39 protein-coding genes and 15 pseudogenes (2 of these 54 only partly in view) are annotated in these 57,671 nt (G+C 35.2%); 44 read left to right on the forward strand and 10 right to left on the reverse strand.

What is annotated here, in order from left to right:
• The 24 genes and pseudogenes from OPR44_RS02360 to OPR44_RS02480 form a co-directional block, all read left to right on the forward strand.
• Window positions 1-934, forward strand: a pseudogene (locus OPR44_RS02360) (phage terminase large subunit family protein); it begins 890 nt to the left of the window's first position.
• A 1-nt stretch (window position 935) separates the two neighbouring features.
• Window positions 936-1,160: pseudogene (locus OPR44_RS02365) on the forward strand (hypothetical protein).
• Between the two features lie 26 nt (window positions 1,161-1,186).
• Window positions 1,187-2,217, forward strand: a pseudogene (locus tag OPR44_RS08650) (PDDEXK nuclease domain-containing protein).
• The gene (locus tag OPR44_RS02380) at window positions 2,217-3,644 is read left to right on the forward strand and encodes a phage portal protein (protein ID WP_265015218.1); all 1,428 of its coding nucleotides are present in this window, start codon (window positions 2,217-2,219) and stop codon (window positions 3,642-3,644) included. Before OPR44_RS08650 ends, OPR44_RS02380 begins: the two are co-directional and overlap by 1 nt.
• A pseudogene (locus tag OPR44_RS02385) lies at window positions 3,641-4,713 on the forward strand (S49 family peptidase). Before OPR44_RS02380 ends, OPR44_RS02385 begins: the two are co-directional and overlap by 4 nt.
• Window positions 4,706-5,074, forward strand: a complete 369-nt coding sequence (locus tag OPR44_RS02390; RefSeq protein ID WP_264337591.1) for a head decoration protein — start codon at window positions 4,706-4,708, stop codon at window positions 5,072-5,074. Before OPR44_RS02385 ends, OPR44_RS02390 begins: the two are co-directional and overlap by 8 nt.
• 24 nt (window positions 5,075-5,098) lie before the next feature.
• Window positions 5,099-6,103 carry a major capsid protein gene (locus OPR44_RS02395; protein WP_264704601.1) on the forward strand — a complete coding sequence of 335 codons (1,005 nt, stop codon included), beginning with the start codon at window positions 5,099-5,101 and terminating at the stop codon, window positions 6,101-6,103.
• Window positions 6,104-6,198: 95 nt separating this feature from the next.
• Window positions 6,199-6,504, forward strand: coding sequence for a head-tail joining protein (locus OPR44_RS02400; RefSeq protein WP_262986521.1), 306 nt, complete (start codon window positions 6,199-6,201; stop codon window positions 6,502-6,504).
• Window position 6,505: 1 nt separating this feature from the next.
• Window positions 6,506-6,999: pseudogene (locus OPR44_RS02405) on the forward strand (phage tail protein).
• On the forward strand, window positions 6,996-7,469 hold the full coding sequence (locus OPR44_RS02410; RefSeq protein ID WP_265015219.1) for a hypothetical protein: 474 nt from the start codon (window positions 6,996-6,998) through the stop codon (window positions 7,467-7,469). The pseudogene OPR44_RS02405 and the gene OPR44_RS02410 overlap by 4 nt, the downstream one beginning before the upstream one ends.
• Window positions 7,456-7,920, forward strand: a complete 465-nt coding sequence (locus tag OPR44_RS02415) for a phage baseplate assembly protein V (protein ID WP_264328538.1) — start codon at window positions 7,456-7,458, stop codon at window positions 7,918-7,920. The genes OPR44_RS02410 and OPR44_RS02415 overlap by 14 nt, the downstream gene beginning before the upstream one ends.
• A gap of 5 nt (window positions 7,921-7,925) precedes the next feature.
• Window positions 7,926-8,180 (forward strand): PAAR domain-containing protein, encoded by a 255-nt coding sequence (locus tag OPR44_RS02420; protein ID WP_265015220.1) that lies wholly within the window; start codon window positions 7,926-7,928, stop codon window positions 8,178-8,180.
• 21 nt (window positions 8,181-8,201) lie between these two features.
• Window positions 8,202-8,537: a GPW/gp25 family protein gene (locus OPR44_RS02425; protein ID WP_265015221.1), complete on the forward strand. Its 336-nt coding sequence runs from the start codon at window positions 8,202-8,204 to the stop codon at window positions 8,535-8,537.
• Window positions 8,538-8,539: 2 nt separating this feature from the next.
• The gene (locus tag OPR44_RS02430; RefSeq protein WP_264337595.1) at window positions 8,540-9,340 is read left to right on the forward strand and encodes a baseplate assembly protein; all 801 of its coding nucleotides are present in this window, start codon (window positions 8,540-8,542) and stop codon (window positions 9,338-9,340) included.
• Window positions 9,340-10,173: pseudogene (locus OPR44_RS02435) on the forward strand (phage tail protein); the annotation flags it as partial. The gene OPR44_RS02430 and the pseudogene OPR44_RS02435, both read left to right, overlap by 1 nt.
• 492 nt (window positions 10,174-10,665) lie before the next feature.
• Window positions 10,666-11,427: a reverse transcriptase domain-containing protein gene (locus OPR44_RS02440; RefSeq protein WP_265015222.1), complete on the forward strand. Its 762-nt coding sequence runs from the start codon at window positions 10,666-10,668 to the stop codon at window positions 11,425-11,427.
• Window positions 11,427-12,005 carry a group II intron maturase-specific domain-containing protein gene (locus tag OPR44_RS02445; protein ID WP_265015223.1) on the forward strand — a complete coding sequence of 193 codons (579 nt, stop codon included), beginning with the start codon at window positions 11,427-11,429 and terminating at the stop codon, window positions 12,003-12,005. Before OPR44_RS02440 ends, OPR44_RS02445 begins: the two co-directional genes overlap by 1 nt.
• A gap of 87 nt (window positions 12,006-12,092) precedes the next feature.
• Window positions 12,093-12,479 carry a hypothetical protein gene (locus tag OPR44_RS02450; RefSeq protein WP_320157103.1) on the forward strand — a complete coding sequence of 129 codons (387 nt, stop codon included), beginning with the start codon at window positions 12,093-12,095 and terminating at the stop codon, window positions 12,477-12,479.
• Window positions 12,480-12,646: 167 nt separating this feature from the next.
• On the forward strand, window positions 12,647-13,348 hold the full coding sequence (locus OPR44_RS02455; RefSeq protein WP_265015224.1) for an ankyrin repeat domain-containing protein: 702 nt from the start codon (window positions 12,647-12,649) through the stop codon (window positions 13,346-13,348).
• Window positions 13,349-13,386: 38 nt separating this feature from the next.
• On the forward strand, window positions 13,387-13,839 hold the full coding sequence (locus tag OPR44_RS02460; RefSeq protein ID WP_265015225.1) for an ankyrin repeat domain-containing protein: 453 nt from the start codon (window positions 13,387-13,389) through the stop codon (window positions 13,837-13,839).
• 4 nt (window positions 13,840-13,843) lie between these two features.
• On the forward strand, window positions 13,844-14,275 hold the full coding sequence (locus OPR44_RS02465; RefSeq protein WP_265015226.1) for a DUF2924 domain-containing protein: 432 nt from the start codon (window positions 13,844-13,846) through the stop codon (window positions 14,273-14,275).
• 2 nt (window positions 14,276-14,277) lie between these two features.
• Window positions 14,278-15,771: a recombinase family protein gene (locus OPR44_RS02470; RefSeq protein WP_265015227.1), complete on the forward strand. Its 1,494-nt coding sequence runs from the start codon at window positions 14,278-14,280 to the stop codon at window positions 15,769-15,771.
• 65 nt (window positions 15,772-15,836) lie between these two features.
• Window positions 15,837-15,983, forward strand: coding sequence for a hypothetical protein (locus OPR44_RS02475; protein ID WP_265015228.1), 147 nt, complete (start codon window positions 15,837-15,839; stop codon window positions 15,981-15,983).
• Window positions 15,980-16,180, forward strand: a complete 201-nt coding sequence (locus OPR44_RS02480) for a hypothetical protein (protein WP_265015229.1) — start codon at window positions 15,980-15,982, stop codon at window positions 16,178-16,180. The genes OPR44_RS02475 and OPR44_RS02480 overlap by 4 nt, the downstream gene beginning before the upstream one ends.
• A 142-nt stretch (window positions 16,181-16,322) precedes the next feature.
• Here the strand turns inward: OPR44_RS02480 and OPR44_RS08745 are convergent, their stop codons facing one another.
• The 3 genes from OPR44_RS08745 to OPR44_RS02490 form a co-directional block, all read right to left on the reverse strand.
• Window positions 16,323-16,469: a hypothetical protein gene (locus tag OPR44_RS08745; RefSeq protein ID WP_406829272.1), complete on the reverse strand. Its 147-nt coding sequence runs from the start codon at window positions 16,467-16,469 to the stop codon at window positions 16,323-16,325.
• Window positions 16,427-16,756 (reverse strand): hypothetical protein, encoded by a 330-nt coding sequence (locus tag OPR44_RS02485; RefSeq protein ID WP_265015230.1) that lies wholly within the window; start codon window positions 16,754-16,756, stop codon window positions 16,427-16,429. The genes OPR44_RS08745 and OPR44_RS02485 overlap by 43 nt, the downstream gene beginning before the upstream one ends.
• A gap of 158 nt (window positions 16,757-16,914) precedes the next feature.
• Window positions 16,915-17,997, reverse strand: a complete 1,083-nt coding sequence (locus tag OPR44_RS02490) for a hypothetical protein (RefSeq protein ID WP_265015231.1) — start codon at window positions 17,995-17,997, stop codon at window positions 16,915-16,917.
• Window positions 17,998-18,334: 337 nt separating this feature from the next.
• On the opposite strand from OPR44_RS02490, the pseudogene OPR44_RS02495 reads away from it, so the two are divergent.
• A pseudogene (locus OPR44_RS02495) lies at window positions 18,335-19,565 on the forward strand (IS256-like element ISWpi15 family transposase).
• A 93-nt stretch (window positions 19,566-19,658) separates the two neighbouring features.
• Here the strand turns inward: OPR44_RS02495 and OPR44_RS02500 are convergent.
• Window positions 19,659-22,646 (reverse strand): ankyrin repeat domain-containing protein, encoded by a 2,988-nt coding sequence (locus OPR44_RS02500; protein ID WP_265015232.1) that lies wholly within the window; start codon window positions 22,644-22,646, stop codon window positions 19,659-19,661.
• Window positions 22,647-22,858: 212 nt separating this feature from the next.
• Window positions 22,859-24,175 carry an AAA family ATPase gene (locus tag OPR44_RS02505; RefSeq protein ID WP_265015233.1) on the reverse strand — a complete coding sequence of 439 codons (1,317 nt, stop codon included), beginning with the start codon at window positions 24,173-24,175 and terminating at the stop codon, window positions 22,859-22,861.
• Window positions 24,176-25,273: 1,098 nt separating this feature from the next.
• Between OPR44_RS02505 and OPR44_RS02510 the strand changes: the two genes are divergently transcribed.
• From OPR44_RS02510 to OPR44_RS02545, 8 genes and pseudogenes are all read left to right on the forward strand, one after another.
• The gene (locus tag OPR44_RS02510; protein WP_265015234.1) at window positions 25,274-27,007 is read left to right on the forward strand and encodes a hypothetical protein; all 1,734 of its coding nucleotides are present in this window, start codon (window positions 25,274-25,276) and stop codon (window positions 27,005-27,007) included.
• A complete protein-coding gene (locus OPR44_RS02515; RefSeq protein ID WP_265015235.1) occupies window positions 27,004-27,474 on the forward strand; it encodes a hypothetical protein in 471 nt (156 codons plus the stop codon). The genes OPR44_RS02510 and OPR44_RS02515 overlap by 4 nt, the downstream gene beginning before the upstream one ends.
• Window positions 27,475-28,250: 776 nt before the next feature.
• Window positions 28,251-29,984: a hypothetical protein gene (locus OPR44_RS02520; protein ID WP_265015236.1), complete on the forward strand. Its 1,734-nt coding sequence runs from the start codon at window positions 28,251-28,253 to the stop codon at window positions 29,982-29,984.
• Window positions 29,981-30,412: a hypothetical protein gene (locus OPR44_RS02525; RefSeq protein WP_265015237.1), complete on the forward strand. Its 432-nt coding sequence runs from the start codon at window positions 29,981-29,983 to the stop codon at window positions 30,410-30,412. Before OPR44_RS02520 ends, OPR44_RS02525 begins: the two co-directional genes overlap by 4 nt.
• An 815-nt stretch (window positions 30,413-31,227) precedes the next feature.
• Window positions 31,228-42,999, forward strand: coding sequence for a hypothetical protein (locus tag OPR44_RS02530; RefSeq protein WP_265015238.1), 11,772 nt, complete (start codon window positions 31,228-31,230; stop codon window positions 42,997-42,999).
• Between the two features lie 439 nt (window positions 43,000-43,438).
• Window positions 43,439-43,740, forward strand: a pseudogene (locus tag OPR44_RS02535) (hypothetical protein); the annotation flags it as partial.
• 70 nt (window positions 43,741-43,810) lie between these two features.
• Window positions 43,811-44,925, forward strand: a protein-coding gene (locus OPR44_RS02540; RefSeq protein ID WP_265015239.1) for an IS3 family transposase whose coding sequence is annotated in 2 segments (ribosomal slippage) — window positions 43,811-44,084 and window positions 44,084-44,925 — 1,116 coding nt in all. Because the reading frame shifts where the segments join, the coding sequence is not laid out codon by codon here.
• Window positions 44,926-45,036: 111 nt separating this feature from the next.
• A pseudogene (locus OPR44_RS02545) lies at window positions 45,037-45,276 on the forward strand (IS630-like element ISWpi11 family transposase); the annotation flags it as partial.
• Between the two features lie 130 nt (window positions 45,277-45,406).
• Here the strand turns inward: OPR44_RS02545 and OPR44_RS02550 are convergent.
• The 5 genes and pseudogenes from OPR44_RS02550 to OPR44_RS02570 form a co-directional block, all read right to left on the reverse strand.
• Window positions 45,407-46,636, reverse strand: a pseudogene (locus tag OPR44_RS02550) (IS256 family transposase).
• A gap of 20 nt (window positions 46,637-46,656) precedes the next feature.
• Window positions 46,657-47,667, reverse strand: a complete 1,011-nt coding sequence (locus OPR44_RS02555) for an IS481 family transposase (RefSeq protein WP_265015240.1) — start codon at window positions 47,665-47,667, stop codon at window positions 46,657-46,659.
• Window positions 47,668-47,792: 125 nt separating this feature from the next.
• A pseudogene (locus OPR44_RS02560) lies at window positions 47,793-48,173 on the reverse strand (IS66 family transposase); the annotation flags it as partial.
• A gap of 164 nt (window positions 48,174-48,337) precedes the next feature.
• Window positions 48,338-49,132, reverse strand: coding sequence for an Rpn family recombination-promoting nuclease/putative transposase (locus OPR44_RS02565; RefSeq protein ID WP_265015241.1), 795 nt, complete (start codon window positions 49,130-49,132; stop codon window positions 48,338-48,340).
• Window positions 49,129-49,989: a group II intron maturase-specific domain-containing protein gene (locus OPR44_RS02570; RefSeq protein ID WP_265015242.1), complete on the reverse strand. Its 861-nt coding sequence runs from the start codon at window positions 49,987-49,989 to the stop codon at window positions 49,129-49,131. The genes OPR44_RS02565 and OPR44_RS02570 overlap by 4 nt, the downstream gene beginning before the upstream one ends.
• Between OPR44_RS02570 and OPR44_RS02575 the strand changes: the two genes are divergently transcribed.
• From OPR44_RS02575 to OPR44_RS02625, 11 genes and pseudogenes are all read left to right on the forward strand, one after another.
• The gene (locus OPR44_RS02575) at window positions 49,976-50,173 is read left to right on the forward strand and encodes a reverse transcriptase domain-containing protein (RefSeq protein WP_265015243.1); all 198 of its coding nucleotides are present in this window, start codon (window positions 49,976-49,978) and stop codon (window positions 50,171-50,173) included. The genes OPR44_RS02570 and OPR44_RS02575 overlap by 14 nt on opposite strands.
• Before the next feature lie 179 nt (window positions 50,174-50,352).
• The gene (locus OPR44_RS08655; protein ID WP_320157110.1) at window positions 50,353-50,616 is read left to right on the forward strand and encodes a group II intron maturase-specific domain-containing protein; all 264 of its coding nucleotides are present in this window, start codon (window positions 50,353-50,355) and stop codon (window positions 50,614-50,616) included.
• An 83-nt stretch (window positions 50,617-50,699) separates the two neighbouring features.
• A pseudogene (locus tag OPR44_RS08660) lies at window positions 50,700-50,948 on the forward strand (hypothetical protein); the annotation flags it as partial.
• Between the two features lie 15 nt (window positions 50,949-50,963).
• A pseudogene (locus OPR44_RS02590) lies at window positions 50,964-52,900 on the forward strand (DUF4815 domain-containing protein).
• Window positions 52,872-54,100: pseudogene (locus OPR44_RS02595) on the forward strand (hypothetical protein). The pseudogenes OPR44_RS02590 and OPR44_RS02595 overlap by 29 nt, the downstream one beginning before the upstream one ends.
• Window positions 54,101-54,104: 4 nt before the next feature.
• Window positions 54,105-54,299 carry a hypothetical protein gene (locus tag OPR44_RS02600; protein WP_015589010.1) on the forward strand — a complete coding sequence of 65 codons (195 nt, stop codon included), beginning with the start codon at window positions 54,105-54,107 and terminating at the stop codon, window positions 54,297-54,299.
• Window positions 54,296-55,291 (forward strand): hypothetical protein, encoded by a 996-nt coding sequence (locus OPR44_RS02605; RefSeq protein WP_265015245.1) that lies wholly within the window; start codon window positions 54,296-54,298, stop codon window positions 55,289-55,291. The genes OPR44_RS02600 and OPR44_RS02605 overlap by 4 nt, the downstream gene beginning before the upstream one ends.
• A 98-nt stretch (window positions 55,292-55,389) precedes the next feature.
• Window positions 55,390-55,749: a hypothetical protein gene (locus tag OPR44_RS02610; protein WP_265015246.1), complete on the forward strand. Its 360-nt coding sequence runs from the start codon at window positions 55,390-55,392 to the stop codon at window positions 55,747-55,749.
• A 10-nt stretch (window positions 55,750-55,759) separates the two neighbouring features.
• A complete protein-coding gene (locus OPR44_RS02615) occupies window positions 55,760-56,320 on the forward strand; it encodes a hypothetical protein (protein ID WP_265015247.1) in 561 nt (186 codons plus the stop codon).
• Window positions 56,313-57,499 (forward strand): annotated as a pseudogene (locus tag OPR44_RS02620) (phage tail sheath subtilisin-like domain-containing protein). The gene OPR44_RS02615 and the pseudogene OPR44_RS02620 overlap by 8 nt, the downstream one beginning before the upstream one ends.
• A gap of 11 nt (window positions 57,500-57,510) precedes the next feature.
• On the forward strand, window positions 57,511-57,671 hold the start of the coding sequence (locus OPR44_RS02625) for a phage major tail tube protein (protein ID WP_265015248.1). The gene runs 346 nt beyond the window's last position; only the first 161 of its 507 coding nucleotides appear in the window; it begins with the start codon at window positions 57,511-57,513; its stop codon lies beyond the right edge, outside the window.

Here is a 57,671-nt window from a genome sequence, read left to right on the forward strand (position 1 = left end):
TTATAGTCCAGTAGGCTGGTATAGTTGGCAACAAGCAGTAGAGGACTTTCTCCATGCAAAGGAAAGCGAACAATTACTGAAGGTTTGGATAAATACTACGCTTGGAGAAACCTGGGTAGATAAAGGAGAAGTACCAGATTGGAAGCAATTATTTAACAGGAGAGAATTTTTTCCCGTAGGCACAGTACCAAAAGGTGAAGTGGTTCTCACAGCAGGAGTAGATGTCCAAAAAGATCGGTTAGAAGTAGAAGTTGTAGCATGGGGAAAAAGCCGTGAAAGTTGGTCAATAGACTACCGAGTATTTGAAGGAGATACAGGAGGAGAAGTATGGGGAAAGCTTTCGGAGCTCCTCAATCATCATTTTATTGGTGAAAATGGTCTTGAATATATGATAAGTATGATGGCAGTTGATGCAGGGTATGCAACGCAGGAAGTGTATAATTGGGTAAGGAGTCATCAAGGCTCTGGAAGAGTAATGGCAGTAAAAGGTGTAAATAAAGCACTAGTGCCACTTAGCAGCCCAAGTAGAGTAGATATAACAGTTGGTGGTCAAAAGCTAAAGAGAGGAATAAAGCTATGGCCAGTAGGAGTATCGATATTAAAGTCAGAGCTTTTTTAATTACTTAATGTTTTAAAAGAAGGTGAAGAAGCTCCAGCAGGATATTGTCATTTTCCCGAATATGCACCTGAATATTTTAAGCAGCTAACGGCAGAGCAATTAGTCAGCAAAGTGGTAAAAGGATACACCAAACAAGAGTGGCAAAAGGTAAGAGAAAGAAATGAAGTGCTAGATTGCCGAATTTATGCGAGAGCAGCATCTATTGCGCTTGGAATCGATCGTTGGCCAGAGAGTAAATGGAATAGTTTGAGTGGAAAAATGGAAAGCAAAAAGCCTAAAAAAGTAAGGCAAAGCCAATGGTTGAATGAGAAGTGAAATGTATAACGAAGAATATTTAATTCAAGTCGAAGAAGCGATAAAGAAACTATAAAATGGAGAGAGAGTAGTATCAATTGCATATGGTGACCATATTGTACGGTACGGGGAAGTTCAAATAAAGGATTTATTGGAGCTCAGGCAACGAATAAAAGCGGGGTTAAAAGTTGCGGGCATGAAGCCAAAGAGGAAAATTGTTTTTTCAACGAGTAAGGGGATCATATAATGATGAAAATCGTTGAAAGGAACCGTATGACAAAAATTATAGCAAAAGAATATACAGAATTTTTAGAGCAGCTGAAAGAACAGATTGCTATTAGTCGTTATAAAGCAGCAAGAACAGTAAATAAAGAGCTACTACTACTTTATCATTATATTGGAACACAGATTCTAGAAAAACAAAAGAGCCAAGGTTGGGGATCCAAAGTAATTGAGCAGTTAAGTAGAGACTTAAAGGCTGAGTTTCCAGAAATGAAAGGTTTTAGCACAAGAAATCTAAAATATATGAGGCAGTTTGCAGGGGAATATCAAGATATTGAATTTGTGCAACAACTTGTTGCCCAATTGCCATGGGGACATAATGTATTTCTGATGGACTTAGTTCGGGACAAAGAAGCGGGCTATTCTACATAAAAGAAGCTATAGAACATGGCTGGTCAAGAAACATCATGGTAATGCAGATTGAACTTGGGTTACATAAACGTCAAGGAAAGGCTATCACTAATTTTAAAGAGAAGTTACCTTCACCTCAATCAGATCTAGCGCATTACACGTTAAAAGATCCATATATTTTTGATTTTTTAAGTATAGGAAAGGATGCTCATGAAAGAGAAGTAGAAAAAGGTCTTGTAGGACATATGGAGAAGTTTTTGTTAGAACTTGGTGAAGGCTTTGCATTTGTAGGTAGACAATTTCATTTAGATGTTGGTGATGAAGACTTCTTTGTCGATCTATTATTCTACCATCTAAAATTACGTTGTTTTATAGTAATTGAATTGAAAAATAATAAGTTTAAACCAGAATACGCCGGTAAAATGAATTTCTACCTTTCAGCAGTAGATGACTTGCTAAAACACGAGACAGATCAACCATCTGTAGGGTTGATTTTATGTAAATCTAAAAATGATGTACTAGCAAAATACACTCTAAAAGATATGACAAAACCAATAGGACTAGCAGAATATCGAATAACTGAAAGTCTACCAGAGAATATAAAGACAGCTTTACCAACGATAGAGGAATTAGAAGCTGAGTTATCTAAAGTTTCAGATAAAGAGAAGTAATGCTACTCAAATCATTCAAACAACTATTTAGTAAGCCAAAAATCAAAAGCTCAGCGTGGGATGCAGCAGGATCAGGAAGAAGATTTTTTCACTTTCAACCAGAGTTAGGAAGTATAAACAATTTGCTGTCTCAAAGCCTTGAAACTTTACGTAGTAGATCACGTGATATGGTGAGAAAAAATCCATATGCAGCAAATATTATTGATACAATAGTAAGTAACTCTATTGGAACAGGAATAAAGCCGCAATCAAAAGCAAAGAATGCAGAATTTCGAAAGAAGGTGCAAGAATTATGGCTAAAATGGACAGATGAAGCAGACAGTAACGGAGTAAGTGATTTTTATGGATTACAAGCTCTAGTGTGCAGAAGTATGATAGAGGGAGGAGAATGTTTTGTACGTTTAAGAACGAGAAAGCTGGAAGATAGATTTTCTGTACCATTACAACTACAAGTACTTGAGTCTGAACATTTAGATAATAAAACAAATCAAACTTTAGGAAATGGTAATGTAATAAGAAACGGGATTGAGTTTAACAGGCTTGGGCAAAGAGAAGCATACTACCTATTTAAAGAACACCCTGGTGAAAGTATGTTTGGAGAATCAGTGAGAGTGCCAGCAAATGATGTTTTACATATTTATAGACCATTAAGACCTGGGCAAATCAGAGGGGAGCCTTGGCTTTCTAATATACTGCTGAAGCTTTATGAGCTTGATCAATATGATGATGCAGAGCTGGTGAGAAAGAAAACTGCAGCAATGTTTGCTGGATTTATTACGAGACTCGATCCAGAAGCAAATATCATGGGAGAAAGTGAAAGTAATGAGCAAGGAGTGGCACTATCAGGTTTAGAGCCAGGAACAATGCAGCTTTTAGACCCAGGAGAAGACATAAAATTTTCAGAACCGTCAGATGTTGGAGGAAGTTATGAAGCGTTTATAAGACAGCAACTCAGGGCAATAGCGATTGGTACAGGGATAACATATGAGCAACTAACAGGAGATTTAACCGGTGTTAATTATTCATCAATTAGAGCAGGATTAATAGAGTTTCGTAGGAGATGTACAATGTTACAGCATAACATAATGGTATTTCAGTTTTGCCGTCCTGTATGGGATAGGTGGTTAGAGTTAGCACTACTTTCTGGAGAGCTAGACATAGGTGAAGAATGGACAAAGGGAAAAGAAGGAGCAAAAAAAGAAGTAAAATGGATACCACAGGGATTTGATTGGGTCGATCCGCTAAAAGATCAGCAAGCACAGCAAATGGCAGTAAGAAATGGATTCAAGAGTCGAGCGGAAGTAGTATCAGAAATGGGTTATGATGTAGAAGAAATTGACCAAGAAATAGCAGAAGATCAAAGACGTGCAAGTGAACTGGGCTTAAGTTTTGATTCTGACGTTACGGCCAATCAAGAGGTGATATGAAACAACAATGGCTAAACAGATGTGTAATGGTAGAACCAAGGAGTTTTGAGTTACTGTCACTACAAACAGGAAAGCAGCCTATCTTTAAAAATATAAAACATGCAGTAAGAAATAGTGAAAGAGGAATAATACCGATACATGGCATTTTAACTAAAAAACCTGGTGCATTTGATGAAATGCTCGGAATGACATCATATGAGCAAATAGAAGAACAAATTACACAAGCATTAGCAGATAGTAGCATAGAGACAATTATACTGGAAATAGATAGCCCCGGAGGAGAGGTAAACGGTATATTTGACCTAGCTGACTTTATTTATGAATCAAGAGGAAAAAAGAGGATAATAGCGATAGCAAATGATGATGCATATTCTGCTGCGTACGCTATAGCTTCTAGCGCTGAAAAGGTATTTGTGAGTAGAACTTCAGGAGTAGGAAGCATAGGAGTAATAGCAAGTCATATAGATCAAAGTGGGTTTGATGAAAAACAGGGAATAAAATATACGACAGTATTTGCAGGAAGTAGAAAAAATGATTTAAATCCACATGAGCCAATAACTTCTGAGAGTTTAGAAAACCTAAAAAGCGAAGTGAATCGTTTATATGGAATGCTGTTGAGCTAATAGCACGCAATAGAAACCTTTCTGTAGAAGCAATCAAATCAACAGAAGCAGGGCTATATTTTGGCGAGAAAGCAGTAGAGATAGGTCTTGCAGATGGAATTACAATTCTTTCATCTATTAATCAAAACAGGAGTATTATTATGAATGAACAAACTACAAATGACCTAAAAACTAATAATTTAACTAAGTATCGTACTGAAGTTGTTGAATTAATACGTTTGTGTAACTTATCACGAATGCCAGAGAAAATAGGAGAATTTATTGAGCAGGGTGTAAGTGTTGAGCAAGCAAGGGAGGTTTTAATGGAATTACTTGCAGAAAGAACAAAGAAGACAGAGATAATAAGTACAATACCACAGAATTCAGGAGAAGAGTTGATGATGCAGGTAGCGAAAAGTCGTAGGCATTTAAAATATATAACAAAAGGAGAAAAGCAAAATGAGTAGTATAACAGAACAAAATAATCTAGGTGACTTATTAAAGTATGAGGCATCAAGTCTATATTCAAGAGACCAAATAACGGTAGCAAAGGGTCAAAATCTGAAGCTAGGGACAGTTGTTGGTCGTGATAAAGACAACATGATTAGGATAATAAATCCAACTGCCACAGATGGCACACAAACAGCAATAGGTGCAATAGTAAGTGATGTAAATGCGACAGAAAATGCCAAAGCAGTAATTATTACTCGTAGTGCAATGCTAGCTGATTATGCAGTTGTATGGCCAGCAAATATCACTGAAGAGCAGAAAACTGCAGCAATAAAGCAACTTGAAGGACGAGGGATCATTATCCGCAAGGGAGTTTAACTAAAATTAATAAGGAGAAAAAGAATGCAAAATCCATTTACAAATACAGCATTTAGCATGACGGCACTAACAAATGCGATGAATATATTGCCGATAAATTATGGACGTGTTGGAAATTTAAATTTATTTCCAAGTAGATCAGTAAGATTTAGACATATTACGATAGAAGAACACAACGGAGTGTTAAGTTTACTACCAACGCAGTTACCCGGAGCACCAGCAACAGTAGGAAAAAGAGGAAAAAGAAAAGTAAGAACATTTACGATTCCACATATTCCTCATGATGATGTAGTGTTACCAGAAGAAGTACAGGGAATAAGAGCATTTGGATCAGAGAGTGAACTGAAAGCGCTGGCAGACGTAGTAACTGACCATTTACAGCTAATGAGAAACAAACACGCAATAACATTAGAGCATTTACGAATGGGAGCGCTGAAAGGAATAATTTTAGATGCTGACGGGTCAGAATTATTAAATCTGTACAACGAATTTGAAATCACGCCAAAAGTAGTAAATTTTGCACTAGGAACAGCAACAACAGATGTAAAGCGTAAGTGTATGGAAGTACTCCGGCATATAGAAGATAATCTAAGTGGTGAATATATGACAGGAGTACATGCTTTGGTAAGCCCTGAATTTTTTGATGCATTAACTTCGCATAGTAAAGTAAAAGAAGCATATGAAAGATGGCAAGAAGGAGCAGCGCTTCGGAATGATATGAGATCAGGATTTACGTTTTGTGGAATAACATTTGAGGAATACAGAGGACAAGCAACTGATCCTGAAGGAACCGTGAGAAGATTTATTGAGAAAGATACAGGTCACTGTTTTCCACTAGGAACAGCAAGCACATTTACAACATATTTTGCACCAGCAGATTTTAATGAGACGGTAAACACACTAGGACAGCCACTATATGCAAAGCAAGAACCAAGAAGATTTGATAGAGGAACAGATTTACATACGCAGTCAAATCCATTGCCAATGTGCCATAGACCTGGCGTATTAGTAAAAGTCGCTATAGCATAACATACTGGTAGAGTAACTACAAGGTGGTGAGGCACAGAACGACTCTACCGATATGGCTTTCTTAGCATGTAAAGGTTAGTATATCAAAAAGAAATATGCAAGAGAATATTAAGCGATTATTAGAAGATTGTTTTGCCCATTTAGGAGAAGTGGCTTTGTATAAATCAAAGGATAAGTCATACATGGTACAAGTATTAAAGCAACAGCCAGATAAATTATACGAGATTGGTGAAGGACAATTTGTGGAAGAAACTTTAGCGTTAGAAGTAAGTGCGTTTGATGTGTTAAAGCCAATAGTGGGAGATGTTTTTGTTATAGGTGATCGAAGATATAAAGTACACTCACCGCCACTTAGAGACAAGTCTGGAATAACGTGGAAAATAAAAGCGTCTGGGGTGTAAAATGTCTGTTCATATAGAAGTTGAGGTAATAGAAAGTGTAAATGCTAAAAGAAGAAAAGTAGAATTAGCAACGGTAAAGGCATTAAACAAAACGGCACTATGGTTAAAAGCGCAAGCAGCTAAGGAAATCAGTGAGGAAAAGAAGATAAAATTAAGTTTGATAAGAAAGAGATTAAGAATTTTTAAGGCGAAAACTAGCAGATTAGACGTGTTAATTAGAGCAAATCTCTATGACATTAGAGCATCGACAATTGGTAAAATACAAAAAACAAGAAGGGGATCGAAAGTAGGAAAGCATGAGTTTATAGGAGGATTTGCAGCAGTTATGCAAAAAGGAAATAGCGGTATTTTTAAACGTGAAGGAAGAGCAGCATTGCCAATAAAGGAAGTTAAATTGTCACTGAAACCAGAGGCTTCAAGGATAATATTGTTAATTATGAGGTTGAGAAAGTCTTTACAAAATTTTTTGAACGTCAATTGAGCTATAAAGGATGAATTTGAAAGATTTACATGATAAAATTTGTACCACGCTGAAGAAAGAAATTTCTGCGATACAAACATGCGAAGTATATCCAGTAATAAGGAAAGAATTAGTAGCACCGGCAGTATTTGTGGAACTTAGTGGCTTTGAAAAAGGACATGATCCAGGAACAGAAGAATTAGCGCTGAAAGCAAGATTTGAGGCACGAATTGTGATTGATAGCACAATAGAAAATGCAGCTATTATTGTCAGATCTTTAGCTAGCGAAGTTGCAAAAGTAGTAAATAAAAATACTTGGAATGTGGAAAATGTTTCGCTAGGAGAATTTATATCAGGAGGAGGAGATGATTTTAGGCCAGAGCTTGATGCATATTTAGTGTGGTTAGTAGAGTGGACTCATGAAGTGCATACGGGTAAATCAGTATGGTCAACTGGCATAATGCCACATGTTATTGATATAGGTGAAGTGCATGTTAGACCATAGTTTTGCAATTTCAGAGTTAAATAGAAAAGTAGCGAATATCATTCGTATAGGAGTTGTAAAAGAAATAGATTATGAAAAAGCAAAAGTAAGAGTAAAAATAGGTGAACTTTTAACAGATTTTCTTCCATGGATAACTTCTAGAGCAGGAGAGGAAAGAAGCTGGCTACCACCAAGCATAAATGAACAGGTAGTAATATTGTCACCATTGGGAGAGTTATCATTAGGAGTAGTACTAGCTGGAATATATCAACAGAAGTATGCTGCACCAGAGAATAAAAAGGAAATAAATAGTGTAAAATTTCAGGATGGGACAAAGTTTACATATGATAAAGGGAAGCATCATTTAGAGATTGAAGTAGTGGACAAAATAACACTGAAGGCTGGGGAATCGAGTATAGAAATGACAAAAGATAGTATTAAATTAAAAGCAAGAAGAGTAGATTTAAATTGATATATATGAGTAAAGCAGTTGTTTGCATAGGAGATCATTGTACAGGTATGCCGATTCATGTCTGTGTGAGCGGGAGTGAAGATGTATTTGTTAATGGTAGACCTGCTTGTAGTAAGGGTGATATCTTGAGTATTGGGGAAATACTAACGCAAGGATCAAACAACGTATTTGTAAATGGTATTGGTGTAGCGAGAACAGGTGATGTGGCATCCTGTAGTTTTCAAATAGTAAGTAAAAATCAAAGTGTGTTTTCAAAATAAAAAAATTAAAATAGTCGAAAAATGAAAGGAATGGACGCTAAAACAGGTAAAGAATTAGAGGGAATAGAACATCTGAAACAATCGATAATTGATATATTGACCACTCCTATTAACAGTAGAATAATGAGAAGAGATTATGGCTCAAGACTATTTGAATTAGTAGATAAGCCAATAAATAGGGATTTAACTTTGGAAATTTACGCATCAACTGCAGAAGCACTGGGGAAATTTGAGAAGAGATTTAAGTTAGAAAAAGTAAAAGTTGAAGGAGTAAAAGAAGGAAAAGTGACGTTTGATCTAGAAGGATTGTATCTGCCAATGGGAAGAAAGATTCGCTTCGATGGGGTTGTAGTATAAAGATGCAGCAGCCAAATATTATTGAATCACTGAGCTTTGAGGAAATCTTTTCGAGAATGAAGGAAGAGTTAGTAAAGCGAGATGCAAGTTTTACAGGATTGGTGGAAAGTGATCCAGCAATGAAGGTATTAGAAGTAGCAGCATGGCGAGAACTTTTGCTTAGAGAAAGAATAAATGAAGCAGTAAAGAGTAACTTACTTAAATTTGCGACAGGAGAAGATCTTGATAATTTGGCTGAGTTTTATGGAGTAGAGAGAGAAAAAGAAGAAGAGGATGAAAGATTTAGAAAGAGGGTAAAAGCAAAAATAGCAGGTTGGTTAACAGGAGGAAGTAAGGAATATTATAAATATCATGCACTGTCAGCAGATAGTAGAGTAAAAGATGCACTAGTGGAATCAACTATACCAGGGAAAGTACAAATCTCAATCTTATCAACACAATTATCCATAACTGGCATAGCGTTAGAAGAGCTACTAGAAATTGTAAAAAAGCAGGTTACTAGAGATGATATAAGGGTTTTAACCGATACAGTAACAGTAATTGGCTGCAATATTATGGAAATAGATATCCACAGTAGAATGAGCATAAGTCCTTTAATATCAGAGGAAGAAATCAAGAAGCAGTTTATTAAGAAGTTTGAATTAGCAAAAAGATTAGGGTGGAGTGTAACAAGATCATGGATAATAGCGAATCTATTTGTAGATGGTGTAGAAAATGTGGAATTAATCGAGCCAAGAGAGGATGTTGTGGTTCTGGGAAATGAATCTGCAAATTTGAAAAATTTAAAGATTGAGTTGAATTAATGTTATTACCCCCAAACGCAACAAAGCAAGAGCAAGCACTGGTTGATGCAACAGATTATAAGGTTGATCCGAGCTGTATCAGAGGATTTAAGTTTAGTCTTAAAGATGAAATACTGCCGTGGATAATAGAAGAATATGGTTTAGAAGAAATACTGCGCTGGGTAAAAGATAGAAGAAAAGCCGTAATAGAAGGAGTAAAATTTCAAAGACTGAGAGGAACTCCAGCATCACTAAAAGTAGCACTAAAATGGGCAAATATAGAAGATATTACAATCATCGAAGAACCACCTGGTAAACACTTCTTTGAATTACAAATAGGAATAAAAGATGTTCCAAATGACTTTTTTGTAGATGCAGTAGTAGAACTTGCAAAACTATCGTTACCAGCAAGATCGCGGCTAATGAGGATTTTCAATGATCACTATAACGTTGATAGGTTTATTTTAGATGAAAGTTTATTTGGAAGTTTGTTATCAGACTACTCTGGTATAAAAGTTGAAAAAAATGGGCCAGTGTTATCGTTTGGAAGAATAAATTTTTTCAGTTCTAGAGGTCCGTTAGTAGAGATTGTAGACAACTATTTAAGAGAGCATTATGAACAAACATTTAGTAATGACATATATCGATTAGATGTAGCAGTACTTGGAGAAACAGAGCCTCACACAAAGGATTACAAAGGCATTTATGAAAGAAGTCATCAGTGGTATAACGTAAAAGCACTATATCCATTACCACAAAGTTTATTACCAGAAATTAAGTTTGCGAAAGCACAGATTGTACTGTCAGATAGCTGGAAATTAGGAGAAATAAATAGCTGTTTTCGTGCGTCCAGCAAAGGCTGGTATGTTCAGTAGGAGATAGACCTACCGGGATAAAAGTCGGAGTCCCGTAGCTTGGGTAGCAACATGTAGGGAAACCAAAGTGTTGAAGCCTACCGACAACGTTATCGTAGGATAATGGCGAATTACCAGGCCGTAGCGAAAGCGAACACATAGGTGGCCTCGAAGCTAAATACTGAAGGCTGAGCCCACGGAAACAGGGTGAAGGCAAAATAGATAGCTGAAATCCGAATGATACAGCATATCTACTTCAGCGGGGTGGTAGTGGCAGCATGGTAATGAGGACATACCAAGCAACTGGAGAAACCCTCCTCATCCCAAGGAGAAATACCTTGGAGCGGTAGGTTCTATAACTGGAAAACAGGAAATGAACTGAAGATGAAAGGGTGGCGGATGGGTGTGTAGTAGTGAAGAAATGAGGTAACGCTCATGGAGCAAAGGCACCCTACTAGTAGGAATCTTTAACAAAAGGGAGGTAAAGGTAAAATGATAAAAATGCCAATAAAACTACAAGACCTGAGAAGAAAGATATATACCAAAGCGAAAGCAGAACCGGAATGGCGATTCTGGGGAATCTATGTTCACGTCTGCAAGATGGAGACACTAGAAGAAGCATATAAGCTAACAAAGAAGAGTAATGGGGCACCAGGAATAGACGGGGTGACATTTGAATCGATAGAGGCAGAAGGCTTAGAAAAGTATCTTCAACAAATAAGACACGAACTAATAACCAAGACCTATAGCCAAAATAGGAACCGGAGGAAGGAAATACCAAAAGCTGGGGGAAAACACAGAGCATTGAACATACCCTGCATCCGGGACAGAATAGTGCAAACAGCACTAAAGCTAATAATTGAACCAATATTTGAATCTGACTTTCAGGACGGATCATATGGATATAGACCTAAGAGAAAGGCGCATGAAGCAATAAACAGGGTAGCGAAAGCAGCAATCAAAGGCAATACAAAAGTTATTGATGTAGATCTGAAATCCTACTTTGACAATGTGCGACATCACATTCTTATGGAAAAGATTTCTAAAAGAGTAAATGATAAAGAAATCATGCACCTGATCAAGCTAGTACTCAAAGTAGGAGGGAAACGAGGAATAGCGCAAGGATCAACACTTTCACCACTATTAAGCAATATATACCTCAATGAGGTAGATAAAATGCTAGAGAAGGCAAAAGAGGTGAATAAAGAAGGAAAATATCGACATATAGAATACGAAGATGGGCAGATGATCTAGTGATACTGATAGATGGACACCAGAAATGGGAATGGCTCGAGAAATCAGTATACAAAAGGTTACAAGAAGAATTAGCAAATCTAAAAGTAGAAGTAAATAAAGAAAAGACAAAAGTAATCAACCTAAAAGAAGGAGAGACTTTCAGCTTTCTAGGATTTGATTTTCGAGAGAAGATCACAAAACAAAGAAAGTGGAGGGTGCAAACAACACCGCAGATGAAAACACGAACAAACCTACTTCAGAAGTTGAAGGAAGTATTTCGGTGTTACAAATCGCAACCAATATGGAAAGTGATTCAAATCATCAATCCAATATTGAGAGGGTGGACAAACTACTTTAGGATAGGAAACTCAAGTCGAAGCTTCAACTACGTAAAACAATGGGTAGAGAAGAAAGTAAGACGCAACTTAATGAAAGCCAGAAAAGCAAAGGGATTTGGCTGGGAGAGGTGGAGTAGCGAATGGATATACGAAACACTAGGTCTATATAAAGACTATAGATTAAGATATTATGTTCCGAAAGCAGCCCCAGTACAATATGTTATAAACTTTGGTAAAGAATCTACTAGGAAAGCGTAGTGCGGGAAAACTGCATGCTGCGTTTGACGAGGCGGGAGCTGGAAACGTAAATATGGGAATTTTGGATTGAGGCCCAACATGAAAATAATGGATCAGCCACCAAACCCTAAAGAGGCGCGCCAGTTCTCGACCCTACCTCTTTGTTATCAAGAAGAGATAGGAGGCATACTTTTCCTTGGTAATGATAAACTTTCTGATCAGCTATGGAACTTGGAATACACACCAATTTTGGAAAGATTTAATATCAGCTATGAATATGAAGCAAAGAATCTTACTGATCAAAAGGTTGCGAAAGCTAATTTAACGGAATATCACGTTAGTTGCAAAAATGATAGAAGTTCAGGAAAAGAAGATTCAATACACGAATTAGAAAATTACATTTTAGTGTTTTACCCAGGAGTACTGAAGTGGCATGAACATCGACATTTGCACAGAAGTTGGAAAAATAGTCAAGTAATATCTCTGATAAGTTAAGTACTTATATTTAGATCCTCATATATTATATTAATAATAGGTTAAAATGTATGAAATAAAAAGAAAAGGACTTGCTTTCTCATGCCAAAAAGGACATGACTTGAATAGCGGCAGGTAAATATAAGAAATTTGTCTGGCGCTAGAAAAGCTAATTTTGTGAGGTAAGTATGAAGTTTAGCAAGAGTAAGTTTTTTAAAGAAGTATCAAGTAAAAACATTAATAAAAGAAATGAAGAAGGAGAGACGATCTTGCATCAAGCAGTAGAAATCTCTGATTACAAAACAGTGAGATTATTAATAAAAAAAGGATCAGAGGTAAATGCAAGAGATAAAAAGGGTTATACACCACTACACTGTGCAGTATTTGCGAAAAGCTTAGAAAATGTAAAAGTGCTGCTAAGAGAAGGAGCGGAAGTAAATGCCACTCAATATGTCACTGGATGTACGCCACTACACTCTGCGTGCAAAATAGGAGGAGCAGGAGTTGAAATAATAAAAGAGCTAGTAAAAGCAGGAGCTGAGGTTAATCAACTGAATAAATATGGTGCAACACCAATGTATTACATTTGGGAAAGTGAAAAGTATTCTCTGTGTGATAGTAAAGAAAGTGAAAAGGCGAGCAAATTTCTGAGAGAAAAAGGTGGAATAACAAAAAGCAGAGAACTGACGTGCTATGGAATAGAGAGGCTAGTGGGAGAAATAGCAGACATGTTGAATGGGAGCTATATGCCGGAGCTAAAAATAATAGAGATAGGAGAAATAAGGAAGAAAGATAAATCACTAATAAAGGAAGAATGTAAAAATTTAGCAAGCAAAATAATGAGCCAAGTAAGTGAAATGATAGATGAGGTGGTGAAAAGGAGGGCTTAAAGAAGGGGTTTAAATTCAGAGAAAAGGTGAGGTAGGTCATGAGTAAAAAAGGAAAAGAGGAGTCACTATTAGAGAACTCATTTAAAAATATTTATGCAAGAGACAGAATAGCTCTGCATTACGCGGTAGACGCAAAAACAGTGAAGTTATTAGTTGAAAAAGGAGCGAATGTGAATGTAGCAGATGCGGAAGGATATACAGCACTGCATCTAGCGGTAACCGAGAAACGCCTAGAAATCGTGAGGGAATTGATAAAATCAGGAGCAGACGTAAATGCTGAGGAATATGGAAATAAATGCATACCTCTACACCTTGCGTGCATGGTAGGTGAAAAAGAAATAGTGGAGGAGCTAGTGAAAGCTGGAGGAGAAATAGAGCAAGCGGATAAATTTGGAATGACAGCGATGGATTATGCAAAAAATAGCAAAAAGATAACCGAGGTATTAAAGAAAGAAACAGACAGAATTGAAAAGTTATTTATGAAAGGCTAAAAATATGGAGGAAGAAATAGAAAAGAAAGTAATGAATTTAGAGAAAAAACCTTTGGGTGAACTGAGAAAAATATGGAAGAAGGTATATGGGGAAGAGGCGCCTAGATACTCAAAGAAATATCTGATACCGAGATTAGCTTATAGAATGCAGGAAAAAGCATATGGAGAAATGTCAAGAAAAGGAGCAAAAAGACTAGAGTATCTGGCAGATCGCCTAGAGAAGGGAAAAAGAATAAGTAGTGACAAACTTCCAGTAGCAGGAACAGAGCTAATATTAGAGAGAGGAGAAGAGATGCATGCAGTAATGGTAACAGATAAGGGTTTAATCTACAGAGAAGAATTTTTTACGTCATTGCCAGCAGTAGCCGGAAAAATAATGGGAATGAGTTACAACGGCCCTTTATTATTTGGAATGCGTAAAAAAAATGGAAGTTGAAAATGCTAAAAGAAGTAAGATGTGCAATATATACGAGAAAGTCAAATGAGGATGGACTAGAACAAAAGTTTAACAGTCTTGATGCGCAACGAGTAGCATGTGAAAAGTATATAAAGAGCAAAGAAGGCTGGGTAGCATTGGCAAAAAAGTACGATGATGGAGGATATTCAGGAAAAAATTTAGAAAGACCAGCGATAAAGGAATTATTTGAAGATGTCAGAGGAGGAGAGATAGACTGTGTAGTAGTATATACACTAGATAGATTATCAAGAGAAACAAAAGACAGCATAGAAGTAACGTCATTTTTTAGAAGGCACCGAGTAAATTTTGTAGCAGTAACACAGATATTTGACAATAATACGCCAATGGGAAAATTCGTACAGACAGTATTATCAGGAGCAGCACAACTAGAAAGAGAGATGATAGTAGAGAGAGTAAAAAATAAAATAGCAACATCAAAAGAACAAGGTTTATGGATGGGAGGAACTTTACCGCTTGGGTATGATGTAAAAGATAAGGAATTAATAATAAATGAAAAAGAAGCAAAAACAGTGCAGCATATATTTGAAAGATATTTGGAGCTGAAGTCAATGGCAGAGTTGGCAAGAGAGTTAAACAGGGAAGGATACCGAACAAAAGCAAAAACGGATATCTTTAAAAAAGCAACGGTGAGAAGAATAATAACAAATCCAATATATGTGGGAAAGATAAGACATTATGACAAACAGTATGAGGGAAAGCATGAAGCAATAATAGAAGAGGAAAAGTGGAAAAAAGCACAAGAATTGATAAGTAATCAACCGTATCGAGGAGTAAAATATGAGGAAGCGCTACTAAAGGGAATAATTAAATGTAAGAGCTGTGATGTAAATATGACGCTGACATACTCAAAAAAAGAGAATAAGAGATATCGATATTACGTATGCAACAATCATTTAAGGGGAAAGGGTTGTGAATCAGGAAGCCGAAATGTAATAGCAGGAGAAGTAGAAAAAGAAGTAATGAAGAAAGCAGAGCAGCTATATGAAAATGGGAAAGAAAAGACCGAAGAAAAATGGAAAAATCTAAGTTTTGGAAAACAGAAAGAAGTAGTGAAAAGGTTAATAAAAACAGTATTAGTGAAAGAAGATGGAATAGAGGTGTGTTCAGACGATAAGGTGGAATTTATACCAATAAAAAAGAAAGGAAACAAATGTACAGTAGTAGAGCCAGAAGCAAAAACAAACAATGCGCTACTGAAAGCAGTGGTAAGAGCCCATTCCTGGAAACGTCAACTGGAGGCAGGAAAATATGGAAGTGTGAAAGAGCTGAGTGCCAAAATTAATATAGGTACAAGACGTATACAGCAAATTTTGAGGCTGAATTATTTAGCACCAAAGATTAAAGAAGACATAGTAAATGGGAGGCAGCCAAGGAGTTTGAAGTTAGCTGACTTGAGGGAAATACCGATGCTGTGGAGTGAGCAAAGGGAGAAATTTTATGGATTAGCGGCGTAATTATACCATTTATAAAAACAACAAAAGGAGAGAAACTATGAAAACACCAAAACTATTGAAAGGTATTGCTGAGAAATAAGAAAGGTAGCCAAATTGCTGCTACTGCAGTTGATATAGAGGAATCAAAGAACAAACTAATACTGAAAAAGTTACAGAAATCGACACTCAGTTGTGTAAAAATATCAACAAAAATAATGACGATCTTAATATGATTCAATCTACATGTGAAACGAGCAAAAAAAGCCCAGAACTTCTCAATAGAAACGCAAATGACAGCACCTCTTTAGCTGTATGTTTTGATAGCGATGCAACAGACAAAAAAACAATCCATAAAAGACAAGCAATCTTAGCTGGTTTTGTTGGTACAGCGTTATTAGTGAGTAGTGTTGCGTTGTATAGCTCTTTTTAAAAATAACCCGAACAGATCATAATACTCTATTGGCCTATATATAGACATAAACACATATCTTATCTCATTCGGAGTATTACAAGAAAGGGTATACTGCAAAGTTAAAAAGAATAAGAAAAATTTGATAGAAGTAGCATCTAGACTATATATCACAATCAGGATATTGTGGAGGAGCTTCTCCTTGCTTTTTAGTGATTTTTGGATATCTTTTTCCAATTTCCGCTTCAATGACACCACAACATTCTACTAAGAACTCCCAATTATCACCATAATCAAAAAGAAATAGCATTTTTTTGTTAAGTTGAAAATTTTATATATGTAAGATTTTTTTACACTTTTTTCATTATCATTAACTGGATCACCAAAATCATAAAATAACGTATACGCCTCTGAGCTTTCGTGAATATCTTTTATGTTATCATAAAAACCAAACGCATGATCAAACTCAAAGTCAAAAGCATCAACAATCTCTTTTGCAAAAGTATAGAGACTAGTTCTACCTTTCAATGCCATTTCACGATAGATTTTTTTATTTAGGGAGAGCTTAAATAGGTATACTTTTTCTTTATTATCCACCTAATTTACCTTTGACTTACATTAAATTAACCAATACCAAAAAATAATGCAAGTCAAATATAACCTTGCTCACATATCTTACCCTGTTCGGATTATTACAAGAAATGTATGCTTTAGAAAAAAGCTTAACTGAACTCTCTTACAGCACATACTTACTTTTAATGACCAATAATATGGTTGGTGCTAGAAATAGGCGTTCTTAGGCCTTCAAGATAACTGTTTACTTTCAGCGAGTCATCCAAATCATGCTCTATTTTTTGTGTTTTTATCTCGAATTTAAATCCTAATTTTTCGCAGAATTTTTGAAAATATTCTTTAATAACATCAAACAAGTTTCTACCTTCCTCTTTATAATTTTTTAGTTCATTAGGAATAGTAAGTAATAATTTGCCATCTTTATAGGTTACACCATCTTTACCATCTTGAGACTCAAGTACAAATTCAAGTGAAGTCGATAGATCGCATATTTTTTCTCCTGGATTATCAAATTTGGCTACAGGTATTTCCATATCAGACTTTACTCTTATATTATTATGGCCAGTGTAATCAATATTTATTACTTTATCAGGGTCTCGAAGTGTTAATTGATAATTACTCAGTGCAGAGTGATACTCAACAAATATACCTGCTAAGTATCCTGCTTGATTACAATTAGTAACTAGTTCTTCTAAGATAAGGTCAGTTGGAACTTCTGCTTCAGCATATTTAAACATTTCCTTAAAAACTTCTTTTACAAATGGGCGGTAGTTCTTATTGTCATCTCCTACTTTTAGTAATAAATCCATGTGCTCTCTTCCAGCATTGTAAAATCTCTCGAAATCTTTCCTATATGAGTTGGTTTTCTGATAATCAGGAATTTTAAGATTTTTACAATGACTTTCCCATAATTCACTTAACGCATTATATGCAAGCTCTTTTTCAAGATCTTTTAGAACTGAATTAACAAAATCCCTACCATGATCTGTGTCTATTTCTCTTTGTTTTTTTCTTGCGGTTTCAGTACTATATATATCACCACTGTTAAAAAGATTGCTTTTGCGACATTTAGCTCCTTCCATTAATGCAGAGGTTAAAACTGTATCTATAATTTTTCCATTAATAACAAAATTCATTCTTGAAACATCCAAATACATTGTTTCACCAGAGTTTGCTGATTTATTGCTCTTACCAGCCTTTAATTTACTAAAACCAAATTCTTTAATTTTAGCCTTTAATGTAACTATTGGATTTGCTTTTGTCATACTCCCCCTTTACTAAAGCCTTCAAAATTGATTGTACCATAGGAATTGTTAATAGATTATTGAAGATATATGAGTCTAACAATGGCTTTGTACTACCTGTATAATAAATACGCTAAGGCTAAAATTTAGCTGTAGAAGTAATAATGCAACTTTATCGCATTTCATTTTACTATAACTTGACTATAGAAAAAATCTTATTTTGATTACTACGAGTAGTTCTATAAACCAAATTAATTGTAAAAAAGAGCGAGTGATTTGTGTAGAGGGGAGTGTTAAATAAACTGTGTCAAACCGAAAAAAAAGTAATAAGTTGATATAAAAAAATGGAGGTTTGACAATGAGTCAGAAAGTAGTAAACAGAACTACCGGTTTGGTAGATTATAAAGAATTAGAAACAAATATCCTGTCGTCTATACGAGAAGGAAGACCGTTGACAGGAAGAGATGGAGCATTAACACCGTTTATAAAAAAGTTGCTGGAGGTAAGCCTGGAAGGTGAAATATAAAACCACTTATCGGCTGAAAGCGAAGAGAATAATCGAAGAAATGGGAGGAATGCAAAGACTTTACGTACAAGCGCAGGGTCATTTGAGCTTTTGACGCCAAGAGATAGGGAAGGAAGTTTCGAACCACAAATAGTCAAAAAAAGGCAAACAAACTTACATCCAGAGCTTGAAACGAAGATTTTGAGCACATTTGCCAGTGGTATGGGCTATAGAGATATAGTGTCACATGTTGAGGAAATTTATGATCACAAAATATCGGCGGCAGAGATATCAAGTATTACTGACAAATTGCTACCAGTAATCAACGAATGGCGTAGTCGCCCGCTGCAGTCTGTATATCCGATAGTTTTCATGGATGGCATGTTTTTTAAAGTCAAAGAGGACGGGCATTGCGTAAGTAAATGCATGTATAACATATTAGGCATAGATCAAAATGGCAAAAAAGAAGTATTAGGTTTTTATTTGGCTGAAAGTGAAGGAGCTAACTTCTGGTTGGGAGTGCTAAATGACCTCAAAGAAAGAGGAGTAGAAGATATCCTTATTGCCTGCGTTGATGGGCTAAAAAGCTTTTCTGCAGCTATAAACAGTGTCTTTCCTAATGCGGAAGTGCAGATGTGTATAGTGCATCAGATACGCAACTCACTGAAGTATGTGGCCGGTAAAGATGCGAAGAGTTTTTTGAGCGATTTAAAGAAGGTATATCAAGCTTCAAGCAAGGAAATTGCCGAGAATTATCTGTTAGAATTGGATGAAAAATGGGGCACAAAGTACCCTATGGTTATAAAATCTTGGCAGAATAATTGGGAAAACTTGTCTGGTTATTTTAAGTATTCTGGTCCAGTTAGGAGGATAATCTACACCACCAATCCCATAGAGGGGCTACATAGGCAAATTAGGAAATTCACTAAGACCAAAGGCTCATTTACCAGCATAAATGCCTTGTATAAGCAGGTATATTGTGCTATAAAGAAGGCAGAGGAAAAGTGCTGTACATGATTGGGCATTAACTATCTCTCAACTTGATGTTTTCTTTCCTGGCAGATTGAAAATTGAGTTGAACTAAAAATGCGGTTTGACACAGTTTATTTAACACTCCCTACAATTTCCTTAATCTATAAATTATAGTAGTTTGTATTTAAATAATAATCTTCAACTTTTATGGCAAACTAGCAATTTTCCCCCTAGAATTAGAAGCCCTTCTTAGCTCTTCACGTCCTACCCATGAATCTTTGTTCTTGTTAGACTCGCTTATTACTTCAGGACGCATTAATCCACCAGATCTAGCAAAAACACCTCGATCTATAGCTTCAATAACCGGTAAACCTCCCAATAAGCAATTTTGCCCTATTTCTTCATGACTTGCTATTTCTTCAAATAGATCTTCATCGCTCACTTCTACTCTTATCAACTTTTTATTGTTCTCATCAGGATATAATCTAACTTCTAATTCTCCTAAACTAGTATAAAAAGTTAATGCTATACTGCTACCTTCTGTAAGATCTGTGTAATTCCTTATGCCTTTTTGCGTTATAATCTCTACCTCGCTTTTACCGATCTTTATTATATCTCTTCCGTATTCTATTTCTCCTTGAGTTAGTCCTAAATCCCTTGCCCCATCTGTAATCTTCGCAACATCTATTTTGCTGTTCTCAGAATATTCTAAGTAAAAAGTAGAGTTATCTATTTTTGCATTTTTTACTTTACCATTAGTTGCACTTTTAACAATTTCCATAAACTCTAAAGTATTATTGACATATTCTTCATGAGCTTTTTTTATATTAGTTTTGTGATCTTTAAATTCTGATTCCAGTGTATCGATTACATCTATACTACTTAAGTTATGCAACATCGCTCCTTTTGATACCAATTTACATACTATACCACTAGCAACTTCTATATCATTTTCAACTTTAGAACTCTTTTTTAATGCACTAATTTTTTTCATTACACAATCTGTAAAATTATATGTATCTTGGTACATCATTTTACCTGGATGAATAAGAAAATTAAATCTTACTCCAGACTCTATAGCTTTGTTTACAACTTGTCCTAGTTTCTTCATATCTTGAGCTGCACCTACTTCACCTAAAAACATTTTCAACTTCTGCTGCTGGTTTAATATTAAATTATCCCATAAAGTTCCAGATTCAGGCGAATGTTCTTTTCTATCTAATCTTTCATAGTCAATCGCTTCCGCTTCTAACAGCAGTCTTTTTGCTTCTTCATAAGGAGCTTCACAATCACGAAAATGTCTTGAATAAAAAACGATTCTGAGATTTAGAAGAATTTCTGATTTTCCTTGATAATCACGAAGGTTCAAAATCCTTTTAAGATCTTGAGTACTCTTGTATTTACTCAAAAACCTTTTTAGTTCAGTAAAGTCTGTGAAAAAGTCTTCTGCATCAACAATACGACCAAGCTCTGTGCACAATCTTTTTTGATTGTCAGTTAAAAAGTGCATTTCAACATGGTAGTTATGATTATCAGTTGCAACTTGTAGCGGAGTTTTTTCCTGTTTATCCTTTTTACTCGAGTCAGCTCCATGCTCTAGGAAAATATTTACACTTTTCTCATCACCAATACCAGCAGCACAATGCAAAGGCGTTCTCTTCTCACTATCCTGCACATTAGGATCAGCCCCTGCTTTTATGAGAGACCCTATATTATTACACGAAGCATAATGTAATGGTGTTTTTCCTCTATCGTCCTTTTTATTAGGGTCAGCTCCAGCCTCTAAGAGTAAATTCACATATTTTTCTGCTAACTTACCATCCATACTTGATATTACATGCAATATTGTTAACCCAGATTCTCCTCTTGGAAGATTAAGGATGTATTCTAGATCGTCATCATCTTTATTCTCTCGTAAAAAATTACGTAAAATATTTTCATCACGATCACTCAAATATGAAAGATCTTTAAGAATACTTAACAATTTTTTATTCAACTCCTTTTGCTCTTGTGTTAAACCAGATACGTCAGCAAACCACGTACATAATAAATTATCAAATGTATCTCTTCTAACATTATCAATTAATGGACAACCATTACGAAACAGCAATGAATATTTAAGCAATTCATATTCATCATCCACTTGCTCCCCTGTTGTTGTTTTCTCTGCTTTTTTCGGAAGATGATTATTTTTGATTAATTCAGTTAAACGCTTGAGAGTTCTATAACTTTTATTTTCCAATAAAGGATTTGCCCCTTTTTTCATTAAAGCCTTAACTGTTTCTGCATGACCATTTTGAACAGCAAGGTATAATGGAGTCACCTTATCAGATTCACTCAACACGTTAACATTTGCCACGTTTTCTATGAGTACATTTACTATCTCTGTATGACCCATTTGAGCAGCAAAGTGTAATGGAGTATATCTATGTCCATTTATATCCACTACTTCAACAATTGCCCCTTTTTCTATGAGGGCCTTTACTACCTCTGTGTGGCCATTTTTAGCAGCAAAATGTAATGAAGTATATCCCATAATGTCCACTGCATTAACATTTACCCCTTTTTCTATGAGAGCCTTTACCATCTCTGTACGACCTATTTTAGCAGCAAAGCGTAACAGAGCACACTTATCAACTGCATTAACATCTGCCCCTTTTTCTATAAGGGCCTTTATTACTTCTGTGTGGCCATTTTTAACTGCAAGGTATAATGGAGTATAGTTATCTTCTCCCACTGTATTAACATCTGCCCCTTTTTCTATGAGGGTCTTTACTATCTCTGTATGGCCTTCTACAGCAGCGTGATGTAATGGAGTCCACTTATCTTCTCCTGCTGCATTAACAATTGCCCCTTTTTCTATGAGAGCTTTTACTATTTCTGTACGGCCATCTGCAGCAGCACAATGTAATGGAGCCCATCCGTATTGATTTGCTTTATTAACGTCAGCCTCTTTTTTTATTAGAAGCTCTGTTACCTTTGCAAGGCCATTTGCGGCAGCTATATGCAACAACGTAAGTTGACTATCTGATAATGTATAATTTACGCCACATTGATTATCCTGCCACTCTTGATATGTGTCTGGATTTTCTTTTTCTAACTTCTCTCCTATTTTTTTTATTATATTGCTCTCATTTAAATCATTGTCAGCATTTATTGAAGTTAATATGCCTAACCACTGCTCATATTCCATAATCCATACCTAAAATTATTTATTTTATAACTAGAAAAACGGTCAATCCATAATGAAATGACTAAAGACATTATGTATAACACATAAAAAACTAATGCAAGCATAATTTTTCTAACTTTATTATTTTTTACTACCATAAACTTCACTGACATTGATGTGCACACCTCTGAGCCTACTATGCTTCTGTTTGTTAATTAGTTATGCTTGCTAGATTAACGACATTGCGATTTACTAATTACTTCAATATCATTATCATCAGAATGCAAAGAGTTCAGTGACTGGCTACGCGATATTGGCGGTACTTTACTTAAATTGCTACTTGGACATGGCTGATCATTATTGCTACCGCCAGGACTTGACAGACTTGACGACCTACTACGGGATACACTTGAGTCATTGGTAACTTGAGCAGGTGAATTACAACGACTACCATAACCCTCATCTAAGTGTAATAAAGGATTAGTTGGCACTTGATTATTGCTTTGCATGTTATTATACTGCTTACTCGACATACTTTTACGAGACTTCGCGAAATTTCTACATTCAGTTATAAACTTAGTCAGTAAAAGTTCTTTACTTTCAATTGCAAGTTGTATCAAACCATTCATATCTGCTATTGACAAACCTACAAAATTACGACATTCGTTCTTAGGTGATCTAAGATGTGCGGGTTTTAATGTACCATTCAGACCCTGTATCAGTTTTCTACATGTGCTTTCTTCTTCTAGTGTAGGAAAATTAATGCATGACAAACGACCGTGCCTAGTAGGCGCAGAATCTAAAACACCTGGACGATTAGTTGCACCAAGCACTGTCATACCTTCCATAGTGTTAAGTCCATCTAATTTCTCTAATAAATAATTTAAAGATCTTGAATATTTTTCATCATCAAAATCATTAGGGCGCTTTGCGCCAATACTGTCAATTTCATCTATAAAAACTATACAAGGAGCGTTCTTCTCTGCTTTCTCAAAAACCTGAAGCATATTTGATGTATTAGTCAAATTAGAGGCAGAAACGCTTATAAATACAGATGTAAATCTAGTTTCATATGCAATCACCTTAGCAGCCGTCGTCTTACCAGTTCCTGGTTGACCGCACAAGATGTATCCTTGTCTTTTTTTTAGAGCATTTGGTTCACAAATCCTTCTCAACTTTTGTTTTATATCGTTTGAAAGTATAACATCATCAAGTGTTATTATCTCTTCTCTTTCCTGACCTTTTTCATAGAAGCCCATCTGCAGCTCTTCTTCACATTTTATTGCAACACCATCGAGCTCTTTCCTTAGCTCTTTATCAAATGTTGTTTTGAAACTACTAAGTTCATTCCTTAGCTCTTCCATTTTATCACATTGAATACTAAGCTTCTTATCTAGCTCTTCCATGTTTAGCCCTTTGATTTGATGCGTATTTGTAGCTAATTTAATTTTTTCATTAAATTCTGCTTCTTTGACATCTAATTTTTTATTCTGACTGATTATTTTGTATGAAAGTGCAATTACTGCTGTAGAAAGCGCAAATAAAATCAAAATAACGGAAGGGATATACCTATGGCTGCAATTGAAGATAAGAATGCAACATAGAGAGCTATAGCAAAAACCCCAGACGTAAGTAACGTAAGAGTAGTAAGGGTACCAGCTATAAAAGAAGGTGTATTAGTTCTATTAAACACACTTTTTATTGTACCACCTCACAAACCAAACAAAAAAGTACTATATAATTTCCTGAATCAGATAAGCCTGATGATGGATTTATGTATAAAATCCTTTTAGCTTATCTTGAGCTTGTAAACATATGAAACGATACCTAATGCAATGTTTTGAAGTTTATATAGTAAAGTTAGGCATTTGTATACTACCTCCTAATATAACAAAAACCCAATTTTAATTGGAATGTGGGGTTTTCATAAGTTAACCACTTTTTAAAAAAAATATTTTCAATAAAAATGTAAGCCAATTAGCACCACAAAAAATCTAATTATTGACTTTTTCCGAAAAGCACAAAAAAGTACCTACCTTTGCGAGAATAATTTAAATAAAAGCGGCGTTGTAAAAATAAAAGCATGAAATTGTTACAACAAAGTTGGGCAAAACAGTTCGTATGTAAATGTAGTGAAAATAGGCTAATATAGCTAGTTTTGTGGTATAGTAAAATTATTATAAATAAAAATTCGTATGTATCACATGGTAGACCAACCCATCCCAAGAAAAACACTTCTCACCACCCTGAGTTTTAAGCGCTGGAAATGGTTGTGTTGTCTAGGTTTTTAATAAGATATATTACTAAATTAATATTGATTTACTTGCAGAAGAATTAAGGTAAGCTTGTGACAAAAATAGAATTTAAAAGAAAATAAAAGTCCATGTATTGAGCCTGTTATAAAAAATTATTCCAAATCTCTAAAAAATTTCCAGAGTGATAGTTGACAGTTTTTAAAAATGAAATACTATCGAATAGAATTATTAATTTCTATTACGTGAGAGGAGTTAAATTTGGGTTAGAAGAAAATTTGTCTAATAGGCCTTCATTTAGATGTGACTATAAGTGTTTAGTTAATAATGAGTGCATCAAGGGTTTATATAGTTGTTTTATTATATCAAAAATAGTAAGAGGTGTTATTAAGAGTTATGTTTAGTATTTTAAGAGAAGATGTCAATTCAAGTAAAAGAGTTAAATTTGCGGAAACCATTAGTACAAAATGCAATAGACATCTTTTCTTAGAATTCTTCGATACAGAAAAAGGAAAAGCTATCTTTAATTCCTTTGTTAAGAATAACTGTACAAGTAGTATGTCTTGTATTCTTAATCCATTGAGAGGTAATGCTGTGAAAGTGCTTGAGGAGTTCCATGATAGGTTGTTTAATCTTCAGGGAGAACCAACACCAGAACTATGGAATATATTAAATCTGGGGATCACTCTAGCTAATCTAGCTCACATTCTGAGTCAAGCAGGAGCAAGCGCTCCAAGAGCATTCGAGGAACTTTACAACACTTTATTTGATAATCAAGGAAGAAATACACCAAAGCTAGAGCTCATGTTACATGCTGGGATAACTTCCAATAATATAAAAGATATTCTTGCTCAGACAAAAATGCGTGCTGCAGAAGTATTCAACGCATTTTATGATGTTTTATTTGATGCTGAAGGAAACCCAACACCAGAGCTACAGCATATATTGGATAGCAGGATAAATTTATCTTCTCTGTCTGGTATTATTAATGGGTCAAAAGTAAACGCCCCAAAAGTATTCAAGGCATTTCATGATGTTTTGTTTGATGTTGAAGGAAACCCAACACCAGAGCTACAGCATATGTTAGGTAACAAGGTAAATTTTTCTACAGTATTCAGTATGATACCTGCTCGAACAGGAGAAGAAGCCCCAAAAGTATTCAAGGCATTGCATGATGTTTTGTTTGATGTTGAAGGAAACCCAACACCAGAGCTGCAGCATATATTAAACAGCGGAATTTCTCTGGCTAGTCTGTCTTCCATAATAAGAAAATCAGGAACAAAGGTTCCAGAGACATTCAAGGCATTTCATGATGTTTTATTTGATGCTGAAGGAAACCCAACACCAGAGCTACAGCATATATTGAATAGCAAGATAAGTTCTAGCGCACTGTTAAATGTTTTAGCCAAGGCGGGAGCAAATGCTCCAAAGGTATTTAAGAAATTGCATGATGTTTTATTTAATGCTGAAGGCATATCAACACCAGAGCTACAGCATATACTAGATAGTGAGCTAACTCTGGATAATTTTTTTAGTATTTTAGCTGATGCAGGAAAAAAAGCTGTTGGTTTATTGTATGATGAAGCAGAAGATTTATTCAATATATCTAGAAAGAAGATCAGATGTAATCAGGCTGTGGAGGAATCCTTAGAACAACAATATACTTTTCTAGTTCTAAATAAAGACTATAAAGAAAAATTTAAGGGTATTTGCAATGAATATAGAAACCTCAAAGAAGAGTTAAAGAGTAAACAGCTTAGACTTGATGATGAACAAGAAAAATATGTATTCGATAAGGAAGAAAAAAAGCATGTTATGGGTAAGTTGGCAAAATTAAATGATGAAATTGATAGATTAAGCAAAAACTTTGTTCAGCGTGAGCATAAAGAGAATGAACCTGCAAGAAAATTCGATGATGAGGCTATTAATGAATTAAGATTCCATGTAATTGCAGAAACAAAGCAAGCAAGAAAAGCTACAGAGCAAGAAAGAAAAGCATTGATAGAGGAAAAAAATGCAGTTGAAGAAATAGTGATGCAATTACAAATGTCAGATTCAGTGCAAACACCAAGCTCTGCATTCAGTAGTGTAAGTCATGAATCAGTTGCAGGGCCTTCTTGGCGAATATGAGAACAAAGAAGTTTATAAAATTCTTGGAGCGCGAAAGATTAAAAAGCGTTCTGTATGAAAGATTAAAATGTCAAGAGCCAGAAAGCCATGGGGAAATAAATCAGTTATTTGATGAGTTTGGCAAGCTAAAGATAGTGTGTTGGATGCCATCGGTGGCTGAAAGTGCAAGAGGCAAAAAGTTCTCTCATGGGCAAGTGGTTGCAGTGCTGCTTTTAACAGGAGTAGTTGCTTGTTCTTTGTATGAGAGATATAGAGTATTAGGATTGCTTAGCCTATCCTTTCTCTCAGGATATGTTTTGCATTCATTTTTGCACTTTGCAAGACGTATTGATCGTTATACTGAAATTTATCATGAGGTTAAAGTTATGCTTTCACAAACATCAGCAAGTAATTATCAAAATGGATACATGCAATCAATTAACAGCGTAACTAATGAACAAGTTGCAGGACCTTCTTGGCAGATATAAGGGTTTCGAAGTTTTTATAATGGAAGATTTGAAAGTGGATAGCTTTTATATAGTTTTTTTATCGTAGAAGATACCAAAGAATTATTTTTATAAAAACACAAGTTCATTAGCACTACAAAAGTTTTAATTATTTACTTTTCCCAAAACCGCAAAAAAGTACCTACCTTTGTGAGAACAATTAAAACAAAAGCGGCGTTGTAAAAATAAAAGCATGAAATTGTTACAACAAAGTTGGGCAAAACAGTTCGTACGTAGATTTAGTAAAAGTGAGCCAATATAGCTGATTTTAGCGTATAATAAAATCACCATATAAAAAAGTTCGTATGGATTACGTGGTAGACCAACCCATCCCAGAAAAACACTTCTCACCACCCTGAGTTTTAAGCGCTGGAAATGGTTGTGTTGTCTAGGTTTTTAATAAGATATATTACTAAATTAATATTGATTTACTTGCAGAAGAATTAAGGTAAGCTTGTGACAAAAATAGAATTTAAAAGAAAATAAAAGTCCATGTATTGAGCCTGTTATAAAAAATTATTCCAAATCTCTAAAAAATTTCCAGAGTGATAGTTGACAGTTTTTAAAAATGAAATACTATCGAATAGAATTATTAATTTCTATTACGTGAGAGGAGTTAAATTTGGGTTAGAAGAAAATTTGTCTAATAGGCCTTCCATTTAGATGTGACTATAAGTGTTTAGTTAATAATGAGTGCATCAAGGGTTTATATAGTTGTTTTATTATATCAAAAATAGTAAGAGGTGTTATTAAGAGTTATGTTTAGTATTTCAAGAGAAGATGTCAATTCAAGTAAAAGAGTTAAATTTGCGGAAACCATTAGTACAAAATGCAATAGACATCTTTTCTTAGAATTCTTCGATACAGAAAAAGGAAAAGCTATCTTTAATTCCTTTGTTAAGAATAACTGTACAAGTAGTATGTCTTGTATTCTTAATCCATTGAGAGGTAATGCTGTGAAAGTGCTTGAGGAGTTCCATGATAGGTTGTTTAATCTTCAGGGAGAACCAACACCAGAACTATGGAATATATTAAATCTGGGGATCACTCTAGCTAATCTAGCTCACATTCTGAGTCAAGCAGGAGCAAGCGCTCCAAGAGCATTCGAGGAACTTTACAACACTTTATTTGATAATCAAGGAAGAAATACACCAAAGCTAGAGCTCATGTTACATGCTGGGATAACTTCCAATAATATAAAAGATATTCTTGCTCAGACAAAAATGCGTGCTGCAGAAGTATTCAACGCATTTTATGATGTTTTATTTGATGCTGAAGGAAACCCAACACCAGAGCTACAGCATATATTCGATAGCAGGATAAATTTATCTTCTCTGTCTGGTATTATTAATGGGTCAAAAGTAAACGCCCCAAAAGTATTCAAGGCATTTCATGATGTTTTGTTTGATGTTGAAGGAAACCCAACACCAGAGCTACAGCATATGTTAGGTAACAAGGTAAATTTTTCTACAGTATTCAGTATGATACCTGCTCGAACAGGAGAAGAAGCCCCAAAAGTATTCAAGGCATTGCATGATGTTTTGTTTGATGTTGAAGGAAACCCAACACCAGAGCTGCAGCATATATTAAACAGCGGAATTTCTCTGGCTAGTCTGTCTTCCATAATAAGAAAATCAGGAACAAAGGTTCCAGAGACATTCAAGGCATTTCATGATGTTTTATTTGATGCTGAAGGAAACCCAACACCAGAGCTACAGCATATATTGAATAGCAAGATAAGTTCTAGCGCACTGTTAAATGTTTTAGCCAAGGCGGGAGCAAATGCTCCAAAGGTATTTAAGAAATTGCATGATGTTTTATTTAATGCTGAAGGCATATCAACACCAGAGCTACAGCATATACTAGATAGTGAGCTAACTCTGGATAATTTTTTCAGTATTTTAGCTGATGCAGGAAAAAAAGCTGTTGGTTTATTGTATGATGAAGCAGAAGATTTATTCAATATATCTAGAAAGAAGATCAGATGTAATCAGGCTGTGGAGGAATCCTTAGAACAACAATATACTTTTCTAGTTCTAAATAAAGACTATAAAGAAAAATTTAAGGGTATTTGCAATGAATATAGAAACCTCAAAGAAGAGTTAAAGAGTAAACAGCTTAGACTTGATGATGAACAAGAAAAATATGTATTCGATAAGGAAAAAAAAAAGCATGTTATGGGTAAGTTGGCAAAATTAAATGATGAAATTGATAGATTAAGCAAAAACTTTGTTCAGCGTGAGCATAAAGAGAATGAACCTGCAAGAAAATTCGATGATGAGGCTATTAATGAATTAAGATTCCATGTAATTGCAGAAACAAAGCAAGCAAGAAAAGCTACAGAGCAAGAAAGAAAAGCATTGATAGAGGAAAAAAATGCAGTTGAAGAAATAGTGATGCAATTACAAATGTCAGATTCAGTGCAAACACCAAGCTCTGCATTCAGTAGTGTAAGTCATGAATCAGTTGCAGGGCCTTCTTGGCGAATATGAGAACAAAGAAGTTTATAAAATTCTTGGAGCGCGAAAGATTAAAAAGCGTTCTGTATGAAAGATTAAAATGTCAAGAGCCAGAAAGCCATGGGGAAATAAATCAGTTATTTGATGAGTTTGGCAAGCTAAAGATAGTGTGTTGGATGCCATCGGTGGCTGAAAGTGCAAGAGGCAAAAAGTTCTCTCATGGGCAAGTGGTTGCAGTGCTGCTTTTAACAGGAGCAGTTGCTTGTTCTTTGTATGAGAGATATAGAGTATTAGGATTGCTTAGCCTATCCTTTCTCTCAGGATATGTTTTGCATTCATTTTTGCACTTTGCAAGACGTATTGATCGTTATACTGAAATTTATCATGAGGTTAAAGTTATGCTTTCACAAACATCAGCAAGTAATTATAAAATGGATACATGCAATCAATTAACAGCGTAACTAATGAACAAGTTGCAGGACCTTCTTGGCAGATATAAGGGTTTCGAAGTTTTTATAATGGAAGATTTGAAAGTGGATAGCTTTTATATAGTTTTTTTATCGTAGAAGATACCAAAGAATTATTTTTATAAAAACACAAGTTCATTAGCACTACAAAAGTTTTAATTATTTACTTTTCCCAAAACCGCAAAAAAGTACCTACCTTTGTGAGAACAATTAAAACAAAAGCGGCGTTGTAAAAATAAAAGCATGAAATTGTTACAACAAAGTTGGACAAAACAGTTCGTACGTAGATTTAGTAAAAGTGAGCCAATATAGCTGATTTCAGCGTATAATAAAATCACCATATAAAAAAGTTCGTATGGATTACGTGGTAGACCAACCCATCTCAAGAAAAACACTTCTCACCACCCTGAGTTTTAAGCGCTGGAAATGGTTGTGTTGTCTAGGTTTTTAATAAGATATATTACTAAATTAATATTGATTTACTTGCAGAAGAATTAAGGTAAGCTTGTGACAAAAATAGAATTTAAAAGAAAATAAAAGTCCATGTATTGAGCCTGTTATAAAAAATTATTCCAAATCTCTAAAAAATTTCCAGAGTGATAGTTGACAGTTTTTAAAAATGAAATACTATCGAATAGAATTATTAATTTCTATTACGTGAGAGGAGTTAAATTTGGGTTAGAAGAAAATTTGTCTAATAGGCCTTCCATTTAGATGTGACTATAAGTGTTTAGTTAATAATGAGTGCATCAAGGGTTTATATAGTTGTTTTATTATATCAAAAATAGTAAGAGGTGTTATTAAGAGTTATGTTTAGTATTTCAAGAGAAGATGTCAATTCAAGTAAAAGAGTTAAATTTGCGGAAACCATTAGTACAAAATGCAATACACATCTTTTCTTAGAATTCTTCGATACAGAAAAAGGAAAAGCTATCTTTAATTCCTTTGTTAAGAATAACTGTACAAGTAGTATGTCTTGTATTCTTAAGCCATTGAGAGGTAATGCTGTGAAAGTGCTTGAGGAGTTCCATGATAGGTTGTTTAATCTTCAGGGAGAACCAACACCAGAACTATGGAATATATTAAATCTGGGGATCACTCTAGCTAATCTAGCTCACATTCTGAGTCAAGCAGGAGCAAGCGCTCCAAGAGCATTCGAGGAACTTTACAACACTTTATTTGATAATCAAGGAAGAAAGACACCAAAGCTAGAGCTCATGTTACATGCTGGGATAACTTCCAATGATATAAAAAATATTCTTGCTCAGACAAAAATGCGTGCTGCAGAAGTATTCAACGCATTTTATGATGTTTTGTTTTATGATAACGGAGATTACACACCATTGCTAAAAAATATACTAAATGGCAATATAAATGTAGGGAATATTGCCCATATTGTGTATAAAAAAGGGCCGTTGGCTGTGCAATCACTTCAAGGATTTATTGGTGTCCTATATGATGCTGAAGGAAATCCAACACCAAAGCTGCAGCACATGTTAAATAGCGGGTTAAATATCAATAATATAACTAAGGTGATGGGTGGAACAGGAGTAGAGGCTGTACGGACATTCCATAAATTTCATGATGTTTTGTTTGATACTGAAGGAAATCCAACACCAAAACTGCAGCATATGTTAGATGGCGAATTAAATGTCTCTAATGTAGCTCGAATACTAAATAAAGCAGGAACAAATATTGTAAGGCTATTTGATAGATTACATGATATGTTGTTTGATGCTGAAGGAAATCCAAAACCAAAGCTGCAGCATTTTATAGATAGAGGGCTAACTATAAGTAATGTATTAACTATTATAAATGGATCAGTATTAAGAATTGAAGAAATATTCGATAATGTCCATAATGTTTTGTTTACTGCAGAAGGAAGTGAAACAGCAGAGCTAGATCATTTTTTAAAATCAGGTTTCAATCTAGTTAGTTTATTCAATATTCTTAAAGCATCAAGAAAAAATTTTTTATTGACATTTAGAGAATTTCATGATGCTTTATTTTATGCTGAAGGAAATCCAAAACCAGAGCTGCAGCATTTTATAGATGAAGGGTTAGCTATTTCCTTTGTGTGCTCTATGATTGGAGTAGCAGAAAGTAAGCCTGTAGACGCATTCAAGAAATTGCATGATGTTTTGTTTTATGCTGAAGGAAATCTAAAACCAGAGCTGCAGCATTTTATAGATCATGGTTTAACTTTAAGTAATATTTCCAGCATGCTAGGTGGAGCAAGGGATATTGCACGCCCATTCAAGGAATTGCATGATACTTTCTTTGATGCCGAAGGAAATCCAAAACCAGAGCTGCGGCACATGTTAGATAACGGGTTAAATATGTCTGGTGTATCCAGCATTATATCTGGGTCAAAAGGAAAGAGTGCATTGGTATTCAAGAAATTGCATGATGCTTTGTTTGATGCTGAAGGAAACCCAACACCAGAGCTACAGCATTTTATAGATCAAGGTATAGGTTTTAATTGCTTGTCTGGCATGCTAACTGGAGCGGGAGTAAACGCTGCAGAAGCATTTAGGAATTTGCATAGTGTTTTGTTTAATGATAAGGGAGAAGAGTCACTAGAGCTACAGCATTTTATAGATAGCGGGATAACTTTTTCCAATGTGTCCTCCGTGATTGGGGGAGTGGGAGTAAAGGTTAAAGAAGTATTCAAGAAGTTTCATGATGCTTTATTTGATAATAGAGGTAAACCAAAGCCAGAGCTACAGCACATATTAGATCACAAGTTAAGGCTACCTAGCATATTTAGTATACTTTCCCAATCAAGAGCAAATGCTCCAGAAGCATTTAAGAAACTGCATGATGTTTTATTTGATGCTGAAGGAAATCCAACACCAGAGCTACAGCATTTTATAGATCAAGGTTTAACTATAAGTAATATTTCCGGCATGCTAAATTCATCAGGAAAAAAAGCTGCAGAAGTATTCAAGAGATTTCATGATGTTTTATTTGATGCTGAAGGAAAACCAACACCAGAGCTACAGCATATATTAGATAGCAGGATAAATTTATCTTCTGTGTCTTCTATTATTGGTAAAGCAGAAGGAAAGGCTCCAGAAGTATTCAAGAAGTTTCATGATGTTTTGTTTGATGCTGAAGGAAAACCAACACCAGAGCTGCAGCATATATTAGATAGCGGGATAAGTTTATCTTCTGTGTCTTCTATTATTAGTAAAACAGGAGGAAAGGCTCCAGAAGTATTCAAGAAGTTTCATGATGTTTTGTTTGATGCTGAAGGAAAACCAACACCAGAGCTGCAGCATATACTGAAGCAAAACTTGAGTATGAGTAGTATATCCGTAGTGTTAAAGGGATCAGGAGTACATGGTCCAGAAAGGTTCAAGAAATTTCATGATGTTTTATTTGATGCTGAAGGAAACCCAACACCAGAGCTACAGCATATATTAGATAATGAGATGGATTTTTCCTCTTTCTGCAGTGGAATATCTGAGGCAAGGACTCCAGAAGCATTTAAGGCATTTCATGATGTTTTATTTGATGCTGAAGGAAACCCAACACCAGAGCTACAGCGTATATTAGATAGCGGAATAAGTTTATCTTCTCTGTCTGGTATTATTAATGGGTCGGGAATAAGGGCTCCAGAAGCATTCAAGAAATTTCATGATGTTTTGTTTGATGATCAAGGAAAGCGAACACCAGAGCTACAGAATATACTAAGTAGCAAGTTGATTATTAGTAATCTCCTCAGCATATTAGCTGGATCGGGAATAAGGGCTCCAGAAGTATTCAAGAAGTTTCATGATATTTTGTTTGATGCTGAAGGAAACCCAACACCAAAGCTACTTAGTGTATTATCTGGTAAGGTGAGTTTCTCCTACATATCCAGTGCGCTATCTCACTCAGGAGCGGATGCTGTGAAGAAATTTAATAAATTTTATAATGCTTTGTTTGATATTAGAGGAAACCCAACACCAGAGCTACAGCATATGTTAGATTACAAAATAGATTTATCTTCTATATCCAACATCACAAATGGATCGAAAGAAAGGTCTTCAGAGATATTCAAGGCATTTCATGATGTTTTATTTGATGCTGAAGGAAACCCAACACCAGAGCTACAGCATATATTAAATAGTAAGATGAATTTTGGCAACATATCCTGCGTTCTTGCTCAGACGGGAGGAAAGGCTCCAGAAGTATTCAAGGCATTTCATGATGTTTTATTTGATGCTGAAGGAAACCCAACACCAGAGCTACAGCATATATTGGATAGCAGGATAAATTTATCTTCTCTGTCTGGTATTATTAATGGGTCAAAAGAAAACGCCCCAAAAGTATTCAAGGCATTTCATGATGTTTTGTTTGATGTTGAAGGAAACCCAACACCAGAGCTACAGCATATGTTAGGTGACAAGGTAAATTTTTCTACAGTATTCAGTATGATACCTGCTCGAACAGGAGAAGAAGCCCCAAAAGTATTCAAGGCATTGCATGATGTTTTGTTTGATGTTGAAGGAAACCCAACACCAGAGCTGCAGCATATATTAAATAGCGGAATTTCTCTGGCTAGTCTGTCTTCCATAATAAGAAAATCAGGAACAAAGGTTCCAGAGACATTCAAGGCATTTCATGATGTTTTATTTGATGCTGAAGGAAACCCAACACCAGAGCTGCAGCATATTTTTGATACGAAGATAACTTTTTCCTTCCTATCCGCCGTATTAATCTCTTCGGGAACAAGGGTTGTAGAGACATTTAAGGCATTTCATGATGTTTTATTTGATGCTGAAGGAAACCCAACACCAGAACTACAGCATATATTAGGTAGCAGGATAAATTTATCTTCTCTGTCTGCTATTATTGGTAAAGCAGGAACAAAGGCTCCAGAGGCATTTAAGAAATTGCATGATGTTTTATTTGATGCTGAAGGAAACCCAACACCAGAACTACAGCATATATTTGATAGCGGGATAAGAATGACCAGCATACTCTGTGTTCTAAATCAATCAGGAATAAATTATGCAAGAGCATTCAAGAAATTTCATGATGTTTTATTTGATGCTGAAGGAAACCCAACACCAGAGCTACAGCATATATTAAATAGTAAGATAGATTTTAGCAGCATATCCAGAGTGCTATCGGGGTCAGGAGTAAGGATTGCAGAAACATTCAAGGCATTTCATGATGTTTTATTTGATGCTGAAGGAAACCCAACACCAGAGCTACAGCATATATTGAATAGCAAGATAAGTTCTAGCGCACTGTTAAATGTTTTAGCCAAGGCGGGAGCAAATGCTCCAAAGGTATTTAAGCAATTGCATGATGTTTTATTTAATGCTGAAGGCATATCAACACCAGAGCTACAGCATATACTAGATAGTGAGCTAACTCTGGATAATTTTTTCAGTATTTTAGCTGATTCAGGAACAAATGCCGCAGAGGAGTTTAAGGGATTGCATGATGATTTCTTTGATTGTTATGGTGAACTAACAACACATTTGCAACATATGTTAATTCAGCAAATGGATCCAGATAATATATCTGCTGTCTTACATGGAGTGGGATCCGATGTTAAAAAATGTCTTCAGGCCTTACATGACACTTTGTTTGATAGTTCGGGGGGTCCGTCACTCAGTCTGCAGGCTATGTTGAATAATGAAATAACTATAAATGATATATCAGATATACTAAGCGGAGAAGGAGAACGGGTTCCAGAAGTATTTAAGGAGCTTGATAATATTTTACTTGATGCTGGAGGAAACCCAACACCAGAGCTACAGCATATATTAAATAGTAAGATAGATTTTAGCAGCATATCCAGAGCGCTATCGGGGTCAGGAGTAAGGATTGGAGAAGCATTCAAGAAATTTCATGATGTTTTATTTGATGCTGAAGGAAACCCAACACCAGAGCTACAGCATATATTAAATAGTAAGATAGATTTTAGCAGCATATCCAGAGCGCTATCGGGGTCAGGAGTAAGGATTGGAGAAGCATTCAAGAAATTTCATGATGTTTTGTTCGATAATAGAGGTAAACCAAAGCCAGAGCTACAGCATATATTAGATAAAAAAATAAGTTGTGCTGAAGTGTGCAGTGTTTTATCTAAAACGGGAGTGGAAGCTGCAGAATGTTTTAAGGAATTATGTGGTTTTTGGTTTAGTCCTCAGGGAGAAAAAGTGAGCGATGATTATATAGCTTCTATCTTTAATCTTGAGATGATGGGAAACAATTCATTATTTAATTTTGGTAAAAATATTGCTTACATCTATAAAGTCTTATCAAGATGGCCGGTAGAGGTATTAAACAGTAGAAATGTCCAATACCTTGCTGGTAAGCTTATAGAAAATGGAAAAAAATTCTCCAAGGATTTTGAGTTTCGGGAGATTGTTTCTATCCTTAGCGGGCTAATAAGGTTATGTAAAATTAACCAGGAATTAGCTACTTCTTCTCATGTCACTTTTCATGCTAATGTTTACAGGATTTTTGTTTCTGATCTTCTAGATCAGGCTATTAAACTCGCTCCTGAAGAACATAATATAGAGCATATTATAAATATGACCTATATATTGTCTGCATTAGTTAATAACAATTTAGTAACAATAAAAAGTCAGCTATCTATATTAATTGATTCTTTAGTTGGATGCCTTAGTAATTGTGAGTTAGATAATATTTACTCTGATAAAAATTGGTTGCACATTTCCTCTATTGTAACTTGTTTGGATATACTTGTCAATCTTGTTGATCGAGAAAAAGAAACTTTTGTTGATAAGAGATTTACTAACAATATAGTAAACTTACTTTCTAATATTGATAGTCTTCAAAGCAATATTTCTGATTCTAGTAAGATATTGTTGGTATTAAGTAGAATATCAAGATCGACGAGAGAGAAAGTAGAAATAAATTTCTTAGTAAGGGCTATTGGTAAGGTACTAGATAAGCTGCAGTATATTCATCAATGTTCAGATCAGGATTTAGCATTAGAAATATACTCTAACATTGGTCAGTTATCAGATCGATTAAAGAATTTATTACATTCAAACTGGTTCTTAGACCATCTTTTGAGTAACATACCCTTAAGTAAAAAAGAGAAATTCTTAAAAAGTATAGGAAAAGATGGTCCTGTGGAAGTCTCGAAAGGCCATCATCTAATCACCGATAATATACTTATTGATGAAGATCGATCAGAGAAATATACTTTAACGCAATTTAAGGAAAAACTTAAGAAAGAAGGAAAAGTCAAGTACGAGGAGGGTATAGAGAATTATGTTCGGTATGATCACGGTGCGCTTGACTTCGATTATGAATTTAATATAGAGAAAAATCATTCTAAGATTATGATTGCAAAAATTGCCTACTTAGTAGAAAGAACGGTTTACGGGGTATTTTTAGCAACTAATGAAAGTATAGCACCTAAAACTTTCCTAGGGACCTACGTAGGAACAGGGATGGAAGATGACAAGGAAATGAACCAGCATGTTCTGGAGCGCGATTCAACAGTATCAATTGTTTCAGAAAAAGGACGTAACTGGGCAAGTTACATGAATCTTGTATCAATAGGCAACTCCAATGTTAGTTGTATTTCAAAGAGGATAGCTAGGCATGCCCATCTTACCTTGAGTACAAATAGAGAAATTTTGCCTGGTCATCAACTGCTTTGTGATCATGTGCAAGATTTTTCTTTTAAATTAGGTTACACTCCCATTTATCCGCATTATACAGATAATCACGAGTCACCTGCGCAACGTTATAATAGAGAAAAAGATTTTTATTATGGTTGTGTTATTGATCTTGACAAGGAGATTACTAGAGATTTAGGATATCATGGTTCAAAGCATTTTGTGGTAACTAAATTATTTAAACAAATATATGATAAACATAATTTTCAACAAGAATATGCGTCAGGCAGTACAGTACTATCGTTAGAAGGATTATATGTTCCAATCTATGCAGTAACTTTCAGGGATAAGAAATGGTGCTTTGATAGATATGATAGGCAACAACAGATAACTTCCTTAATGTTCTCATGTTATTTAGGGCAGGAAGATACCATAAAACTGTTATTAGAAAAAAAAGATGATGTTACCCGTCAGTCATTGCATACTGGGAATAATGCATTGTTTTTTACAGTTTTAAGTAATAAAACTAATTCAGGAACAAAAAAAAGAATCCTTAGCCTCCTGATTAATCATCTGGAAAGAGCAGAGCAAGTAAATGGCAATAAGAAGAAGGTCATATCTTTCAGATCTAGAGTACTGTGTACTACTAACTCTTCTGGTTATAATCTATTTGATTACCTTATTAATAGAGGTGAGTATTCATTATATCAAGAATTGTATCGAAAACTCAATCCCGAATATCAGAGAAAAGTTGCAAGGAAGTTTATGATTGATAGAGGAGTATTCAGTATGGTATTGACCTTAGGTGAAGAGGAATATATTAAAATAATAAACCTATTGCTGAAGAATATTTCCATAAAATTTATAAAAGAACATTTTGAGAGTTTTGAAAGAAAAGAAATTAATTATAAGAAAGTACTTGAAAGGTTGTTAGTTAATAACAGAGATGAAAAATTGAACAACTTGAGAAAGCTTACAAATCTTAACAAATATATAAAGAAGAATATTGAGATATTATTAGGACAAGGATATCAAGGAATACTATCTTATCCAAGCTCAGAAGAGCAGGATATAAGAACGGATCCAGAAGATACACCTCCAGAAGATACACCTCCAGAAGATACACCTCAAGAAGATACACCTCAAGAAAGGCAGGATATAAGACTGGATACAGAACATATTTTAGAAGGGCAAGTTGTAGATCTACTAAAGAATATGGAGAAAGTCCAGGATGAAGCTATTAAGTACTGGAAAGATAAAAAAGGTCAAAGAGAGTCTCAAGTTATTGCTTATCTAAGAACAGCCCAGTTAAGTGAGATAAGTTTAAGCTATACGTTAAAAAAAAGTTCTTATCATAGAATAAATCTGCTAAACAAACAAATAGTATTACAGATTCTTTTATGGTCTGTATTGAAAAATAAGGATACGAGTGAATTGCAGGAAGTGTTGTCTCAAGCCTCAGGATTAGGTTTGGATCAAGTAATCCTTTCTAGTTTTGAGTGCTATTCGATTCGGTTGGCTATCGATTATGCTGATCATGAGGCCATAAGTTTGATATTAGATAAAGTGGATAGCCCTTCTCGTCGACAGATGATGGAAAGTGGTATCTTATACTCCTTAGTTTTAGATGAGAGTAGTAATAATTTTGCCACTCTAGACTTTCTACTAGAGAAAGCAAATAACTACTACCGAGATGATCAACATTTTCTGATTCAAGCTATTAAAGCTACTATTTACTCGCATGAGAAACCTTACGAAGGAAGAAGATGGAATGGCAGATCGGCTTTTAATTTTTTAATTGAAAAGACCACTAGTGATTTGAGGAAAGTTATATTTCAATCTATCCCTGATTCTTATCAAAGCGTTTTACAATGCCTATATAATCCGAATATAAGACCGGGTCCAGAACATACTCCAGAAGAGCTGAATATAAGACCGGGTCCAGAACATACTCCAGAAGAGCTGAATATAAGACCGGGTCCAGAACATACTCCAGAAGAGCTGAATATAAGACCGGGTCCAGAACATACTCCAGAAGAGCTGAATATAAGACCGGGTCCAGAACATACTCCAGAAGATACACCTCCAGAAGATACACCTCAAGAAAGGCAGGATATAAGACTGGATACAGAACATATTTTAGAAGGGCAAGTTGTAGATCTACTAAAGAATATGGAGAAAGTCCAGGATGAAGCTATTAAGTACTGGAAAGATAAAAAAGGTCAAAAAGAGTCTAAAGTTATTACTTATCTAAGAACAACCCAGTTAAGTGAGATAAGTTTAAGCTATACGTTTAAAAAAAGTTCTTATCATAGAATAAATCTGCTAAACAAACAAATAGTATTACAGATTCTTTTATGGTCTGTATTGAAAAATAAGGATACGAGTGAATTGCAGGAAGTGTTGTCTCAAGCCTCAGGATTAGGTTTGGATCAAGTAATCCTTTCTAGTTTTGAGTGCTATTCGATTCGGTTGGCTATCGATTATGCTGATCATGAGGCCATAAGTTTGATATTAGATAAAGTGGATAGCCCTTCTCGTCGACAGATGATGGAAAGTGGTATCTTATACTCCTTAGTTTTAGATGAGAGTAGTAATAATTTTGCCACTCTAGACTTTCTACTAGAGAAAGCAAATAACTACTACCGAGATGATCAACATTTTCTGATTCAAGCTATTAAAGCTACTATTTACTCGCATGAGAAACCTTACGAAGGAAGAAGATGGAATGGCAGATCGGCTTTTAATTTTTTAATTGAAAAGACCACTAGTGATTTGAGGAAAGTTATATTTCAATCTATCCCTGATTCTTATCAAAGCGTTTTACAATGCCTATATAATCCGAATATAAGACCGGGTCCAGAACATACTCCAGAAGAGCTGAATATAAGACCGGGTCCAGAACATACTCCAGAAGATACACCTCCAGAAGATACACCTCAAGAAGATACACCTCAAGAAAGGCAGGATATAAGACTGGATACAGAACATATTTTAGAAGGGCAAGTTGTAGATCTACTAAAGAATATGGAGAAAGTCCAGGATGAAGCTATTAAGTACTGGAAAGATAAAAAAGGTCAAAGAGAGTCTCAAGTTATTGCTTATCTAAGAACAGCCCGGTTAAGTGAGATAAGTTTAAGCTATACGTTAAAAAAAAGTTCTTATCATAGAATAAATCTGCTAAACAAACAAATAGTATTACAGATTCTTTTATGGTCTGTATTGAAAAATAAGGATACGAGTGAATTGCAGGAAGTGTTGTCTCAAGCCTCAGGATTAGGTTTGGATCAAGTAATCCTTTCTAGTTTTGAGTGCTATTCGATTCGGTTGGCTATCGATTATGCTGATCATGAGGCCATAAGTTTGATATTAGATAAAGTGGATAGCCCTTCTCGTCGACAGATGATGGAAAGTGGTATCTTATACTCCTTAGTTTTAGATGAGAGTAGTAATAATTTTGCCACTCTAGACTTTCTACTAGAGAAAGCAAATAACTACTACCGAGATGATCAACATTTTCTGATTCAAGCTATTAAAGCTACTATTTACTCGCATGAGAAACCTTACGAAGGAAGAAGATGGAATGGCAGATCGGCTTTTAATTTTTTAATTGAAAAGACCACTAGTGATTTGAGGAAAGTTATATTTCAATCTATCCCTGATTCTTATCAAAGCGTTTTACAATGCCTATATAATCCGAATATAAGACCGGGTCCAGAACATACTCCAGAAGAGCTGAATATAAGACCGGGTCCAGAACATACTCCAGAAGAGCTGAATATAAGACCGGGTCCAGAACATACTCCAGAAGAGCTGAATATAAGACCGGGTCCAGAACATACTCCAGAAGAGCTGAATATAAGACCGGGTCCAGAACATACTCCAGAAGATACACCTCCAGAAGATACACCTCAAGAAAGGCAGGATATAAGACTGGATACAGAACATATTTTAGAAGGGCAAGTTGTAGATCTACTAAAGAATATGGAGAAAGTCCAGGATGAAGCTATTAAGTACTGGAAAGATAAAAAAGGTCAAAAAGAGTCTAAAGTTATTACTTATCTAAGAACAACCCAGTTAAGTGAGATAAGTTTAAGCTATACGTTAAAAAAAAGTTCTTATCATAGAATAAATCTGCTAAACAAACAAATAGTATTACAGATTCTTTTATGGTCTGTATTGAAAAATAAGGATACGAGTGAATTGCAGGAAGTGTTGTCTCAAGCCTCAGGATTAGGTTTGGATCAAGTAATCCTTTCTAGTTTTGAGTGCTATTCGATTCGGTTGGCTATCGATTATGCTGATCATGAGGCCATAAGTTTGATATTAGATAAAGTGGATAGCCCTTCTCGTCGACAGATGATGGAAAGTGGTATCTTATACTCCTTAGTTTTAGATGAGAGTAGTAATAATTTTGCTACTCTAGACTTTCTACTAGAGAAAGCAAATAACTACTACCGAGATGATCAACATTTTCTGATTCAAGCTATTAAAGCTACTATTTACTCGCATGAGAAACCTTACGAAGGAAGAAGATGGAATGGCAGATCGGCTTTTAATTTTTTAATTGAAAAGACCACTAGTGATTTGAGGAAAGTTATATTTCAATCTATCCCTGATTCTTATCAAAGCGTTTTACAATGCCTATATAATCCGAATATAAGACCGGGTCCAGAACATACTCCAGAAGAGCTGAATATAAGACCGGGTCCAGAACATACTCCAGAAGAGCTGAATATAAGACCGGGTCCAGAACATACTCCAGAAGAGCTGAATATAAGACCGGGTCCAGAACATACTCCAGAAGAGCAGGATGTAGATAGAGGATTACTGGCTAAACATTTTCCTGATGAACAAAAAGATGAACAAAATTTAAAAAAGTTATTACATGTAATGAGACCTTCTGATCCATCAAGCCTTTTACATCAGCCATTAGCTCAGAGGAGAAGAGGAAGAGAGAGTAATATTTTGGAAAGGTGATTTTTATGAACTGCTAAACCTCTAAATAAGTTTTAAGAGGTACCAACTTTGTTCACTTTTTTATACGTTATTTCTCAATGCTTAACTGTTTTTAATCCACAAGTCAAGTTATACCTGCTTAGCAGAGTGGTAAAACAGGTAGACAAGATAAACTAAAAATAATCATAGGATAACCGTTAGGTAAGTAATCACAGTTGTGGGTAATCCTCCATGTAATAAAACTTAGAACCTGTTCATAATCTTTTCAGAAGCAAAGAAGCGAAAGCTAGAACGACCATTTATCGTCTAACGTTGAGTTTTTGTTCACAATTTTCTATAGCCTTCTACATTTTTCTAACCAAGCAAAAGATCTTCTAGTACCAGTTATAAATTAGCATAGCCCTTCTAATTAATAATAGAAACATGATAAACAGGGATTTAGGGTAACGAGAAGATAAAAGTGTCAGCAGCACACAGCTATGACTTAAGGAAAAAAGCCATTCAAGCGTTGAGTGAAGGAGAGAGTAAAACAGCAGTAGCAAAAAGGTTCAAAATTGGTAGAGTATAGCCCTTTTTACAATAGTCCGAACAGACTATAATACGCTACTGGTCTGTATTTGGAGTATTATAAGAAGGGCTATAACATTGTACAAATGGGAGAAAAGGAGGAAAGAAACAGGAGATTTTCAATCGAAGAAATTGGAGAATAGGTGCTATAATCATAAAATTCACGACCGGGATGCGTTTGCAGAATTTGTGAAAAATATAATGCACCCATAAACTAGACCAAAAAAAATGGTTGATCCGAGTAGGAAGGTAAAGGGGTAAAAGTATGGCAACAAAAAAATATGAACCAGAGTTAAAAGCAAAGATAGCTTTGGAAGCAATAAAAAATCAAAAAAGCACAGCTGAGATATGTAGTGAATATAAAATACCATCAACAAATCTATATGATTGGCGTGATAGAGTATTGGCAAGGTTAAAAGACCTATTTGTTGAAGAAAGTGAAAGTGCGAGAAAACAAAGAATCTTAGCGCAAGAAATAGAAAGTTTACATAAAGTAATAGGAGAATTGACAGTGGAAAATAGCTATTTGAAAAAAAAATTACTGAAATAAGCAAAAAAGATAGAGTGAGGTTTATAGAAAAAGATTCTGATCTGTCAATTAGGAAACAGGCTGATTTATTGGGGATTTGCAGATCCAGCCTATATTATAGGCCTATAATTAATAACGAAAGTGAAGTAGCAAATTTGATTCAAGAAGTATATTTGGCTTCTGATTGCCGTTATGGATATCGTAAAATTACTGCTGAAATCATAGCGAGTGGAGTAGTAGTCAATCACAAAAAAATCTTAAGAATTATGAAAAAAATGAAGATTAGTGGGCTGTATTGTAGAAAAAGATGTAATACAAGTATTAAAGAAAAAAAGCATAAAATATATCCTTATTTACTCAAAGATTTGATTATTTGTAGAATTAATCAGGTATGGGCTACTGATATAACATATATTATGGTAAAAGGTAAGTTTATCTATTTTGTGGCAATAATGGACTTGTATAGTCGCTATATTATTGCTCATTCATTATCACCATATCTCGATGCTGGATTTTGCCTTTATACTCTCAAAGAATCTCTAAAACAAGGTAAACCTGAGATTTTTAATAGTGATCAGGGGGTGCAGTTTACTAGCTACAACTTTATTATGGAATTAGAGCGTGCTAATATTAAAATCAGTATGGACCATAAAGGACGTTGCTTCGACAATATATTTGTTGGGCGGTTATGGAGAACTTTAAAGCAAGAAGCTATATATTATTATAGACCAAATAGTATCAGAGATTTAAATCTTATAATAAATGATTTTGTTGCTTGGTATAACTATAGAAGGCGACATCAGACTCTACATTATAAAGTTCCTGCTGATCTTTATTATCATAAACAGTAAATGAATATATTGATAAATACTTTAAATTTGTGTCGACGTATTTATCAATATATTCATTTTAAAAATCGGATCACTTTAAAAAAATGGTCTAGACAAATGGGTGCATTATAAAAGTACGGTGGTAAAACACAATCAGAGGTAGCCAAATTCTGGGGCAATATAAGTCGTCAAACGATTCATAGAGCTCTGAAAAATTGGATTGACACGCAAAAAAAGAAGACTTATGGATACGAAAAAAGGAGCGAAGAAAAACGAGCTGAATTTTTGAAAATTATATCGGCAGAATCTCCTAAAGATCTGTTATATATTGATGAATCTGGTATAGACAAAATAGAGAACTATTCGTACGGATTAAAAGTGTGTGATTCATAGAGGTTATTGCAACTAATTTGTCAGATCAAGTCTGAACTTGAAATACTTGTTAAGAGGTTTTGTATTTTTGAAGTGGGGGATGTTCAAAAAAGTGTGTCAAACCGAATTTTTAATTCAACTCAATCTTTAACCTACTAGGGAAAAAAATATCGAGTTGAGATATAGATAATGCCCAATCATGTACAGGCATCGTCCATTTCTCCTCCACCTTTCTCATAGCACAATATACCAGCTTGTACAAGGCATTTATGCTGCTGAATGCGCCTTTGGTCTTGGTAAATTTCCTAATTTGCCTGTGTAGCCCCTCGATGGGATTAGTGGTATAAATTAGCCTTCTAACAGGACCTGAATACTTGAAGTAACCAGATAAACTTTCCCAATTGTTCTGCCAAGATTTCACAACTAATGGATACTTTTCGCCCCATTTTTCCTCCAGCTCAAGCAAATAATTTTCTGCAATTTCTTTACTTGTAGCGCGGTATATTTTTTCAAATCATTCATGAAAACTTTTACATCTTTGCTTGATACGTATTTCAGAGAGTTCCGTATTTGATGCACTACACATAGCTGTACTTCCACATTAGGAAATACGCTATTTATAGCTGCAGGAAAGCTTTTTAGGCCATCGACACAAGCTATCAAAATGTCTTCTATTCCTCTCTCTTTCAAGTCATTTAATACGCCTAACCAGAAGCTAGCTCCCTCGCTTTCTGCTAAGTAAAAACCCAGTACTTCTTTTCTGCCATTTTGGTCTATTCCTAATATGTTATACATGCACTTACTTACACAGCGACCGTCTTTTTTGACCTTAAAAAACCATAAATACTATTGGATACACTGATTGCAGTGGACGGCTACGTCATTCATTGATTATAGGTAGTAATTTATCTGTAATTCCAGATATCTCTGCTGCAGATATTTTATGGTCATAAATTTCTTCCACATATGATGCTATATCTCTGTATCCCACACCACTTGCAAACATGTTCAAGACCTTTGTTTCAAGTTCTGGATGTAGGCTTGTTTGCCTTTTTTTCACTATCTGTGGTTCAAAACTTCCCTCTCTGTCTCTTGGTGTCAATAGTTCAAATGAACCTGCACTTGTTTTCAAAGTTTTTCCATTCCTTCCGTTTCTACGATTGTTTTCTTCGCTTTCAGTAGATAAATGATGTTCTATTTCACCCTCCAAGCTTGCTTCAAGTAGCCTTTTTACAAATGGCGTTAATGCACCATCTTTTCCCATTAATGGTCTACCTTCTCGTATAGATGACAAGATATTTGTTTCTAATTCTTTATAATCTACCAAACCAGTAGTTCTATCTGCTATTCTTTGACTCATGTCAAACCTCCATTTTTATCTCAATTATATTTTACTTCTCGGTTTGACACACTTTTTTGAACATCCCCTTGAAGTGACTTTAACTCTTGGTCATGTTTGTAATTTTGCATGACAAACGTTTCTTTTGATGAAATATAATTTTTTTGTATTTCACTTAGACAAGGAATTGTTTTTTCCAGTTCTTTATATTTTTCCCAAGGAGTCTTTCCCTGAAGAGAGCTATGAGGACGTTGTTTATTATAATATTCTTCCCAATCCCTAAGCTTGACTTGCAGTTCATGATCCTTAATGTTAACGCTACTATAAAATTCATCTAAATCTGTACGCTGCGCTCTTTCTACTTTACCATTTAAATGTGGTGAAAACGGCTTGATTGGACGGAATTTTATTTTCCATTCTTTTAGACACTCTTGCACTTCGTAAGCAAAAAATTCTTGTCCTCTATCGGTTTGAATCCTTTGACAATGAAATGGAGCCCTTTCCCTTAATTGTTTTAAGAAATCCAGAGTATTTTTTGAAGTACGCCTTGAGTATAATGCGATAACTTTATAACACGTACAATCATCTATAGCAGTATATTGATAAAGCCCCGAGGATATTTTGCAAACATCCATTTGTACACGCTCCCCTGGCACTTTGCAGTTATAACGCTTAATCTGCTTGCGATAGTGGCGTTTAATACGTAAAAGACTTACATCGTGTTTCTTCAAAACTTTGTGTATAGTAGCCAATGCAAAAGAGATATCATGTAAACGCTTCAATTCAGCTTGAATACGTCTTGCTCCTAATTTTTTAGCTTTTCTCAGATGAAGAATGAGCTGCTCATTTGACTCGTTGATTTTTTGTAAGGGTAAAGTTTTAGGCCTGCTACTAAGGTTTGACAATCCCTGTGCACCTAGCTTTTCATAACGTTTGTACCATTTTCGTAAGGTAAAGCGTGAAATGTTATATTGTTGACACACTTTGCCTGCATGACCTAATTTTTTGTATAATTCTATCCAATTCAAACGCAACTTAACTTTGGTATCCATTTACTGATTGCCTCTTGTTGATGAATTTATTCATATTATTGTAATAAGGTATTTAAACTATCACAAGTCAAAGTTTTTATTTTATCTTACATTTTTGCTGTAATAACCTCTATGAATCACACAACATGCTCCAGTTGATATTTTACTACATAAGGCTTGATTTCCGGAAGATCAGCTTTTAGTGAATGTACGGTTTCTTGTATATTGCGATCTCCCCTCCGCATTCGCAAGTAGATGACAACTTTACTTTTATCACCTCATCTGCATTCATTTTGGCACGAAAACTTCCTTTATGACCAACCTGACCACCGACGTTTCTGTCGCTCTTTGGCTTGTCCTTTTTTATTTTGTACAACTCTCTAGAGCTCGGTAGAGATGAATTTTTCGAGTTTACTTTCCTTTAATTCAGAGTTCTTTATCTTTAAAGCCTTTAAATTTTCATTCTCTCTTTCCAGCCTTTCTATTTTTTGCTCTAAATTCTTGCAAAGTTCTAAAAGGTTTACCACAGTACCTCATTTTGCTCTATGGTTATCTTTTTAGATTACCTTATCTACCTTATTCTGCCACTCTCCTGAGAGGATATTTTAAACAGTTTATTAGACTCTTAATTAGGGGGTATATCTAGCTTAGAAAAGATTTTCATAAATGTTGAAGTGAATAAGTAGGGATATTATGTTTTTTTCTTAAGTTGCAAAATTTCAGAATGAGAGAGACCAGTAATTTGAGCTATAACATCTATAGAGACACCAGCCTTGAGTGAGTTTTTTGCGACTTCAATTTCCCTTTCTTTTCTGCCTTTTTCATGACCGATTAGGATGCCTTCTAGTCTACCTTCTAGTCTACCTTCATGTTTAGCATCATCGAGTTTTTGAGCAAGGACAGCCTGTTCATCACGAATACGTTTTATTTCCTGTTCATAAGCAATAAATTCTTTTTCTGACCAGTTGAACCTATTTAGCTCTTCATATGCTCTTTTAATTATTAGATCACTTCCTATTATTCTCTCTAGCTCTTCTTCACTAGTTTTATCTGCATATCTAAAGAAGTGGATCCATTTCTCAACAATACTTGAAAGCTGATCTTCTTTGGTTTTTGGAAATTTAGGCAACTCAATAAATATAAAGTAAAAATCTTTTAAATCATGTTCATTAGTATTTTCATCACGAATAGTGTGCTTTGATTTGTACTCAGACTTATCAGGAAACAGTATACAATCTGCTATAGCAATAAAGATAATTTCCTTAAGGTCATGGTATTGATCACTCTTACTAGCTTGTCTTGAGTAAGTCTTAGCAGCATAGTATTGTGCACGTTTTTCAAAGCCCTTAGTTTTAGCGACCTGGTCAGGTAAGGAAGCAGTATTACTACTACCCCCTCCCTTAGAAACGCAGCATGCAGGTTTCCCCACACTACGCTTGAGCCCCTTATCTAAGTTCTTCTTTTCTAGAACCGGCTTGTCCTTCATGATTCCTCAGGAAACATCATTCTTAATGGTGACACCAACAGTAGAGAACCTTCTCTTGAGAAAGAGCTTGCTAACATTCTTGTTCGTTTCACTCTCTCATCAAAATACTTTTTCCATTTTAAGTCAAGGGGATTTGCATCCGCTCTGATTTTAACATGTCGTCTGATAGGTATATCAATCAGCTTAAGCAGTCTTAAATACCGTATCTCTTTTGGTTTGTTCTTGCATAGGGGTGCAGCAAAGACCCATTGTCGTTGACCCATTACTTTGAAGTAACGATTCTTTATCCAACGTAATCCTTTACGAGGATGTCTTTTCTTTGCCCATTTCCATAAACTATGCCAAATTTCATTGTCGATCTTTCTAAACGCTTTTTTAGCACACACATGGTGATAGTAATTTCCCCATCCTCTCAGTAGAGAGTTGAGTGACTTAATTACTATAGCCTGAGTGTTCGCTATATTTGCTTTTATCAATGTACGTGCTTTATTAAGAAGTCTTTTAATACTTTCTTTCGAAGGTTTAATAATTAACTTCTTATTATATCTACGTACATTACAACCAAGAAAGTCAAACCCTGTTGTGATAGATGTAATCTTTGTCTTCTCTTCTGACAGAATTAAACCTCGCTCATGAAGAAAAGATGATACTAAAGGCTTAACTTCCTTTTCCAGTACTTCATGTGTGAAACCTGAAATAATAAAGTCGTCTGCGTACCTGATTACATTCACTCCACTTCTGATTTTTCCTCTTCTTTTGCTACCTAATTTACCAAAGCGACTTTCTAATAACTGTTCAAGACCATCTAAGGTAAAGTTAGCTAGTATTGGAGAAATAAGCCCGATGATCTCAAACATATTTATGCATCATGTATTTGATGAATGGATGAGAGAGAAGTACCCGACAATACCATTTGAGAGGTATGTAGATGATGCGATAGTACACTGTAAAACTCTCAGGCAGGCAGAATTTATGAAAGTAATGATCGAAGAAAGATTGGCTGAGTTTAAACTGAGGTTGCATTCTAAAAGACACAGGTAGTATATTGTAAGAATAGCAACAGTAAGAATGCATTTCCTAAACAAAGTTTTGATTTTCTAGGGTACACTTTTAGACCTAGAGAAGCAAAGAGTAAAATAGGGAAATATTTCGTTGGATTTCTACCTGCGATTAGCAATGAGGCCAAGAAAAAGATCACTCAAACCATAAGGTCGTGGAAAATACACCAATTTACAGGAAAAAAGTTAGAGAAAATATCAAAGGAAGTAAATCCAATAGTCAGAGGCTGGTGTCAGTATTATGGCAGGTTTTACCAAACGGAGATGTATAAACTGCTTAATAATGTAGAGAGGCACCTAGAAAAGTGGGTAAAAAGGAAATATCAGATTGGAAAAAGACTAGCGAGGGAACTTCTAGGAAAAATGAGAAAAGAAAATCCGAATACTTTCTACCACTGGAGTCTAGTATGGGAATCAAAGGACTGAATAATGGGAGCTGTGTGAATCGAGAGGTTCATGCACAGTTCTGTGAGGGGCTGGTGGGAAGTTCCACCGGTCTACTTGTCCCCTCAAATGTACCAACTAATAATCTCTATCTCAAATTTACTTTCGATTTCACAAACGCAGCAAATCAAGTTATACGGGAATTAGGGGTTATGGTTGGTACTAAAGTAAAAGAAGAATTACCTATAGGACAGAGATATTTTGAACCACAAGATATAGAAGACCCAGGGATCTTATTAGTTTTAGAGCATACAGTACCGCTCATTAGGACTTCAGCAACCCGGGAAACTTTTTCGTTTGTAGTGACATTTTAGAAAAAGAGAAAAAAGATGACCTTAAATAGCTATTATAACCGCTTTAATCCTGACAAAGAATACGAAAAAAGCTTGTTTCTTGCAGGAAGAGGTCTACAGTCTGCAGAATTAAACGAGACTCAGGAGTATGCTCTCTCTAAGCTTAAAGGCATAGGCGATGCAATATTTCGTGATGGCGATGTTATAACAGGAAGCAATTGTATTATAGATGGGGAAACTGGTAAAGTTACACTTGAGTCAGGAAAAATCTATCTTCGTGGAGCAGTTAGAAAAGTAGAAGCAAAAGAGTTTGTTATTCCACTGAGTACCACAGTGCGTATCGGTGTTTATTATCTAGAATCTACGATTACAGAACTTGAGGACGAAAATCTTCGTGATCCTGCTGTTGGTACACGTAATTATCAAGAAGTAGGAGCTGCAAGACTTAAAGTTTCCACCATTTGGGGTTATCAAGCAGAAGGTGTTTCTTCCACTTTTTCTGTAAATGGCGAATTTTATCCAATTTATAACATTGAAAATGGAGTATTGATAGAACATTCACCGCCACCACAAGCAAATATAGTAACTACTGCTCTTGCTCGTTATGACAAAGAAGCCAATGGTTCCTACGTCGTAAATGGTCTTGAAGTAATGTTCCTGCAAAAGGAAGAGGGAGAAGGAGGAAAAAAAATATTTGTGATTAATGAGGGCAAAGCTCATGTTGATGGCTATGAGATTGAACTTCCTCACAGTATTCGTGTTTCTTTTGATGAAGATCCGGATATAAAATCAGTTGAATCAGAACCACATACTTTTCAGCCAAATAGCCAAAGAGTAATGGAACTTAAAGTTAATGATTTTCCAATAAGTGAAATTAAAAAAGTAGATATAACCGTTCAAAAAACCATTACCATTACTCATGGTTCATATTAGGAGCTGTTGATCCAATACTTGACTCTGCAGTACTTGAGATTATTCAAGTTAAACAAGGCAATGTTATTTATGAAAATAGTATAGATTACAAATTAAACGCAGGAAATGTTGATTGGTCATTACCAGGTAAAGAACCAGCTCCTGGAAGTAGTTATCAAATAACTTACCGCTGTCGTACTCATGTAAGTCCTGAAGATATAAGTGAACAGGGATGCAAAGTAAAAGGAGCAGTTGATAACAGCTTGGTTTTGATTGATTACACCTGGAAAATGCCCCGCTATGATTTAATTACTATCGATAGCAAAGGGGTGGTAAGAAGAATAAAAGGAATTTCCCACTCTTGGAGACCATCGATGCCTAAAGCACCTAGCGGACAACTTTTGCTCTGCTACATTCATCAGACATGGAAAAACGGAGAAAAAGAAGGGGTAAAAATAGTGAATAATGCTATTCATGCTGTACCGATGAATGAGCTTGAAGCAATGAAAAAAGGAATAAATGATCTTTATGCGCTGGTTGCACAGGAACGTTTACGCAGTGATGCAAATTCAAGAGAACCTACAACGAAAAAAGGAGTATTTGTTGATTCGTTTTTTGATGATGATATGCGTGATCAAGGAATTTCGCAGTCTGCAGCAATAGTAAACAAAGAATTAATTTTACCTATAGATGTGGAAATTATTGATGTTGAAAGAGGTAAAGAACCTTATCTTTTACCTTATAAACTTGAACCGGTACTGGAGCAGCTTTTACAGACTAAAGGAGAAAAGATCAATCCATATCAAGCTTTTGATCCAGTTCCGGCACAAATTACTCTAAATAAAAACATTGACCACTGGACAGAGGTTACCACGAATTGGAAAAGTCCAGTAACCAGAGTATTTAATGTTAAAGAAACAACAGAGCTGCTGTCAAGTACCTCATACGAAACTGAATTTATGAGAGAAGCAGTACAGAATTTTGAAATTGAAGGTTTTGAGCCAGATGAAAAGCTTAAGGAAATAAAATTTGATGGCATTTCTATTATACCTATGGCATAGAGAAAAAAAAAAAGTGGAAAAAAGAGCTAACAACCAGGGAAAATTAAAGGGAAAGGTGAAAGTACCAGTAAACATTCCAGCAGGTACTAAATTAGTACAGTTTTATGGGGATAAAGGAAGCTATGGAGAGGCAACTTATACTGGTAAAAAAACTATTACTATAGAAGAAAGAAGAAGAGTGATCGCAGCAAGAAGAGTTGATCCTTTAGCGCAAACATTTACTTTAAATGAAAGTAGGCACATAGGAGGCGTGGAACTATGGTTTGTAAATAAAGGCAAAAAACGTGTTGTTGTGCAGATTAGAGAAACAGCAGTGGGAATGCCCTCGCAGACCGTCATTGCTGAAAGTTATATTGAGCCAAGAGATATAAAGGTGGATGGCACAGCAACACGTATTACTTGGTCACCAGTGTTTTGCCATGCAGGAGAGGAGTATGCAATAGTTTTACTTACCGATGATTCAGAGACAACAGTCAAAATAGCAGAACTTGGCAAATATGATGCAGTAAATAGCCGTTGGGTAACGAGTCAGCCATATCAAGTAGGAGTATTACTCTCATCTAGCAACGCAAGTACTTGGACTCCACATCAGAACTTAGATTTAACGCTTCGGCTTTTGGCTGCAAAATTTAGCGAAGTTTCTCACATTATTGATCTTGGCAAGGTTACTGCAAATAACGTATCAGATTTAATTGTTTTGACGAACGTCGAAAAAGTAGCATTTGATACCAATGTAGAATTTATTTTAACAGATGAAGAAGGAAAAGAAAATTTTTTGTCTGATAATTTGCCGCTCGCACTGCGTGAAAGAATAAATGGGGAATTAACGGTAAAAGCAAGCCTAAAAGGAGGGCGAGAAAAAAGTCCAGTTCTTTATCCTGGGTTACAGTTAGTTCTGGGTAATCTTTCAGAGTTCGAGATTATGTTACAAGAAGCATTACAGCAGGAGCTAACACTAAGATTACCATAACATATGATGCGCTGATACCTGGCACTGCAGATGTTAAAGCATATGTACAAAAAAACGTGGATTGGCAATTAGTAAATTTAACATCAGGAAAACCAATTGGAGAAAATTTGGTAGAGAGAACTCATGTGCTATCAAATTTTAATGGTAATGATACAAGGATAAAATTGGTTTTAAGTGGAACGGTTGTCTATCGTCCAAAAGTCAAAAATCTACGAATCATTATCACTTAGCAGAATGTCAGATGATAAAACAAGTAGAGGATACTCTTTGCCTCATCCAGAAAACATTGCTGTGCAAGATGTTGTTCGTATCCGTACCACAATTAAGAAAATAGATGAAGATATTACCGAAAGAGAAGATGAGCATAATCAACTTAAGAGTAATTTTGAGCGGTTTAATTTTGAGACTTTTTTAAATTTTTGGAAATGAAAGAAGCAATATACCAAAGGATAAAGGATTTAGCAGCAAACAGCACACCTGATCAACTGGCATATCTTGCAAAATCGCTGGAATTGATAGCAGATAAAAAAGCTATTGCTGACATTGTGCAGATGACTGAGGTAAAAGAGATAATTGATGCACTACAAAAGAGGCTTAAGGATTTAGCAGCAAACAGTACACCAGATCAATTAGCATATCTTGCTAAAGCATTGGAATCAATAGTCGACAAAAGTGCAGTTTCTGAAATTGTACAGATGACTGATGGTAAGCTAAAAGAACTTCTTGATAGTGCAAAAAAACACTTAAGTGACATAAACAGCAACAAAACAAACTCAATATCGTCCATAACTGCAGTAAAAACAGAGTCTGTTAATGAAATCAACAAGCTTAGGGATAATTCCTTAAACACTTTAAAAGCATCATCAGATTCGCATATATCACTACTTGATACGAGAAAGAATGCCAATATTGCAGCAATAAATAGCATTAGTAACAGTCATAAAGATGGTCTTAAAGGTTTAGTGAATAACTTCCGTACTGTTAATGATGTGCCAAGTGGCTCATCAATTATTAGGGAAATAGAAACTCGAATTGAAAACATCCTGAATGAGGTAAAAACTCGGGATGAACAGTTAAAAGTGTCTCTTATAAATGAAATAAGAAAGCGCAACATGGTTGAACCAGGGTCATTACCTTTCTTATTTGGTGTACTTGGCAGAAAAAATAATTATTTTGGCCACGGAACTTTTACGACAGAGCTTGGAAAGTGGAGTAGTGATATAACAAAAACTGACTATATGTTACAACTACTAGCAGGTAGCCATACGTACAATACAGATTACGTTAGTTTTTATCGGCCAAGACAACTAAGTTTTATAGAGGGAAGTAAAGGAACATTTATTTACGGAGAGTTATGCACAAAAAGTTTTTGGGTAGTTATGATGAGATATACTATTACCCATATGCTGCACTTGGAGTAGTATTTGTAAAAAATACAACCAATGTGAACATAAATAAGACAATGGAATTTGTTGGATAATCTTATTCTAGCACGGAGTATGGGGGAGCAGGATTATTTGTGGGAACTCCTGATAACACTAATTCTAATAAATCAAGTATTTTAAAAATAGTATGGAAAAATGTTTACCAATACACGAGTTCTGATAGCAAGTTAGCCGGATCTGGTAATGTGGAGATTCCAGCAGGAAAAACAGTTGCAATATTACTTTACACATCATCTTATCTGTATTCCAGAACACAAGTTAGTCAAGGTATGCTTGCATCAAATTATGTACACAACTATGGTCAATTTATTCAGTGGGGGATTTATAACATACGTAGCAATTTTCTCACCACAGGGCTTGAGGTAGATGTGGAAAGGACGCTCAGGGGTTGGCAATGTCCAGGGTTAGAACGAACTGATCAAATATGGCAATGAGGAGGAATTTGTGACTATTTATATACGTTTTGAAAACCACAAGCAGATTGAAACAACAACACTTGAAAACAAGCCAACTGGAAATGATTGGTATGAAGCACCAAAGAATTTTGACTGGCAAAAAAGTTATTGTTTAACGGAAGGAGAGAAAATTGTTGAAAGGAATAAGGAAGATATTGAGCTGGAGTTATTGGAAAATGCGAAACTTTCTGCACTTGATAGTGTGCGTTTTTATTTTAATAACTATACTAACGAATACGCTGGAAATTCTCACCAAAAAGCTAAATCGTATCAAATACAAGAAAAAGCCGCAAAAAGCATTCTAGCAGCACCAGAGTCTATAAGTAAAAAGGATACAGAAATTATAGAACCATTAGCAAAAGTCCGTGGTATTACAGTTATTGAAATGGCAAGAATAATTGAGGAAAAAGTGAAAAAAGCAGTAAAAGCAATAATTAAATGTGAAGAGTTGGAAGACATTACCAAGAAGAAAATTGCAGAAGCCAAAAGTAAAAATGAGCTACAGACTTTGCTAGATGATTTTAGGAAAAAAATACAAAGAAATGGCTGAAGAATTTTTACATGGCGTAAATGTTATTGAGGTAACCTCAGGAGCAAAGACAGTACGTACAGCTAAATCATCAGTGATAGGTGTAATTGGTACTGCACCTGAAGCAGATGAGCAAAAATTTCCGCTAAATAAACCAGTGTTAGTTGCAGGAAGCTTAAAGGAAGCAGCAAAGCTTGGAAGGAGTGGAACTCTTTTCTCAGCAGTAAACGGAATATTTTCCCAAATTGGTGCAACAGTAGTAGTTATTAGAGTTGAAGAAAGTGAAAACATCAATCCAAAATTAAAAGAAGAAGAAACGCTGAAGAATATAATTGGCGGTATTGATAAAGAGACTGGAAAGTATCAAGGGATAGAGGCATTTCTCAGCAGTGAAAGTATAGTTCATGTTGCTCCAAGAATATTAATTGCACCTCAGTTTACTCATCAGTTACCTGAAATAGATGGAGTAAATCCAGTAGTGAGTGCTTTAATTTCCATAGCAGAAAAATTAAGAGCAATTATTGTTGCAGATGGACCAAATACTAATGATGAAGAAGCAATAAAGTGGAGAAAAAGTGTAGGCAGCTCAAGAGTTTACGTGGTTGACCCATGGATTAAGTTATTTATTGAAGGAAAAGAAGAAATCTTGCCATCGAGTCCATTTGTAGCTGGTTTAATAGCTAAGATAGACAGCGAGCAAGGCTTCTGGCACTCACCTTCAAATAAAGAAATAAACGGTATTGTTGGAACAAGCAGGCCTATTGATTTTACGCTCGGTAATACAAATTGTAGAGCAAACCACTTGAATGAAAATGAAGTAACAACGATAATTCATAAAAATGGCTATAGGCTTTGGGGAAATAGAACATGTTCAAATGACTCAAAATGGGCTTTTTTATCAGTGAGAAGAACTGCGGATTTAATTAACGATAGTTTACTTAGGGCTCATTTATGGCAGTTGATCGCAATATCACTAAAACTTATATAGATGATGTGATTGAGGGGGTGAATTCCTATCTGGCAAGTTTAAAAGCACAAGGGGCGATTATTAGCGGAAAATGTTACGCAACTCCAGAGCTCAATACACCAACAAATATTGCAAGCGGGAAAGTATATTTTGATTTCGAATTTACACCACCATATCCGGCTGAGCAAATAATATTCAGGTCTCATCTTGTAAATAATAGTGTAATAAGTTAGGAGAAAGTAAAGTGTTACCGAAAATACTGAGAAATTTTAACGTATTTGTTGATGGTCGTGGTTATGCAGGGAAAATTGATGAAATAACCTTGCCGAAGCTTACCATAAAAACTGAAGAATACAGAGCTGGTGGTATGGATATTCCAATAAATATCGATATGGGTATGGAAAA

Origin of the sequence: Wolbachia endosymbiont (group B) of Camptogramma bilineatum (genome assembly GCF_947251825.1) — a bacterium.
Lineage (GTDB): Bacteria > Pseudomonadota > Alphaproteobacteria > Rickettsiales > Anaplasmataceae > Wolbachia.

Bases quoted from the DNA above. Each gene is read 5' to 3' on its own strand.
- OPR44_RS02380 (WP_265015218.1), top strand. From the start codon at position 2,217: ATGCTACTCAAATCATTCAAACAACTATTTAGTAAGCCAAAAATCAAA.
- OPR44_RS02515 (WP_265015235.1), top strand. From the start codon at position 27,004: ATGAGAACAAAGAAGTTTATAAAATTCTTGGAGCGCGAAAGATTAAAA.
- OPR44_RS02450 (WP_320157103.1), top strand. From the start codon at position 12,093: ATGGATCAGCCACCAAACCCTAAAGAGGCGCGCCAGTTCTCGACCCTA.
- OPR44_RS02460 (WP_265015225.1), top strand. From the start codon at position 13,387: ATGAGTAAAAAAGGAAAAGAGGAGTCACTATTAGAGAACTCATTTAAA.
- OPR44_RS02565 (WP_265015241.1), bottom strand. From the start codon at position 49,132: ATGAAGGACAAGCCGGTTCTAGAAAAGAAGAACTTAGATAAGGGGCTC.
- OPR44_RS02390 (WP_264337591.1), top strand. From the start codon at position 4,706: ATGAGTAGTATAACAGAACAAAATAATCTAGGTGACTTATTAAAGTAT.
- OPR44_RS02455 (WP_265015224.1), top strand. From the start codon at position 12,647: ATGAAGTTTAGCAAGAGTAAGTTTTTTAAAGAAGTATCAAGTAAAAAC.
- OPR44_RS02525 (WP_265015237.1), top strand. From the start codon at position 29,981: ATGAGAACAAAGAAGTTTATAAAATTCTTGGAGCGCGAAAGATTAAAA.
- OPR44_RS02480 (WP_265015229.1), top strand. From the start codon at position 15,980: ATGATTCAATCTACATGTGAAACGAGCAAAAAAAGCCCAGAACTTCTC.
- OPR44_RS02575 (WP_265015243.1), top strand. From the start codon at position 49,976: ATGATCTCAAACATATTTATGCATCATGTATTTGATGAATGGATGAGA.
- OPR44_RS02420 (WP_265015220.1), top strand. From the start codon at position 7,926: ATGAGTAAAGCAGTTGTTTGCATAGGAGATCATTGTACAGGTATGCCG.
- OPR44_RS02395 (WP_264704601.1), top strand. From the start codon at position 5,099: ATGCAAAATCCATTTACAAATACAGCATTTAGCATGACGGCACTAACA.
- OPR44_RS08745 (WP_406829272.1), bottom strand. From the start codon at position 16,469: ATGCTATTTCTTTTTGATTATGGTGATAATTGGGAGTTCTTAGTAGAA.
- OPR44_RS02570 (WP_265015242.1), bottom strand. From the start codon at position 49,989: ATGTTTGAGATCATCGGGCTTATTTCTCCAATACTAGCTAACTTTACC.
- OPR44_RS02600 (WP_015589010.1), top strand. From the start codon at position 54,105: ATGTCAGATGATAAAACAAGTAGAGGATACTCTTTGCCTCATCCAGAA.
- OPR44_RS02415 (WP_264328538.1), top strand. From the start codon at position 7,456: ATGTTAGACCATAGTTTTGCAATTTCAGAGTTAAATAGAAAAGTAGCG.
- OPR44_RS02440 (WP_265015222.1), top strand. From the start codon at position 10,666: ATGATAAAAATGCCAATAAAACTACAAGACCTGAGAAGAAAGATATAT.
- OPR44_RS02425 (WP_265015221.1), top strand. From the start codon at position 8,202: ATGAAAGGAATGGACGCTAAAACAGGTAAAGAATTAGAGGGAATAGAA.
- OPR44_RS02470 (WP_265015227.1), top strand. From the start codon at position 14,278: ATGCTAAAAGAAGTAAGATGTGCAATATATACGAGAAAGTCAAATGAG.
- OPR44_RS02430 (WP_264337595.1), top strand. From the start codon at position 8,540: ATGCAGCAGCCAAATATTATTGAATCACTGAGCTTTGAGGAAATCTTT.
- OPR44_RS02410 (WP_265015219.1), top strand. From the start codon at position 6,996: ATGAATTTGAAAGATTTACATGATAAAATTTGTACCACGCTGAAGAAA.
- OPR44_RS02530 (WP_265015238.1), top strand. From the start codon at position 31,228: ATGTTTAGTATTTCAAGAGAAGATGTCAATTCAAGTAAAAGAGTTAAA.
- OPR44_RS02465 (WP_265015226.1), top strand. From the start codon at position 13,844: ATGGAGGAAGAAATAGAAAAGAAAGTAATGAATTTAGAGAAAAAACCT.
- OPR44_RS02605 (WP_265015245.1), top strand. From the start codon at position 54,296: ATGAAAGAAGCAATATACCAAAGGATAAAGGATTTAGCAGCAAACAGC.
- OPR44_RS02490 (WP_265015231.1), bottom strand. From the start codon at position 17,997: ATGACAAAAGCAAATCCAATAGTTACATTAAAGGCTAAAATTAAAGAA.
- OPR44_RS02555 (WP_265015240.1), bottom strand. From the start codon at position 47,667: ATGGATACCAAAGTTAAGTTGCGTTTGAATTGGATAGAATTATACAAA.
- OPR44_RS02520 (WP_265015236.1), top strand. From the start codon at position 28,251: ATGTTTAGTATTTCAAGAGAAGATGTCAATTCAAGTAAAAGAGTTAAA.
- OPR44_RS02500 (WP_265015232.1), bottom strand. From the start codon at position 22,646: ATGGAATATGAGCAGTGGTTAGGCATATTAACTTCAATAAATGCTGAC.
- OPR44_RS02400 (WP_262986521.1), top strand. From the start codon at position 6,199: ATGCAAGAGAATATTAAGCGATTATTAGAAGATTGTTTTGCCCATTTA.
- OPR44_RS02510 (WP_265015234.1), top strand. From the start codon at position 25,274: ATGTTTAGTATTTTAAGAGAAGATGTCAATTCAAGTAAAAGAGTTAAA.